Below are 57,457 nucleotides of genomic sequence, written 5' to 3' on the forward strand. Positions count from 1 at the left end.
CAGCTGATCGGCAGCACGCCGGCCGAGCCGTGGACCGAGGCGCTCACCGGCAGGTGCGCGGTGTCCGGGTCCCCGGCGACGAGCGCGGGGTCGGTGGGGTCGCCGGGCAGGAACGGGGCGAGGTGCTCGCGCACCGCCACCGGGCCCACCCCGGGGCCGCCGCCGCCGTGCGGGATGCAGAAGGTCTTATGGAGGTTGAGGTGGGAGACGTCGCCGCCGAATTTGCCCGGCTTCGCGAGGCCGAGCAGCGCGTTGAGGTTCGCGCCGTCGAGGTACACCTGGCCGCCGGCGTCGTGGATCTTCTCGCACACCGTGCGCACGTCGGCCTCGAACACGCCGTGCGTGGACGGGTAGGTGATCATGATGCCGGCGAGGGTGTCGCGGTGCTTCTCGATCTTCGCGTCGAGGTCGTCGAGGTCGATCGAGCCGTCCTCGGCGGTCTTGACGACGGCGACGTCGAGACCGGCGAGCACCGCGGAGGCGGCGTTCGTGCCGTGGGCGGAGGCCGGCACCAGGCACATGCGGCGCGCGGGCTCGCCGTTGGCGAGGTGGTAGCCGCGGATCGCGAGCAGGCCGGCGAGCTCGCCCTGCGAGCCGGCGTTCGGCTGCAGGGACACCCGGTCGTAGCCGGTGACCTCGACGAGCATGTCCTCGAGCTCGGCGATGAGCTCGCGCCAGCCGGCGGTCTGGGACTCCGGGGCGAAGGGGTGGATGGTGGCGAACTCGGGCCAGGTGATGGCCTCCATCTCCACCGCGGCGTTGAGCTTCATCGTGCACGAGCCGAGCGGGATCATCGTCCGGTCGAGCGCGAGGTCGCGGTCGGCGAGCGTGCGCAGGTAGCGCATCATCATCGTCTCCGAGCCGTGCGAGTTGAACACCGGGTGGGTGAGGAACTCCGAGGTCCGCACGAGCGGTTCGGGCAGCTGCGGGGCGGCGACGTGGCCGGGGCCGAAGGTGCCCTGACCGGCGGTGTCGAACTCCGCCTCGTCGATCCGACCCGGGGCGCCGAGCGCGGCGAGCAGGGCGTTGGCGTCGACGACGGTGTGGGGCTCGCCGAAGGACACGCTCACGTGGTCGGCGTCGAAGCGACGGATGTTGATGCCGGACGCCTCCGCGGCGGCGACGGCTGCCACCGGGTCCGGGACGGACAGCGTGACGGTGTCGAAGAAGGCCTCGGTGACGACCGCCGTGTCCGGCGCCGCGGCGACCTGCTGGGCGAAGGCGTGGGCGAGGCGGTGGATGCGCGAGGCGATCCGGGTCAGCCCGGTGGGGCCGTGGTAGACGGCGTACATCGCCGCGCACACGGCGAGCAGCGCCTGCGCGGTGCAGATGTTCGAGGTCGCCTTCTCGCGGCGGATGTGCTGCTCGCGGGTCTGCAGGGCGAGCCGGTACGCGGGCTTGCCGTCGGCGTCCTTGGACACGCCGACGAGCCGGCCGGGCAGCATCCGCTTGAGCTTCTCGGTCACCGCCATGAAGCCGGCGTGCGGCCCGCCGAAGAACAGCGGCACGCCGAAGCGCTGCGCGGAGCCGACGGCGATGTCCGCTCCCTGGGCGGCGGGCTCCTGCAGCAGGGTGAGGGCGAGGAGGTCGGCGGCGAAGGTCACCAGCGCGCCGCGCTCCTTCGCCCCGGTGACGGCGGCGTCGAAGGAGCGCACCGCGCCCGAGGTGCCGGGCTGGGCGCACACGATGCCGAACACGTCCTCGCCGGCGAGGCCCTGGGACAGGTCGGCGATCCGCACCTCGAAGTCCATTGCCCGGGCGCGGGCGCGGACGACGGCGATGGTCTGCGGGTGGGTCTCGGAGTCGAGGACGACGACCGAGCCCTTCTTGTTCGCCCGGCGCATGAGGAGGACCGCCTCGGCGACGGCGGTCGCCTCGTCGAGGAGGGAGGCGTTGGCGATGTCGAGGCCGGTGAGGTCCTGGACGACGTTCTGGAAGTTCAGCAGCGCCTCGAGCCGGCCCTGGCTGATCTCCGGCTGGTACGGGGTGTAGGCGGTGTACCAGGCGGGGTTCTCCACGACGTTGCGGCGGATCACGGCCGGGGTGATGGTGTCGGAGTAGCCCTGCCCGATCATCTGCACGCGGCGCACGTTCTTCGCCGCGATCTCTTTGAGGCGGGTGAGCACCTCGGCCTCGGTGAAGGCCGGGGCGAGCGCGAGCGGGCCGTCCTCGGTGATCGTGGCCGGCACGGCCTCGGCGGCGAGCGCCTCGAGAGAGTCGTATCCGATGGCCGCGAGCATCTCCTCGACCTGCGGGGCGCGCGGGCCGATGTGGCGGTCGGAGAAGGGGCGCACGGTGTCGCCGGCGGGGGCCGAGGTGTGGGCCAGGGTCGAGGTGCGGTCCAGGGAACCAGCAGTCATGGAAGTCCTCACGGTGGTGTGCACGTCGGGGAGACGGACACAGGGTCGGGCACGGTGGTCCTCCCCGTTCTGTCAGCACCTCGCGCCAGCGGTCTGCGGAGACCACGGCGCGGCTCTTCCAGAGTCGCCTGCACGCATCGGTACTGGGCCTGAGAGTTTCCCGGGGAGGGAATTGCACCTACGGCGCCGCGGTGGGCCTCGGACCGGGGCCGCGCGCCTGCTGCGCAGGGCGGGGATTCCGGATCATCGACCGCACGGCTCTCCCGACACGTGTCATCACGGCTTATTCAACTGTGGGGTCCATCATAGCGGCCCGGCCGGGCGGCCGGAAGGAGCTGCGGAGCACCGGCCGCCGCTGGGGAGCACCCGCTCAGCCGGCCGGGAGCGGACTGTGGTGGTATCGGCGGAGAGTAGGTGCATCGACGCCCCCACACTCGTGCATATCCCCCACACTCCGCAGCCGGCGGCCGGAAGGAGCTGCGGCCGGGGGGAACCGCGGGCGCGGTTCAGCGGCTGTGGGCGACCTGCCCGCCGACGACCGTCATGAGCGGCCGGGTGTCGCGCACCCGCGCGGCGTGTTCGAACAGTGCCTGCTCCGAGGCGGCCTCGCCGGTCATCCCGTCGTAGCCGTCCCCGCGCAGCAGATCGTGGTCGAGGACGAGGAAGTCCGCGGCCATCCCGGCGCTGATCCGACCGGTGCGCGTCTCCAGGCCGGCGGCGTAGGCCGCGCCCGCCGAGTGCGCCTCGATCGCGGCGTAGGCGCTGATCCGGCGCTCGGGCTGAAAGGTCGTGGCCGGGTCGCCGGAGATGTCGGCGCGGGTCATCGCGGCGTAGATCGCGGCGAAGGGATTCGCCGGCTCGACGGGCCCGTCGGAGCCGAACGCCACCGTCGCGCCGGCCGCGGCGAGATCGCCCCAGGCGTAGGCGGCCAGGGACTCGTCGGGCCGCAGCCGGTCGAGGAGGTGGAGGTCGGAGATGCAGTGGCGCGGCTGCATCGAGGCGACGACGCCGAGCTCGGCGAAGCGGGCGACATCGGCGGGCTGGATGAACTGGGCGTGCTCGATGCGGTGGCGGAACACCCGCCCGAAGCTCCGCTCGGCCCGCACGGTGCGCTCGGTGTTCGCGGCCAGGGCGGACAGCACGTGGTGGTTGGCCTGGTCGCCGATCGCGTGGATCGCCAGCGAGATCCCGCGGTCGAGCGCCTCGGCGATCTGGCCGCGGAGCACGTCCTCGGTGGCGATCTGGATGCCGTGGTTGGGCTCCTCGCCCGCGGCGTGCGGGAACGGCGAGGACATGTAGCTCGTGTGGGAGCCGAGCGCCCCGTCGGAGAACAGCTTGAGGCCGCCCTGGACGTACCAGTCGTCGCCGCGGCCGGTGCGCCAGCCGGTGCGCTTGGCCCAGTCGAACTCCTCGAGCCGCAGGTACTTGACGACGCGCAGCCGCTGCTCGCCGGCGGCGCGGAGCGCCTCCCAGGTCTCCCGGGAGGCCTGGCCGTCGATGTCGTGGAGGCCGGTGAGGCCTTCGGCGAGCCACGAGTCCTGCGCCTTCCGCAGCCGGTCGACTCGGACCTCGAGCGGGAGGACGGGGATGATGCGCTCGACGAGCGTCGCGGCGTCCTCGCGGAGGATGCCGGTGGGGCGGCCGTGCTCGTCGCGGACGATCTCCCCACCGCGCGGGCTCGGGGTGTCGTCGTGGATCCCGGCGGCGCGCAGGGCCGCGCCGTTGCACCACAGGGTGTGGTAGTCGATCGTCCAGAGCGCCACGGGCCGGTCGGGGAACGCCTCGTCGAGGAGGGTGCGGTCGGGCTGCTCCGGCCGGTCCCAGGTGTTGAAGTCCCAGCGGCCGCCGGTCACCCAGACGCCCTCGGGCAGGGTGCGGGCGTGGGCGCGGACCGCCTCGATCGCCTCGTGCTCGGAGCGGACCCGGCGGAGGTCGATGTCGGCGAGGGTGTCGGCGTACATCCCGGCGTGGAGGTGCGCGTCGACGAGACCGGGGATGATCGTGGTGCCGCGGCAGTCGATCTCCTCGACGCGCACCGTGTCGCTCGCGAGATCGCGCAGCTCGCGGACGCTGCCGACCGCGAGGATCTTCCCCTGCGATTCGAGGATCGCGCGTGCGGTGGGGTTCGCGGGGTCGAACGTCGCCACATCGGCGTGGGTGAAGAGACGCATGGGGCCAGTCTACGGTCGAGGGCGCCCCCAGCGGCAGAGGGCGGGCCGGGTGGGGCGAGCTGCGGGGCGAGAGCAGGCGCCGGCCGGCGGGGTGCCCAGTCGGGCGGGCGTACACTGCGGGGCATGACCTCCGACCCCCGCCTCCACGACTCCCCCGCAGCCCCGGCCCGAGGCGGGTGGGCGGCCCGTCCGGACACGCGCCTCGGCGCCGGGCTGCGGATCGTCCTGCCGGCGATCTGGCTCGGTCTGCTCATCGGCATCTCCCTGCTCGAGGCGCCGCTGAAGTTCCAGGCGCCGGGCATCACGATCCCGCTCGGCCTGGGGATCGGGAGGCTCGTGTTCACCGCGATGAACGCCGTCGAGGTCGTCCTCGCCCTCGTGCTCCTGTTCGCGACCCTGCGGGCCGGGGTCGGCACGGTGCAGCGCGGACTGACCTGGGCGCTCACCGCGGTGCTGCTCATCAAGGTCGCCGGCATCCGGCCGCTACTCAACCGGCGCACGGACATGGTGCTCGCCGGCGTCGACGACGGCGGCTCGTCCTGGCACTACCTCTACATCGCCGCCGACGGCCTCCTCATCGTCGGGCTCGCCGTACTCCTCGTCGTCGCGGTCCGCGCCTCGGTCCGCCCGCTCAGCGCGCCGGCCGATCGCACTCCTGAGCCGGTCTGAGGCGCGGTCCGGCAGGGCACCGGCCGGGTCGGGCCGTCATTCCACCGGCGACTCCCAGCGCACCTCGTCCGGGGTCTTGTCCGGGCGCAGCCCGCGCCAGATCGGCTGTCGCAGCCGCCCCTCGGATGTGCGGCCGGAGTGCGCGACCTCGCCGACGAGCTTCGCGCTCACCCACGTCGCATCGCGGGAGTCCGCCGCGGGGACATCGCCGACAGCCGGGGTCCTGCGCGTGATCCGGTCGAGCTGTGCGCGCAGGTCGGCGAGCTCGGCTTCGGCGAATCCGCTGCCGACGCGCCCCGCGTAGGCGAGCTCCCCGTCCTCGGGCACTGCGAGGAGCAGGGAGCCGAGGGTCGAGGAGCGGCTCCCCTTCCCCGCCCGGTATCCGATGACGACCGCCTCCTGGTGGGCGTCGTGCTTGATCTTGATCCAGCCGCGGGACCGCCGGCCGGGCAGGTAGCGGTCGTCCGTCCGCTTGGCGACGATCCCCTCGAGGCCGAGCTCACGACTGATGTCGATCGCGGCGTCGACCGGCACGCCGAGGGCGACGGGCACCTGGATGCGGTCGCTGCCCGACCGCCCGTCCCCGCCCAGCAGCTCCTCGAGGAGTGCGCGGCGTTCGGAGTACGGGCGGGTGAGCAGACTGCCGTGCTCCGGTGAGCGGAGGAGGTCGAAGACGAAGAGGTGGGCCGGGGTGTCCTCCATCGCCCGCTCGACATCGCGGGGACGGGTGAGCTTCCCGCGGGTCTGGAGCAGCCCGAAGCTCGGCCGGCTGCTGCTGTCGAGGGCGACGATCTCACCGTCGACCACCGTGCCGGCGGGCACGAGCTCGGCGAGCGCGGCGAGTTCGGGGAAGGTGGGGAGCAGGTCGACGCCGTTGCGGCTGCGGAGCTCGACCCCGTCCTCCCGGACCCCGGCGATCGCCCGATAGCCGTCCCACTTCCCCTCGAACGCCCATTCGTCGTCGGCGTCGAGATCCGCCGGCGATCCCGCCGTCGCGAGCATCGGGGCCGGGAGGTCGTCGGTGAAGGGTGCCGCGGCCGCCGGCTGGTCCTTCATCAGCTGCATGAGCCAGCTGTCGCCGTCGGTATGGACGAGGACGTAGCGTCGGGGCACTCCCCCGAGCCCGCCGTCCGGGCGCCCGTCGAGCACGGCGATGATCTCCTCGCCCGCCCGCCACTTCTCGATGGCGATCGTGCCCGAGTCCCAGATCGTCACCTCACCGGCGCCGTATTCCCCCTTCGGGATCCTCCCCTCGAAGCGCGCGTACTCGAGCGGGTGGTCCTCCGTCTGCACCGCCAGCCGGTTGACGCCCGGCTCCAGGGGCGGGCCCTTGGGCACCGCCCAGGACACGAGCACCCCGTCGCGCTCGTAGCGGGTGTCGAAGTGGAGGCGGCTGGCGTGGTGCTCCTGGATGACGAAGATCGGCTCGGTGCCCGCGGAGCCCGCCGTCCGCCCGGCTTCCTCCTCGCCCGTCCCCCTGGAGCCGCCCCGCGCGGACCCGTGCGGTGCGGCCTCCGGCACCGGCTCCGGCGTCCGGGCGGCGTCCCGTCTGGCCCGGTAGGCGTCCAGCGCATCGGCCGAGCCGTCCGCTCGCTGGCCCTGCCCGAGATCGGCCATCGGGTCGAGGCCGTCGGCCACCCGGTCCATCACCTGGCGGTGGTCGAGCTGCGCCAGGCCCGGGTCGTCGAGCTCGTCCCAGGTGCGCGGCGCGGCGACGAACGGACGGGCCCGGCCGCGCAGCGAGTAGGGGCAGACGGTGGTCTTGCTCGCATTGTTCTGGCTCCAGTCGACGAGCACCCTGCCGCGGCGCAGCGACTTCTTCATCCGGCTCACCACGAGGTCGGGGTGATCGGCCTCGAGGGACCGAGCGAGCTCGTGGGCCACCTCGGACACCTGCTCCGAGGTCGAGGCGCCGTCGAGCCCGGCGTAGAGGTGGATGCCCTTCGACCCGGAGGTCACCGGCACCGACTCGAGACCGAGGTCGGTGAGGATGTCCCGGCACAGGCGGGCGACCTCGGCGCACTCGGCGAGTCCGAGCCCCGGGCCCGGGTCGAGGTCGAGCACCAGCCGGTCGGGATTCTGCGGGACGCCGTCCGCGTCGAACCGCCATTGCGGGACGTGGATCTCGAGGGCCGCGACCTGCCCCAGCCAGGCGAGCACTGAGGGCCCGTCGATGAGCGGGTAGGTGTTCGTGTGGTCGGAGTGCTCGAGGTCCTCCCGCGGCACCCAGCCGGGGGCGGAGTCCTCGAGGTCCTTGCGGAAGAACGGTGCCCGGGGCTCGGCCTCGGTGCCGACCCCGTCCGGCCAGTGCTTGCGCGTGACGGGGCGCCCGGCCGCCTGCGGGACGAGCACCAGCGCGATGGTGCTGAGGTAGGTCAGGACTTCGGCCTTCGTGGTCCCCGCGGACGGGTAGAGCACCTTGTCGAGGTTGCTCAGCGTCAGCTGCCGGCCGTCGACCGTGACCTTCTGCCGCTTCGCCATCCGTCCTCCTCCGTCGGGCCGCGCGTCGGGTCCCGGGGGCGGCGGATTCAAGGGGCCTTGTGGTCGCTCGGGTACTCGCTAGGCTGATGGAACAGCATCCTAGTGCTCGTGCACGCGTCCTGACAGGGGTGGAACATGAGAGCGATCTGGTCCGGAACGGTGTCCTTCGGCCTCGTCAGCGTGCCGGTCAAGCTGTATTCGGCGACCGAGAGCCACGATATCGATCTCCATCAGGTCCATGACGCCGACGGCGGTCGGATCCGGTACCAGCGGCGCTGCGAGGTGTGCGGGAAGACGGTCGACTACGCGCACATCGACAAGGCCTACGACGACGGCGAGGACACCGTGGTGCTCTCCGACGAGGAGCTCGAGTCGCTGCCGGCGGAGGCGGACAAGGAGATCGAGGTCGTCCAGTTCGTCCCGGACGAGCAGATCGACCCGATGACCTTCGAGAAGAGCTACTACCTCGAGCCCGCCGCGAAGTCGGCGAAGGCCTACATCCTGCTCCGCCGGACGCTCGAGGAGACCGCACGGACCGCGGTGGTGACGTTCGCGCTGCGCTCGCGGACCCGGCTGGCGGCGCTGCGCGTGCGCGACGACGTCATCGTCCTGCAGACCATGCTGTGGGCCGACGAGGTGCGTGATGCGGACTTCGACGCCGCCTCGGCCGAGGTGAGGATCAGCAAGCGGGAGATGGAGATGTCGCGTGCGCTCGTCGAGCAGTTCTCCGAGGACTACGAGCCGGAGAGGTTCGTCGACGAGTACCAGGAGGAGCTGCGGACGCTCATCGACGAGAAGCTCGACCAGGGGGACGCGCTCGACACGGACGCGACCTTCGGCCGCACCGACGACGAGGACGGCGGAGACGGCGAGGGCGGCGGAGACGTCATCGACCTCATGGAGGCGCTCAAGCGCAGCGTCGAGAAGCGCCGCGGCTCGCAGACGGGCGGCTCGCAGACGGGCGGCTCACAGGCGGGCGGTTCCCAGGCGGGCACCGCGGGGTCGGGTGCGAGTGCGAAGGGCTCGAAGTCGGGCACCGCGAAGAAGGGCTCGAAGTCGAAGAAGAAGAGTTCGGACTCCGCGAAGACGAGCGCGAAGAAATCCCCGCAGAAGGGCTCGAAGTCGGGGAGGAAACCGGCCTCGAAGAAGAAACCGGCCTCGAAGAAGAAGTCATCCGGCGCGAAGTCCTCGAAGAGCGCGTCCGGGACGAAGACGTCGTCATCGGCGAAGACGTCGAAGGCCTCGACAGCGTCGAAGAAGTCGTCATCGTCGAAGAAGTCCGGCGGGAGGAAGAAGTCGGCCTGAGGCGCGCCGGACCCCGACCTCCACGGCCACTTCCAGTGTGGTCCTTCCGCTCCACGGCCACTCCAGTGCGGTTCTCCCGTTCCACGGCCACTTCCAGTGCGGTCCTTCCGCTCCACAGGCACTCCAGTGCGGTTCTCCCATTCCACGGCCGAACCAGTGCGGTTTCGGCACCGGATCCGCACTGCGGTGACCCCCGAACCGTCCCCCGCACCCAGGAGGCTCAGAAGTACACGCCGATCCGGCGGCCGTCGACCTCGATGATGCGGATGTCCATGTCGTAGATGTTCGCCAGGCACTCCGTCGTCATGATGTCGCAGGAGTTCCCGGCGGCCACGATCTTGCCGCGCTTCATCGCGATGATCGAGTCCGAGTAGGTCGAGGCGAAGTTGATGTCGTGGATGACGATGACGATCGTCTTCCCGAGGTCGTCCGCGGCCCGCCGGAGCAGGCGCATCATGTGCGCCGAGTGCTTCATGTCGAGGTTGTTGAGCGGCTCGTCGAGGAGCACGAACTCGGTGTCCTGCGCCATGACCATCGCGACGTAGGCACGCTGCCGCTGTCCGCCGGAGAGCTGGTCGATGAACCGGTTGCGGAGCCCGCCGAGGTCGAAGTACTGGATGTGGCGCTCGATCTCGAAGGTGTCCTCCGGGGTGAGCCGGCCCTTCGAGTACGGGTAGCGGCCGAACGCCACGAGGTCCTGCACCGTGAGGCGCATGGTCATGTGGTTCTCCTGGCGGAGGATCGCCAGGTGCCGGGCCAGCCGGTCGGAGGCGACGGTCGACACGTCCATCCCGGCCACGGTGATCGAGCCGGCGTCCGAGGGCAGCAGGCGCGCGATCATCGACAGCATGGTCGACTTGCCCGCCCCGTTGGCGCCGATGATCGAGGTGACGCCCCCGGCGGGGATCGACAGCGTGACGTCGTCGACGACCACCTGGTGGTCGTAGATCTTGGTGACGCCGGACAGTTCGATCATGTGGTGCCCTTTCTGCGCAGCAGCAGGCCGATGAACAGCAGGCCGCCGACGAACTCGATGATGACGCTGAGCGCGGTGGAGAATCCGAGCAGGTGCTCCATGACGAACTGGCCGCCGACGAGCGTGATGACGGTGACGCCGATGACGAACGGCAGCAGCACCGCGTGCCGGTACGACCCGGCGAGCTGGTACGCGAGGTGCGCGACGATGAGGCCGAGGAACGTCGAGGGCCCGACGAGCGCGGTCGAGGCGGCGATGAGCACGGAGACGAGGAACAGCACCCAGACGGTGACCCGCTGGTGGCGCACGCCGAGGTTGATCGCGGTGTCGCGACCCAGGCCCATGACGTCGAGCGGGTTGCGCAGCAGCCACAGACCGGCGCACGCCACGGCGACGATGATCCCGGCCACCGGCACGATCTCGGCCTGGATGGAGTTGAAGCTCGCGAAGAAGGTGTCCTGGAGCACCTGGTACTCGTTGGGGTCCATGATGCGCTGGAGGAAGAGGGAGATCGACCGGAACAGGGTCGAGAGCACGATTCCGACGAGGAGCACGACCTGCAGGGACCGCCGGGCGCCGACGAGCAGCCAGGTGTAGAGCAGCATGCAGACGATGACCATCGCGATCATCTCCGCGAAGAAGCGTCCGGTGACGTTCCACAGAGCCAGTGCGGTCGAGCCGACGGCAAAGGTCAGCGCGGTCTGGATGAGCATGAACAGCGCGTCGAAGCCCATGATCGACGGGGTGAGGATCCGGTTGCCGGTGACCGTCTGGAAGGCGACCGAGGCGGTGCCGACGGCGGCCCCCACGATGACCATGCCGATGACCGCCGTGGTGCGCCGTTCGACGATGTACTCGAAGGCGCCGCGGATGTCCCAGAACACGAACGCGAAGCACAGCACGGCGGCGACGATGAGGACGACGGCCAGGCGCATGCCGGCGGGCATCGACTGCCGGGTGCGCCGCTCGGGCTCGGGGGTCTCGATGACGCCCAGGGCTGCGGGTTCAGTACTCACGCTTCGACCCCCAGAGGAGCAGGAACAGGAACAGGCCCGAGCCGAGGACGCCCATGGTCAGGCCGATCGGGATCTCGGCGGGGAAGATGATGATGCGCCCGACGACGTCGCACAGGAGCACGAGGCCGGCGCCGAGCACCGCGACCCAGGGCACGCCGCGCCGGACGTTGTCGCCGAACAGCAGCGTGACGAGGTTCGGCACGATGAGCCCGAGGAAGGGGATCGCACCGACGGTGACGACGACGACCGCGGTGACGAGGGCGACGATCGTCAGCCCGATCGCCATGATCTTCCCGTAGCTCATGCCGAGGCTCGTGGTGAAGTCCTGGCCGAGGCCGACGACGGTGAAGCGGTCGGCGGCGATGTAGGCGATGAGCGTGAGGATGCCGACGATCCACAGCAGCTCGTAGCGGCCCTTGAGGACGGCGGAGAAGTCGCCGGTGGTCCAGGCGTTGAGGGTCTGCAGGAGGTTCGAGCCGTAGGCGATGAAGGTCGAGATCGAGGCGATGACGCCGCCGAGCATGAGCCCGATGAGGGGGACGAAGAGGGTGTTGCGCAGCGGCAGCCGGGTGAGGATGAGGAGGAACAGCCCGGTGCCGAGCAGCGCCATCACGGACCCGGCGCTCATCTTGAGGAAGATCGAGGCGTTCGGGACCGCGAGGGTGATGAGGAGGAGTCCGAGGCTGGCGGACTCGACGGTGCCCGCGGTCGAGGGCTCGACGAACTTGTTGCGTGCCATCATCTGCATGATGAGGCCGGCGACGGCGAGCGCGGTGCCGGCGAGGATGAGGGAGACGGTGCGCGGGATGCGCGAGATGGCGAACACCTCGGCGGCCTTGTCCTGCCCGCTCAGCAGATCGGAGAGGGAGAACTCCGCGACACCGATGAAGAGGGACACGGCCGCGAGGGCGAGCACTCCCAGCACCGCTCCGATGAGCGTGATGGTGGAGAGTGCCCGCCCTCGCTTCTGCGTCTCGCAGAAAAGAGGCTCGGCGCTACGCACTGATCAGGCTGACTGCACTTCTTCGGCCATGTCGGACAGCGCCTGCGGTCCGGTGACACCGATGATGTACCAGGTCATGGGATCGAGGTAGATGATCCGGTCGTTCTGCGCGGCCTTCGTCTGCTTCACCAGGTCGTTGTCGAGGACCTGCTCGGCCGGCTGCGCACCCTCGGTGCCCTTGGCGGCATCGGTGTCGACGACGAAGATCGTCTCCGGGTCGGCCTCGGACACGAACTCGAAGCTCACGGTCTGGCCGTGGGTGGACTCCTCGATGTTCTCGTCCGCCGGGGTGAACCCGAAGGTCGTGTGGATGATGCCGAACCGCGAGCCCGGCCCGAAGGCGCTGATCTTGCCGCCGCCGGAGGACAGGACGAGGGTGGAGCCGGCATCACCGGCTGCGCTCTTCGCGTCCTCGATGTCGGCCTTGACCTCCTCGACCTCCTCGGTCGCGGCGTCCTCGGCCTGGAAGATCTCACCGAGCATGCTGAGGTTGCGGTCGAGCTCCTCGACGGGGTCCTCGGTCGGGTCTGCCATGACCTGGATGGTCGGGGCGATCTTCTCGAGCTCGGGGATAACCTCGGCGGTGCGGCCGCCGGCGACGATGAGGTCGGGGCCGATCTCGCTGATCGCGTCGAAGTCGGGCTCCTTGAGGGAGCCGACCTGCGGGATGTCGCCGTCCTGGTAGTCGGCGAGGTCCTCGGGCACCTTGCCCTTGGCGACACCGGCGACGGCGTCGCCCTCGTCGAGGGCGTCGATCGCGTCGAGCGCGGCCATGTCGAGGACGACGACCTTCTGCGGGTCCTGGGTCACGGTGGTCTCGCCCGCCGGGTGGGTGACGGTGATCTCGGCTCCCGCGGAGCCTCCTTCGGACCCGCCGGCGGAGGCCGTCTGCGGGGAGCCGCAGCCGGCCATGACGAGGGAAGCGGCGGCGAGGGCGCCGAGCACGCCGTATCGAGTGGAGAGCATGATGTCCTTTGAATCGGTCGGTACACGGAAGAATGCTGACGGGCACGCAGGGCGTCCCGGGCGGGATCGCGGCCTCGGGCCCGAATGGTCAGCACCGACGATCCGCGTCTCGACGGTTCCCGGGGCGCCGCGCCGAGTGCGGCGATCGAAAATTACGCAAGATTCCTCTGTGCTTACCGAGGTAAGCCTACCCTTACCCCCGGCAATATGCCAAGCGAAGTGTGGCCTAATTGATCGAGTGCTCAGGCATGCGCTCTCACCAGTCAGGATGGAGGGCTTCAGGCGTAGAAGCGTTCGCGGAGAAAGGCGAAGCGCTCCGGGGTGTCCGCGGCGATGCAGAGCCTCTCCTCGCCGTCGGGCCGCTGCACGGTGAGGCCCGCCTCCTCGGCGACGACCGCGCCTCCGGCCCAGTCGTAGACGTTGATGCCGTACTCGCAGTAGGCGTTGACCCGACCCTCCGCGGCGTAGCAGAGGTCGACGGCGGCGGAACCGGCGCGGCGGATGTCGTCGAACTCCTCCATGATCCGCCCGAGTGCGGCGAGCTGGAGGGTCCGCCTCTCCGGCGAGTAGCTGAAACCGGTCGCGAGCACACGGCCCCGGCGCCCGTCCGGGGTGCCCGACAGGCGCGTGTACGCGAGCTCGCCGGGCACGAGGAGCGGATTCGCCGACGTCGCGCGCGCCTCCACCGGCCCCGGCAGGCCCGGGACCTTCCAAGCCCCGCCGCCGGCGCGGGCGAACCACACCGTGCGCAGGGCGGGAGCGGCGACGAGGCCGATGACCCAGCGGCCCGACTCGGGATCGCGTCCGCCGATCGAGAAGCAGTGCTGCTCGATCCCGCGGACGTAGTTCACCGTGCCGTCGATCGGGTCGACGTGCCATTCGATCGGCCGGTCGGCTACGACGGCAGGCGCGGCTTCGCCGGGAGACGCGTCACGGACGCCGGACGCGGGCTCGGAACCGACTGCGGATTCGGCACGGTTCCCGGATTCCACGGATGGGCACTCGAGCGCACCCGGCCCGGCGAGGAGGCGGGCGGCGATGCGGTCGCCGCCGGGCACCTCGGCGAGGGTGCGGGCGGCAGCGCCCTCCTCGCCCACCATGGTGTCCTGCGGGCGGGCGGCGCGCAGATGACCTGCGACGAGGGATTCGATCTCCGCGTCGGTGACGGTGACGAGGTCGTTGGGATCACCCTTCGCCTCGACGAGGGCGGTGTCGAGCCGCTGCCGCCAGTGCGTCATGCGGCTCGTCGCGATGAGCGCGGCATCGCGCGCGGCAACGAGGAGCGGGTCGGCGAGGAACGTCTCCGTATTCACCCTTCGAGCCTAGCGGCCGGGGTCAGGTGACGGCGCCGGAGGGGCCCTGTTCGGGGGCGGAGGCCGAGGGCGCGGACTGGGAGCTGATGGCGGCGATGTCCCCGGCCACCCCGAAGCTGCCGGAGCGGTTCTCGTTGGACTCGCGGTGGCGGCGGACGATCTCCTGCACTGCCTGCGAGGAGGTCCCCGCGGCGTCGGCGATCGCGGAATACGTGACCTCTTCCTCACGCGCACGAAGGATGGCGGCGACATAGTTCGCATTCACCCGGCTCCGCTGCCGGGCGATGCGTCGGACAGCGTTGACGAGCACCTTCTGCTCTGCAGTCAGCTGTCGTGCGCGACGTGACATGTACTTCTACCTCAGACCCACTCGATTCGGTGTGTGGTCATCGAGTCACACAACTGAAAGACGTGCACAGGTGCCACGGTCAAGACCGACTGCATGCCACCGAGTGCATTACAGCAGGATTCTCTAACCAAACTCAAAGACCAGGCGGCAACAACCCGCACCGCCAGGATAGATGTTATTCTATCGTGACTTGATCCGGTTTTCATTTTGTCAAGTTGTCTTGTCACCCTATAGTATCATCCGCCGCACGGAGCCGACAAGGGAGCTTGCAGGCTGGGCGCACGGTCCGGGCTGTCGGCGGTCGCGCGGCCCCGCACGGCACGGCGCGCTGTCCCACTCGTGCCGACGCCCCCGCCCGTTCCTCCCGCCCATTCCTCCCGTCCGTGTAGGCCGGCCGCACCGATACCGCTGCGCCGCCACATCTCGACCGCTCCGCGAACAGCCGTGGCGGTCGCTCGGCCCGCGGGACACAATGGGTCCATGACTTCGGATACCGTCGCTCGCCCCACCGCTCATCCCGCGCCCGACTATCCGGCTCCCGCACCGGACCGTGTGGCGCAGGTCGCTGGGGCCCTCGCAGCGGCCGGGCTCCGGGACTTCACGACCGACGCCGCCCAGCGCGCCGCCTACTCCTCCGACGGCTCGCTCTTCCGAATCGTCCCCACCGCCGTCGTGTTCCCCGCCGACGAGGCCGAGGTCGCCGCCGCCCTGTCCGTGGCCCGCGTACTCGAGGTGCCGATCACCTCGCGCGGGGCCGGCACCACGCTCGCCGGCAACGCCATCGGGCCGGGCATCGTCCTCGACTTCTCCCGGCACATGACAGCCGTCCGCGAGATCCTCCCGGAGGAGCGTGCCGCGTGGGTGGAGCCCGGCGTCGTCCACGCCGAGCTGCAGGCCCGGGCCCGCGCCCACGGCCTGCGGTTCGGCCCGGACCCCTCGACGCACACCCGCTGCACGATCGGTGGGATGATCGGCAACAACGCGTGCGGACCGCGGGCCATGGGCTACGGCCGGACCGTCGACAACGTGCTCGCACTGCGGGTCATGCTCCTCGACGGCACGATCGTCGACCTCGATGGGGCCGCCGATGCGGATCTCTTCCCCCGCCTCCACGCGCTCGTTGGCGAGAACCTGGGCACCATCCGGACCGAGCTCGGCCATTTCTCCCGGCAGGTGTCGGGGTACGCGCTGGAGAACCTCCTGCCCGAGCACGGCTTCGACCTGCGGAAGGCGTTCGTCGGCTCCGAGGGCACCTGGGGCGTGATCCTCGCCGCGAAGATGCGCCTCGTCGCCGACCCCGCCCACGTCACCACGGTGGTGCTGGGCTACCCGGACATGCCGAGCGCGGCCGACGACGTGCCGGTGCTCCGCCGCTTCCCCGTCACCGCCTGCGAGGGCATGGACCGGCGGATGGTCGACCGGCTCATCGACACGAAGGGTCCCGATGCGGTGCCGCCCATGCCCGCGGGGGACGGCTGGATGATCGTCGAGCTCGCCTCCGACGACGCCGCCGCGCTCGCAGCGCAGGCCGAGGAGCTCGTCGCGGCCGCCGCGGCCGGTGACTCGATGATCCTCGGACTCGGGGACGCGGAACCGATCTGGAAGATCCGGGCCGATGGTGCCGGCCTCGTCTCCCGCACCCCCGATGGCCGGGACGCCCATGCCGGGTGGGAGGACTCCGCGGTCCCGCCGGAGCGCCTCGGCGACTACCTGCGCGAGCTCATGGCGCTCCTCGAGGAGCACGGGCTGTGGGCGCTGCCCTACGGGCACTTCGGCGACGGCTGTCTCCACATGCGGGTCGACTTCCCGCTCGACGAGGACGGCGGCCGACAGGCCATGCGCGACTTCATGTTCGCCGCGGCGGACCTCGTCGCCCGCTACGGCGGCTCGGTGTCCGGCGAGCACGGGGACGGCCGGGCCCGCGGCGAGCTCCTGCCGCGCATGTACTCCCCCGCCGCGATCGCCCTGTTCGCCGCGGTCAAGCACCTGTTCGACCCGCGGAACCTCCTCAACCCCGGGATCATGGTCGACCCGGACCCGCTCGATGCCGGGATCCGGGTGGCGCTCGCCCGCCCCGGCGATCTGCTGCCGGTGCGCCCGGCCGGGCTCGGCTACGGCTTCGCCCACGACCAGGGCGACTTCACCACCGCGGTCCACCGCTGCACCGGGGTGGGCAAGTGCCGGGCGGACTCCGCGGCGACGGGCGGGGTGATGTGCCCGTCCTACCAGGCCACTCGTGACGAGCTCCATTCGACGCGCGGCCGCGCCCGGGTGCTCCAGGAGATGGTGTCCGGGGACCTCGTCGACACCGACTGGCGGGCGCCCGAGGTGCACGAGGCGCTCGACCTGTGCCTGAGCTGCAAAGCGTGCGACTCCGAGTGCCCGACCGGTACCGACATGGCCGCGTACAAGGCCGAGGTGCTCCACCAGGCGTACAAGGGCCGGCTGCGGCCGATGGACCACTACGTGCTCGGCTGGCTGCCGTGGCTCTCACGGGTGGGTGCGCCGCTCGCGCCGCTCGCCAACCTCACCGAGCGGCTGCCGGTGCTCGGCCGGCTGGCGAAGAAGGTCGCGGGGATCGACGCCCGCCGCCGCATCCCGGCCTTCACGCGCACGACCTTCACCCGCTGGTTCGGCAGGCGCTCGGACGGTGCGGGGCGGCTGGTCGCCGGTGGCCGGCAAGAGGAGGGCGCCGGGGCGGCCGCCGCCGGCACCGGAGCCGCCACCAGGGCGACGGACGGCAGCGGGGCGACCGGGGTCACGCAGCGGACCCGCGAGGTCGTCCTGTTCGCCGACACCTGGTCGAACTTCTTCGCCCCGCGGGTGCTCGCCGCCGCGGTCCGGGTGCTCCTCGATGCCGGCGTCGACGTCCGCGTCATCCCGAGCACCGAGTGCTGCGGCCTGACGTGGATCTCGACCGGCCAGCTCGACCTGGCCAAGCAGGTCATGGGGTCCGCGGTCGAGGCGCTCGACGCCACCGGCGACGTGCCGATCATCGGCGTCGAGCCGTCGTGCACGGCGACCCTGCGGGACGAGACGGGGAAGCTGCTCGGCACCTCGGCGGCAGCGCGCGTGGCCGCCCGCACCCGCACGCTCGCGGAATACCTGCTCGACATCGGGTACCCGGCGCCCGACCTGTCCGACCTCACCGCGGTCGTGCAGCCGCACTGCCACCACTCGGCGGTCATGGGGTTCGCCGCGGACCGGGAGCTGCTCGCCCGGACCGGGATCACCACCCGGGTGCTCGGCGGCTGCTGCGGCCTGGCGGGGAACTTCGGGGTGGTCGAGGGCCACTACGAGACCTCGGAGGCGGTCGGGGAGCTCGCGCTGCTGCCGGCTGTCCGGGAGGCACCGGCGGAGGCGATCGTGCTCGCCGACGGCTACTCGTGCCGCACGCAGCTCGCCGACCTCAGCGACCGGAAGGGCGTCCACCTCGCCGAGCTCCTCGCCTGGCGCCTCCCAGCCCCCTCCCCTGAGAACTCGATTTCCGAAGGTTCCTGAGAGCGGATCCGCGATCCATCGCAAGGTCGATCACAGCCCCCGGTACGCTTCTCCTACTGCCGTTCGCGCGCTGCACCTCACGTGCAGACCCCAGTGATCGACCCCAGGAATCGAGGTGCCGCATGGCCGAGCCGACGACCCGCGCTCCGCACACCGAATCGACCGCCGAGCCGACACGCGTGGAGCGATGGGAGCGCCGGGCCGAGGTCCCGATGCTCCTCCTGTCCTTCGCGTTCGTCGGCGCCTATGCGTGGACGGTCATCGATCCGACTCTGTCGCCGACGCTCGAGAGCTTCCTCGTCGCGGTCTCGTGGACCACGTGGTTCGCGTTCGCGGTCGACTTCGTGATCAGGATCGCTCTCGCCGAGCACCGCCTGCGCTACATCCTCCAGCACTGGTACGACGTGTTCCTTGTCGCGCTGCCGATGTTCCGCGCACTCCGGCTGCTCCGGATCCTCGGCACCCTGCGCATCCTCAACCGCGTGTTCCAGCAGCGGCTCATCGGCCGCACGGGTGCCTACGTCGTCGTCGCCTCTGTCTTCTGCATCTTCTTCGGCAGTCTCGCGGTGCTCGACGTCGAGCAGGAGGCCCCGGATTCGCAGATCACGAGCTTCGGCGACGCGCTCTGGTGGGCGGTGGTCACCTCGACGACGGTGGGTTACGGCGACCTGTACCCCGTCACCGCGGCCGGGCGGGCGGTGGCCGTCGGGCTCATGATCCTCGGGATCGCGCTCCTCGGTGCTGTGACGGCGAGCATGGCGGCGTGGCTCGTGGCCGCGGTCGAGCAGGACCGCACCCGCCGGGCCGAGGCTGAGGCGGACGCAGTCGCCGAGGCGCGTGCCGGTGTCGAGGCGCGTGCCGGAGCGGGCAGGGATATGAGCGCGGGCCCGGATGCAGGTCGGGGTGCAGATGCGGATGCGCCTGCGGACCACGTCTGCGCCTGCGCGGTCTGCGGTCGGCGGCTGACCGAGTAGCCGCGGACGGACGCGGATGGACACGAACGGGCGCCGTCGGTTCGGGGCACCGATCCGCGAACTGCGGAGTATCTCATTCCCGGCGCGCAATTGCGCGGCTCTTTCCGGATACCGCGCAGTTCGGTGCCGCAGGGCTCACGGAGTCAGTGCCCCGGGTCGCGCGCATCGCGCCTGGTTCCACCAGGCCCGGCCGATCAGGCCTTGGCAGTGAGGACCGGGACGGCTGCGTCGAGGAGGATGCGCTGGGCCTGCGATCCGAGGATGAACTTCCCGATCGCGCTGCGCTTGCGCAAGCCGATGACGATGATCTGCGCGTTGTGCTCCTCGGCGAGATCGTTGAGCGTGCCGACGAGGTCGTCCTCGTGGGTCGGCTGGATGACCTCGACCTCGACCCCGGCCTCCGTGCCGAGCTCGACGATGCGCGCAGCGTCCTGCTGCTGGATCGTGGTCACGCTGTCGACCGCGCCCTTGCGCGGCGAGTTCACCACGACGGCTCGAGCGCCGCGCAGCTTCGCCTCGGTGAATCCGAGTTCGAGCGCCGCCTCACCCTCGAGCGCCGGGAGGTAACCGATGAGAACCGTCATGGCATCAGTATGGCACCCGACGCGATCCGCGCCAGTCCGCCGCGGAGGCACCCACCGGCCAGGCGCCGACCACGGGGGGTCCCCCGCCGAGGCGCCCGCCGGCCCGGTGCCGACCACAGAAAGCCCGCAACCGAGGCGCAGCCGCCCCGGCACCTCACCCGCACCGCAGCATCACCGCAGGTCAGCCACCATCCTTCCACCGGCCCGGGACACGACTGAGGGTGCAATATCCGGCGATTCCGTTCTCAGGAACCTTCAGAAATTGCACCCTCAGGGGTGGGTGGGATCAGGCGACGAAGGAGAGCTCGCGGGCCCGGCGGTCGACGAGGTATTGCGTGTACGCCGGGGTCGTGAGGAAGTCGGGGAACTCCTCGCGCAGTGCGGTCTGGCGGAAGATCTCCACCGCATCGCAGTAGTGGTCGGCCGGGTGCCGCGGGATCGTCGCGAGCTCCTCGGCGAGGAACCGGTCGACGAGCGAGCGGGTGACGGTGCGCCCGTCCACGAGCTGCGCGCCGTGCTGCACCCACTGCCAGATCTGGCCGCGGGAGATCTCCGCGGTCGCGGCGTCCTCCATGAGGTTGTTCAGCGCCACCGCCCCGGTGCCGCCGAGCCAGGCGTTGAGGTAGCCGAGGCCCACGCGGATGTTCGCGCGTACACCCGCCTCGGTCGGGGTGCCGTCCATCCCGGACATGTCGATGAGGTCCTCGGCGGACACCGCCACGTCCTCGCGCAGCCGGTCCAGCTGGTGCGGGCGGTCGCCGAGCACCGCGTCGAAGGCCTCCTGCGCCACCGGGATGAGGTCCGGGTGGGCGACCCACGAGCCGTCGAAGCCGTCGCCGGCCTCACGCTGCTTGTCGGCCCGCACCTGCTCGAAGGCGTGCGCGGTGGTCTCCGGCTCGCGGCGGTTGGGGATGAAGGCGCTCATCCCGCCGATCGCGTGCGCCCCACGCTTGTGGCAGGTCTGCACGAGCAGCTCGGTGTAGGCCCGCATGAAGGGCACCGTCATGGTGACCTCGGAGCGGTCCGGCAGCAGGAAGTCGCGGTGGTTCCGGAAGTTCTTGATGAGGGAGAAGATGTAGTCCCAGCGGCCGGCGTTGAGCCCGGCGATGTGCTCGCGCATCTCCCACAGGATCTCCTCCATCTGGAAGGCCGCGGTGATCGTCTCGATGAGCACGGTCGCACGGATGGTGCCCTGCGGGATGCCGAGCCGATCCTGCGCGAACACGAACACGTCGTTCCACAGCTTCGCCTCGCGGGCGGCCTCGAGCTTCGCGATGTAGAAGTACGGTCCGCGGCCGCGGGCGATGAGCTCGGCGGCGTTGTGGAAGAGGTAGAGGCCGAAGTCGACGAGGGAGGCCGAGGCGGCGAACTCCGAGCCGTTGTCGTCGACGAAACGCAGGTGCTTCTCCGGCAGGTGCCAGCCGCGCGGGCGGACGACGATGGTGGGCGGCGTCGGGTTGGTCACACGGTACTGCTTCCCGGTGTCCGCCGCAGTGAACTCGAGCTCCCCGCGCACCGCGCGGGTGAGGTTCCCGATCCCGGTCACGATGTTGTCCCAGGTGGGGGACGTGGCGTCTTCGAGGTCGGCGAGCCAGACGCGGGCGGCGGAGTTGAGGGCGTTGATCGCCATGCGGGCCGACACCGGCCCGGTGATCTCGACTCGGCGGTCCTCGAGACCGGGGGCGCCGCGGTGGCCGGCGACCTGCCAGTCGGCGTCCTCACGGATGCTGCGGGTCTCGGCCTTGAAGGTGGGGAACCGGCCGTGGTCGATGTTCGCCCGGCGCACCTCGCGCGCGGAGAGGATCTCGCGGCGGCGGCCGACGAACTCCTCGTGCAGCGCGGCAACGAAGTCGAGGGCCTCGGCGGTGAGGATCTGCTCGTAACCGGTCGTCATGGGGCCGGTGATGATCATGCGGGACATCGGTGTCATCTCCTGGTGAAGAAGGGGTGCGGTGCCCGGTACCGGCTCAGGTACCGGGCACCGCGTGTCGTGGCCAACCGGGGCCGGGGGCTAAACCCCTGAAAAGCCCTCGGCCCCGGATGGCACGCTATGGGTGAGGCCCCGGTCGCTCAGAACTGGGCGGCCTCGGTCGAGTCGGCGAGCGCGGTGGTCGACGACTCCGGGTTGATCGCGGTCGACACGAGATCGAAGTACCCGGTGCCGGCCTCGCGCTGGTGCTTGGTCGCGGTGTAGCCGCGGTCCTCGGCACCGAACTCGCGCTCCTGCAGCTCGACGTAGGCCTTCATCTGCTCGCGGGCGTAGCCGTGGGCGAGGTCGAACATCGAGTAGTTGAGCGCGTGGAATCCGGCCAGGGTGATGAACTGGAACTTGTAGCCCATCGCCCCGAGCTCGCGCTGGAACTTCGCGATCGTCGAGTCGTCGAGGTGCTTCTTCCAGTTGAACGACGGCGAGCAGTTGTAGCTCAGCAGCTGGTCCGGGTACTCCGACTTGATGGCTTCGGCGAAGCGCTTGGCGACCTCGAGGTCCGGGGTGGAGGTCTCCATCCACAGCAGATCGGAGTACGGGGCGAAGGCCAGACCGCGGTCGATGCAGGGCTCGATGCCGTTGGTGATCTTGTAGTAGCCCTCGGCGGTGCGCTCACCGGTGACGTACTTCTGATCGCGCTCGTCGATGTCGGAGGTCATGAGGGTCGCAGCCTCGGCGTCGGTACGGGCGATGACGAGGGTCGGGACGTTCTCGACGTCGGCGGCCAGACGGGCCGCGCTCAGGGTGCGGATGTGCTGAGCGGTGGGCACGAGGACCTTGCCGCCGAGGTGGCCGCACTTCTTCTCGGAGCCGAGCTGGTCCTCGAAGTGGACGCCCGCCGCGCCGGCGTTGATCATGCCGCGCATGAGCTCGTAGACGTTGAGGACGCCGCCGAAGCCGGCCTCGGCGTCGGCCACGATCGGGGCCAGCCAGTTCTCGATCTGCTTCTGGCCCTCGGACATCTCGATCTGGTCGGCGCGCATGAGGGCGTTGTTGATGCGGCGGACGACGGCCGGCACGGAGTTCGCGGGGTAGATCGACTGGTCCGGGTAGGTCTGCGAGGCGAGGTTGGCGTCGGCGGCGACCTGCCAGCCGGAGAGGTAGATCGCCTTGAGGCCGGCCTTGACCTGCTGCACGGCCTGGTTGCCGGTGAGCGCGCCGAGCGCGTTGACGAAGTCCTCGGTGTGGATGAGGTTCCACAGGGTCTCCGCGCCGTGGCGGGCGAGCGTGTGCTCCTCGATGAGCGAGCCGCGCAGCTTGACGACGTCCTCGGCGCTGTAGTCGCGGGTGATGCCGGCCCAGCGGGGGTTGGTGTCCCAGTCCTGCTGGATGGCTGCGGCGTTGTGCAGATCGTTCTGCGTCATGAAGATCACTCCTGAGTCAAGGGTTTGGCGTTGCTGTGCGGGTCGTGCGGTGGTGCTGGTCAAGCCGCCTCCGTGCCGGTCCGATCGAATCGTTCCGGTTCTTTGGTGGTGTTCACCAGTCTGGGCGGATCTGCGAGGCGTGCACAGAGGTTTCTCGTTAGAAATCTGGCGATATTTCCGCTGTATAGAATTCAGCGGGTTCTGTGGCGGGAAATCGCACAGGATGGGACACTGGAGGCATGGCCACCGGATCCCGCACCCCTGCTCGCACCGCCGCGAGCACCCCCGTCCACGCCTCGGAGCACCCGGCTCAGCGCACCTCGGAGCGGCTCACCGAGCGCCGCACCGCGGACGAGGCACCCGTCACCGATGCGCTGAGCATCGGTCGCAAGGTGCGCCACTTCCGCACGCGGTGCGATCTCACCCTGGGGCAGCTCGGCGAGGCGGTGGGCCGGGCGGCCTCCCAGATCTCCTCGATCGAGAACGGCAAGCGCGAGCCCTCGCTCACCATACTCTCCGCCCTCGCCGAGGCGCTCGGCACCTCGACCGAGGAGCTGCTCGACCCGCACCCGCTCGACGCCCGGCAGGCGCTCGAGCTCGAGGCGGAGCGCGCACAGAATTCCCCGCTCTATTCCTCGCTCGATCTCCCGCAGGTGCGGGTGAAGTCGCTGCCGCAGGACGCGCTCGAGGCGATCGTCGGCCTCCAGCGGCAGCTGAGGCAGGTCGTGCGCAACCGCGCCGCGACCCCGGAGGAGGCCAGGCGGGCCAACAAGCGCCTGCGCGAGACCATGCGTGCGCGCAACAACCACTTCGCCGAGCTCGAGGCGCAGGCCGCCGAGGTGCTCGAAGCGATCGGTTACGAGGACGGCCCGCTGAGCCAGCGGCAGGCCGCGCGGATCGCCGAGCGGCTGGGGTTCTCGCTCCACTACGTATCCGATCTGCCGAAGTCCACCCGCTCGGTCTCCGACACCCGCAACCGGCGCCTCTACCTGTCGAACGAGGACGCCTCCGGCCACGACCCCCGCTCGCACTTGCTCACCGCGCTGGCGGCGCACCTGCTCGGGCACACGCCGCCCTCGGACTACGGCGAGTTCCTGTCCCAGCGCGTCGAGGCGAACTATCTGGCCGCCGCGCTGCTCCTGCCGGAGAAGGCCGCGGTGCCGTTCCTGGCGGAGGCGAAGAAGGACCGCCGGATCTCCATCGAGGAGCTGCGCGATTTCTTCGGAGTGAGCTACGAGACCGCCGCCCACCGGTTCACCAATCTCGCGACCGAGCATTTCGGGCTGCCCGTGCACTTCATGAAGGTCCACATCTCCGGCACCGTGCACAAAGCGTACTCGAACGACGGCCTGCCGTTCCCCACCGATCCGCTCGGCGCGATCGAGGGCCAGTACGCGTGCAAGCGCTTCACCTCGCGCACGGTCTACCGGGTATCCGACCGGTTCAGCCCCTACTTCCAGTACACCGACACCCCCTCCGGCACGTTCTGGTGCACGGCCCGCGTGCTGCCCGGCGCCGGCGACTTCTCGGTGAGCGTCGGCGTGCCGTTCGCGCACGTCAAGTGGTTCGATGGCCGGGAGACGGCCAAGCGCTCCGAGTCGCGCTGCCCGGACCCCACGTGCTGCCGGCGGGCGCCGGAGCAGCTCGAGGACAAGTGGGCCGAGACCTCCTGGCCGGCCGCCCGCACCCACGCCTCGCTGCTCGCCGCGGTGCCGCCCGGCGTGTTCCCCGGCGTCGACACGACCGAGGTGTACCAGTTCCTCGAACGGCACTCAGGGTAGGGATCCATCTCGACGTGGCCGGCCCGGCGCTCGGGGCGGTCGCAGTGCTATCGGCCCGGAGAGCTCGGTCCGGTGATCTCGGTGCACGCTAGGCTGAAGTGGCCTGCCGCCCCGGACGAAGGAGTCCCCGTGCCCACCGATCCTCACCCCGCCCCGGCATCGTCCGCCGCGGACGCCGCGACGACCTCCGCGCTCCCGCTCCTCGAGTTCGCCTCCCGTTCGATCGCCGGTGCCACCGCGATCGTCACCGGAGCGGCGAGCGGGATGGGTCGCGCCACCGCCGCACTGTTCGCACTCGAGGGAGCCCACGTCGTCCTCGCCGATCGCGAGCTCGACCCTCTCGCCGAGGTGATCGACGAGATCGAGGAGCTCGCCCCGAGCGCCCGGGCGCTCGCCGTCCCCTGCGATGTGAGTCGCCCGGAGGACCTCAGCACGCTCGTCGACACCGCGGTCGAGCAGTTCGGCGGGATCGACCTGCTCGTCAACAACGCCGGGGTGTCGCGGCGGAACTCCGTCGCCCAGGAGGACGAGGAGTTCGAGCGGGTGTGGCAGGAGGTCCTCGACATCAACCTCAGCTCTGCAGGGGATCCACGTCGCAGCACCGGTGGTGAAGTCCGCTCTTCTCCCGGTCGATCTTCCACAAGAAAAGGCCTTCATCCTGCGGCGGGTGAGGATCGATTCGACGGATCGATCCGTCGACTTCCCCATCAAGCCCTGGCTGGCGAACGACCAGTCGACGGAGAGCATCCGGTCATGGGTCGACGGCGAAGACGGCCTCGCCCCTCTGCAGCCCACCCTCGTCCTGCATTCGGAGGGAGGGATCCTCCGCGATGCCCGGGTCGATCATGCTCTCGACACCGAGCAGCTCGAACACTTCACTCGAGCAGCGGAGGACGAGGATTCCCCGTGGTGGGTCATCGAGGATCCCAACACGAGAACCGGTCTGCTCGTCTCCCGGGAGCACCATCTCGTCACCGTCGAGACCGACGATGACGGCGCCACGGTGCACATCCATGTCGAACCCCGCCGAGCGAAAGCCGAACGCGACAAGCAGCGGGATCGCTTCGCCCGCCGGTGGGGCCCGTGGCTCGACCCGGACGCAGCACTCGGCCCCGATCAGATCCGGCGTGGCATCGCTCGCGCCGAGGAGATGGTGCTCGAACTCCTTGCCGAGGAGACGACCGACGACAGTGAGGACAGCGACGCATGATGAGCACGAAGATCACGCTCGACCACGGCGACATCGACATCGACCTCCCGGCCGAGGGGCAGCGGCCGCGCGGCTGCGACTGGAACGAGTCGGTCTGCACCGACACCCCGACCCACACGATCGTCGTCCCGGACCATGACGAGGATGCCTCCGGGCCGCACGCCTCCACCTACTGCGCTCGGCATTATGCGGTCTCGCTCGCCGAGCTCCTCACGCTGCACGTGCAGCAGTGCTCCGGCGGCGTGCGCGAACACCTGTCAGCCTACGGCGAGATCAGCGCACCTCGGTGGCTGTGACCGGCGGGCTGCGGACCCGCGGTCCCGAGCCGCCGCCCAGCCCCCACCCGCGCACGATGTGTCGAGGCCGGAACACGAATGGCCGGAAGGCCACTGCCGTCGCAACAGGTGCCACACGCACCGTTCATAGGTTGGGATCAAGAGGTTCGCCGCAGGAGCGGGAACCGCGATCCCCAGGAGAGACACCATGCGACGAGCACTCATCACCAAGTCCGCGACGGTCGTCGCCGGGCTCGCCACTGCCCTCACCCTGTCCGCCTGCAGCTTCGAGTTCTCCGTCGGCCCCGGCAGCGAAGGCAACGGCGAGGAGCAGACAGAGGAGACCACCGAGCGCAACCGCAACGGCGACGAGGCGACCGGCGCCGAGGACACGAACGGCGGCGGCAGCCGCGAGGGCTCGGACACCGAGGAGCGCGACATCCCCGACCAGGACCCTACCGAGGACACCAGCACCGGTTCGGGCAGCGGCACCGGTTCGGGCAGCGGCAGGTCGTCCGAGGACGAGTACACCTCCGACTCCGGCAGCAGCGGCTCCGACGTCACGATCCCGGGCAACGAGCTCGCGGTATCGGTCAAGGAGGCGGCGGAGGAGGAGTCCGGCGTCACCGGCATCGACGTCACCTGCCGCGACCTCAACGCCTACGCCGTCGGCGCCTCCACCACCTGCGACATGGAGATGCCGAACGGGGACAAGTACTTCCCGCTCGTCAAGGTCACCTCGATCTCCGGCGGGAACGTCGAGTACAAGCTCGAGTTCCCCGGCGTCCACTTCTGATCCGAGCCGCTTCTGAACCGAGCCGCAGCTCCGCGGCACCGCAACTCCGGAGCACCGTGAACTGTGGGGCGAACGAGTGGGAGCAGGGCCATCAACGGCCCCGCACTCCCCCGTTCGCCCCACCGTCGCGTGCGCAGGCAGCGCGGGCAGGCCGTGCCCGAGGTGCCGCGCACCCGGGAACCCACCCGGTCCGAGGCACCCTGCGGCTCGGCGCACGCCGGCTCAGCCTGCGAGCATCTCCCGCACGTCGGCCGCGCTCACGAGCTCGATCTGCGGGGCGTAGAGGCCCATGACATGGAGCGCCGCCCGGCCGTTCTCCGCGCTCGAAGCCGCGCACGCATCGGTGACGATGCTCACCTGCATACCGGCGTCGGCGGCGGCGAGCGCGGTGGAGATCACGCAGCAGTCCGTCGACACCCCGGTGAGCACGAGGTGCGCATCCGCTCCCGCCCGTGCCGCGAGCTCCGCGCCCCATTTGCCGAAGGTCGGCGCGTCGACCGGCGGCCGCGCGGACAGCTCCGCGGCCCCGTCGACGAGGGCGTACAGCGGGTCCGCGGCACTGACATCGGCGAACGGCCACTGCCGGAAGTAGTCGCCCCAGGCCGTCGACCGGTCCGCGGTCGGCAGCCAGCGGGTCACGCTCACCCGGCCCTCGAACAGCGGCGCGATCTCCCGGATCCGCGCGAACGCCTTAGCGAAATCCGGCGATGACCAGTCCGAGCCCGGTTCGGCGAAGATCGCCTGCGGGTCGATGACGACGAGGTGGGGCACCCGGGTGCGGCCGGCCCGGAACGCAGGCTGCCCCTCGGCCCGCCCCTCGACCCCGGCAGCCGCCGGATCCGAGGAGCCCGCCGGCTCCGCGGCACCCACCGCTCCCGAGGCACCCACCGGTTCCGCCGTCATCCCCGGCCCCCGTCGAGCGGTCCGGGCGCGTTGTCGAGCCCCGCGACGGCGAGCTCGGCTGCCGCTGCCTCCTGCCGGCGGATCGTCCGGCGGCGCAGCAGCAGGGTGACGAGGAACGACAGCACGAGGGCGAGGAGCACCCCGAGGTTCGCGTACGCCCAGGTGCCGTCCTTCCCGCCGAGCGGGCCGAGCAGGTACCCCTGCCAGTTGTTCCAGGCCGCCTCGGCGGCGAACTGGTTGATGACGAGGCCCCAGCCGAGCACGGAGGCCACGGCCATCGTCACCAGGCTCGTCCAGTCGAACGCCCCGTAGACGCCACGGGCGTCGAACAGCGAGGGCTCGTGGTAGTCGGCGCGGCGGGTGAGGATGTCGGCGATGAGGATGCCGGCCCATGCAGCGAGCGGCACGCCGAGCGTGATGAGGAAGCTCTGGAACGGCCCCAGGAAGTCCTGTGCGAAGAACACCACCCAGATCGTGCCGATCGTGAGGATGAGCCCGTCGATGCCGGCCGCGACCGGGCGCGGGATCCGGATCCCCAGGCTGAGCAGGGTGAGGCCGGAGGAGTAGATGCCGAGCACCGCGCCGGACACGAGCGCGAGCAGCGCGGTGATCCAGAACGGGATGAGCGCCCACACCGGCAGCAGGGTGGCGAGCGCGCCCACCGGGTCGACGGCGACGGCGTCCATGAGGGCGGGGTCGGAGCCGGCGAGCAGCAGGCCGACGGTGACGAGGATGACCGGCGCGGCCGAGCCGCCGATCGTGTTCCACACGACGATCGAGGAGTCCGAGGCGGAGCGCCTCTGGTAGCGCGACCAGTCGGCGGCGATGTTGATCCAGCCGAGGCCGAACCCGGTCATCACCATGACGAGCGCCCCGATCATCTGCTGCGGGCTGCCGTGCGGGAGCGCCATCACGGCGGCGAAGTCGATGTGCGGGATGACGAGGACGACGTAGAGGACGGTGATCGCCCCGGTGAGCCAGGTGAGGATCGACTGGAGCCGCATGATCATGTGGTAGCCGAGCACCGAGGCGGTGACGATGACGCCGGCGACGACGAGCGCGGCGATCACCCGCACCCCGGTGCCGCTCGCCCAGCCGAGCGCCTCGAACACCGTGGCGGTGGCGAGGACGGCGGTGATCGCGAGGAAGGTCTCCCAGCCGATCGAGGTCAGCCAGGACACGATGCCCGGCACCTTCTGCCCGTGCACGCCGAAGGCCGCGCGGGAGAGCACCATCGTCGGGGCGCTGCCGCGCTTGCCGGCGATCGCGATGAGCCCGCACAGGAAGAACGAGACGACGACGCCGATCACCGTGACGACGGTCGCCTGGAGGAATGAGATCCCGAAGCCGAGCACCCACGAGCCGTAGCTCATGCCGAACACGGAGACGTTCGCGGCGAACCACGGCCAGAACAGGTCGGAGGGCTTCGCGGTGCGCTGGGCGTCGTCGACGATCTCGATGCCGGTCATCTCGACGAGCGGGGTTCGTTCCACGGCGGTTCCCGTCACTGGGCTGCAGGGTCGAGGCCCATCATCACGCCTTTATCACAGATACGCAATTAAGCGCATCCGGGCTCACCTCACCGCAGCGAGCCGAGCGCCTTGTCGACGATGTGCTCGGCGATCGCCATCGAGCTCGTCGCCCCCGGGGACGGCGCGTTGCGCACCTGGGTGAGTCGGCCGCGGGTGGTGATGACGAAGTCGTCGACGAGCGAGCCGTCGGCGTTCATCGCCTGCGCCCGCACGCCGCGCGGACCGGGCTTGACGGTCAGCGGGTCGAGGTCGGGGACGAAGCGCTGCGCCTCGGCGATGAACGCCTTGGGCGACACCGCGGTGCGGGCCTCGCGGGCGGCGGCCTTGACGTTGTCCTTGGCGAACTTCCAGAACCCCTTGTACCCCAGGGTGGAGCCGATGTCGCCGAGGTCGAACCCGCCCTTCGAGTACCCGCGCGTGTACTTCTCCCGCCCCATCGACAGGAAGGCGTTGGGGCCGAGCATGAGCGCGCCGTCGATCCGGCGGGTGAGGTGGACGCCGAGGAACGGGTACGCCGGATCCGGGACCGGGTAGATCAGGCCCTTGACCACGTCCGCGGCGGGCTGCTCGATGAGGAAGTAGTCGCCGGAGAACGGCACGATCCGCGGCTCCGCCTCGAGGCCCGAGGCGCGTGCCAGGCGGTCCGCCTGCAGGCCGGCGCAGGTGACGACGAGGTCGAAGGAGCCGGCGTCCTGGGTCATCTTCGACTCGACCCCGGGCATCGCGAGCGCGACCCGCACTTCGTTGCCCATGGTGTCGAGCCGGGCGACCTCGGAGTTGTACTCGATGCGTCCGCCGGCGGCGAGCACGTCGTTGCCGAACGCCTCGGTCAGGGCGACGAAGTCGATGATCGCGGTGTGCGGGGAGTGGAGGGCGAGGACGCCGCGGACGTTGGGCTCGATCTCGCGCATCTCGTGCCGGTCGAGGAGTGCGACGTGCGGCACGCCGTTGGCGCGCGCCCGCTCGTGGATCTTCTCGAGCCGGTCGACCTCGAGCGTGGTGTGGGCGACGACGAGCTTGCCGCACTCGTCGTAGGGGATGCCGTTGACGGCGGCGTACTGGACGAGCATCTCCACACCCCGCCGGCACAGCTGCGCCTTGAGGCTGCCCGGCTCGTAGTAGAGGCCGGCGTGCACGACGCCGGAGTTGTGGCCGGTCTGGTGGGCGGCGAGGTGGGATTCCTTCTCGAAGACGGTGACGGTGGCCTCGGGTTCGCGGAGGGCGAGCTCGCGGGCGACGGCGGTGCCGATGATGCCTCCGCCGACGACGGCGATGCGTGAGATTGTCATGGTGCTATCTTGGCAGAACCGCCCACCCGCCGACAGGGCTCGGCCGCGTCCGAGGCGCGGGCCGGGATCCGAGACGCCCGCCCGGCCCGGTGGGCGCCGTCGACAGGAGAGGGGCCCGCATGGAGTCGCCGTTGACCCTCGACTGGCCCGGCAAGGCCGCCGCTGCCGCCCTCGCCGCCGAGGATCCCTCCGGCCCCGACGGCACCGGACCGCTCCTCCCCGACGGACCGCTCCTCCCGCTCGACCGTCACCTCGCGATCGAGGGCGAGAACCTCGCCGCCCTTCGAATTCTCCGCCGCTCCCACGCCGCACAGGTCAAGGTCGTCTGCATCGACCCGCCGTACAACACCGGCAACGCCCTGCCCTACCGCGACACCTTCGGGGCGGCCGGGCACCGCGGCTGGCTGTCGCTGATGCTCCCCCGCCTGCTGCTCACCCGCGCGCTCCTGCGCGCGGACGGTGTCGTGTTCGTCTCCATCGACGACCGGGAGAACGCGCACCTCCAGCTCCTCGGGCACGAGGTGTTCGGCGAGGAGAACTACCTGGGCTCCTTCATCCAGCAGCGGGCCAAGGGCGGCGGGAACGCGCGGTCGTTCGTGCGCGGCCACGATTTCGTCCTCGTCTGGGCGAAGGACGCCCGGGCAGTGGGTCCGTTCCTCACCGAGAAGCGCCCGCCGGCCCGGTACGAGACGATCGACGGCACGCGGTACCTCGTGGACGACGACTGGCTGCGGGTGAGCTTCGGCAAGTACACCCGCGGTGCAGAGCGCCGGCTCATGTACGAGGACATCGCCGCCGTCCGCGGGGAGGCGAAGAAGGCCGAGGTCGACGCCGGGCTGGCCGCCGGGACCCTGCGGCTGCGCGCATGGGGCGAGCCGGACGAGCAGGGTGTGCGCAAGCACGCGGTGCTCCGGCTGACCCCGGCTGACCGCGCGAGCTCGAAGATGTACTCGATCATCAAGGCGCTCAACGAGGGCGGGCGGGCCGATCTCGAGGCGCTCGGGCTCGGCGGGCTGTTCGGCTATCCGAAGCCGCTCGAGCTCATCCGCACGCTCGTGCGCTCGCAGACGATGTTCGACCGCGAGGCGATCGTCCTCGACTTCTTCGCCGGCTCCGGCACCACCGGACAGGCGGTGCTCGAGCTCAACGCCGCCGACGGCGGTTCGCGTCGATTCGTCCTCGTGCAGCAGCCCGAGGCGCTGCGGCCCGTGGCCGGGGCCCGCACCGGCGCCGAGGCGGGGGCCGCCGGGGCACGGTCCGTCGCCGGTGCCGCGGCAGGCACGGGCCCGGGCAGGGAGCCCGCCGCTGGGGCAGGGGACGCCGCGGGCCCGGGCGGGAAGCCCGCCGAGCCGCTCACCACGATCAGCGCCCTCATGCGCGAGCGTCTGCGCCGGGCGGGGGCGGCACTGCGCGAGCAATCCCCGGACCTCGACGTCGACTTCCTCGACATCCGCCTGCCCGATCCGCCCGACTGAGGCGCTGCCGCGCCGTCCTACTGCGCGGTATCCGATTCCAGCCGCGCAATTGCGCGCTCGGTTCCGGATACCGCGCGGTCGGACCGCCCGACTGCACCTCCGCCCGCCGCCGATCACCTCCGCCGCAACTACCCGGCGTTCGTCACCACCTGGTAGCCGCCGCTCTCGTGGACGAGGGTCCAGTCGCCGCCGTAGCGCTCCTCGGCCCAGGCCTCGATCGAGCCCTCGTGGTCGTCGGGCCGCAGTGCGATCGCCTCGGGCACGAACTCCTCGGAGCTGCCGTACCAGTAGACGTCGGTGTGCGGGGCGAGGTAGGCGAGCAGCCGGACGTCGGTGACCACGGAGTCGTACTCGACTGAGGCCTCGAGAGCACCGCTGCCGTCGACGCGGTACCGGTCCGCCTCCCACAGCAGGTGGATGTTCGTCTGGCTCAGCAGCGCGAAGGAGGCCACAGCCGCCACCGCCGGGGCGAGCGTCCGGTGCGGCCGGCCGGCCCCGTCGAGCAGGCCGACGGCGGCGATCGGGATGAGGACGGCGGAGTAGTGGAAGCTCGTATCCCAGTAGCCCTCGACGTTGCCGAGGAACCGCCAGCCGAGCGTGGGGAGCATGAGGAGGATGAACGGCGAGCGCAGGCCGATCACCCCGGCGGCGAGCGCGAGGAACCCGACGGTGCCGATCTTCGTCGTGAGCCCCGCGGTGAGCGTCTCGGCCAGCGTGACGTTGTCGGAGTAGTCGTAGCCGCCGCTGACGTTGAAGGCGGGGATGAAGATCAGCACCGCGTAGACCGTCCAGGCGATGCCCCAGCCGGCGAGGAACAGCCCGTACTTGAGGTCGGCGCGGCTGCGCAGCCAGACGGCGAGGCCGAACACCGCGACCGTGAGCCCGAGGTCCTCCTTGACGAACACGAGCAGCGCGATCGCCACCGCCGCGCCGAGCTTCTGCCCGCGCATCCACCCGACGAGTCCGAACGCCAGCAGCGGGACGGCGAAGGCGATCTCGTGGAACTGCGCGGTGACGGCGTTGAGCAGACCCCATGAGCCGACGTAGGAGACCGCGAGGAGCCAGGCGCCGCGGGGCGTGAGCCGCTCGACGGCGAGCGACACGACCGGCCACACCGAGGCCGCGAACAGCACGGCCTGCGCGAGCATGAGCGTGAGCCCGGAGGGGAAGAGCCAGAACAGCGGGGTGAGCAGGATGAGGATCGGATGGAAGTGGTCGCCCCAGAGGTTGAAGCCCGGTCCCTTGATGTCGACGATCGGCACCTCGAGAGCGGAGTACCGGGTGAGGAGCTGGGTGAAGATCCCGAGGTCCCAGGACGGCGAATAGAAGATCCGCCACATGATGATCGCCAGCGTCGCGTAGAGGACGAGCGCTGCGCACGAGGCGAGCGCCGGGGCGTACCGGGTGAGGCCGGGGAGCTTCGGCGGCACGGGCGGTGTCAGTCCTGGAGGTCGACCGCGACGGCCGATGCCCCGGCGACGGCGGCGGTGACGGTGAGCACCGAGGGCCAGGCGCCGATCTTCTTGGCCAGCGGGTGGGACAGACCGAATCCCAGCACGTACGCGGCGGCGAGGCCGGCGGTCGTCGCCGCACCCCCCTTGGCGAGCCAGGTGCGGCCGGCGTACACGCCGGCTGCGGCGAGCACCGCCCCGCCCAGCGGCCGGATGCCGGATTCGCGGGCGGAGACATAGCCGCCGAGGAGGCCGAGGGCGACGATCGGAGCGGTCTGCACGTCGAGTGCGTCCTTGAGTTCTGCCATGGTCCGGAGTCTAGCCGCGCGCACCGATCGCTCCTCGATCCGCCCCGGGCGGATCCGTCGTGGTCGCGCGCCCGGGCGGCCGTCGACGATCGGCGGTCGCGAGCAGCCCCGGGCTCAGTCCGAGGTCAGAGTGCTGAAGGATTCGAGTGCCCGCGGATGCCCTGCGACGAGGATCTCGTCCTCCGGGTAGACCACGGTCTCGGGTTCGACGAAGTGCCACCCGCCGCCGCGCTTGACGCCCACCACCGCCACGCCGTGGTGCCGCTCGAGGTGCTGAGGCCCCAGCGGACGGTCGACGATCGACCCCGGCGGGGAGATCCGCACCACGGCGAAGTCCTCGTCGATGGCCGCGAAATCGTGGAGCCGGGAGCTGATGAGGTGCGCGAGGCGACGGCCCATGTCGTTCTCGGGCCGGATGACGTGCTCGACCCCGAGCTGCCCGAGGATCTCGGCGTGCGGCTCGCCGATCGCCTTCGCCCAGATCGCAGGGACCCCGAGCTTGAGGAGGCGGGAGGTGGTGAGGATGCTCGCCTCGATGTCCGAGCCGATCCCCACGACGACCGCTGGCACCTCGGCGATCCCGAGCTGCCGCAGCGCCTGCTCATCGGTGGAATCAGCGGTCGCGACGAAGGCGAGGCGGTCACGGAGGTCGTCGACGACGTCGCGGCGGATGTCGATGCCGATGACCTCCGCGCCGAGTGCGGTGAGCTCGGTGGCCACCGCTGCACCGAATCTGCCGAGGCCGATCACTGCGATCGCCCCGGCGCCGGCGAGCCGGCCCGGGTCGCCGGTGAGGAATGCGGCCGGCTTCGCCAGCCATCTCGATGTGTTCACTGCGTCTCCTCCTGTGCTTCTGCGCTGGTCCGATGTGCCTGCGGCGCGGGGTGGTGCCGGGATCGATCGCGTCCGCGCCGCGCGGAAGACCCGGTCTCAGCCGATGAGCGGCCGCTCCTCGGGCAGTGCGTAGCTCGCGTGCCTGCGTCGCAGCGCGAGGGCCGAGGCGAGGGTCACCGGCCCGATCCGTCCGACCGCCATGAGGACGATGAGGACGACCTGCGAGAAGGCGGGCAGCTCCGCGGTGATGCCGGTCGACAGGCCCACGGTCGCGAATGCGGAGATCGCCTCGAACAGGATCCGATCGAGGCCCCACTGCGGCTCGTCGAGCATGATGAGCATCGTGGCGCCGAGGACGAGAGCGAGCGCGAGGACGATCACCGTCGACGCCTGCCGATGGACCGCGGTGTCGATCCGGCGCCCGAGGAGATTCACCGCGCGACCGCCGGTCACCTCGGACACGGTCATCGCTGCGAGCACGGCGACGGTGGTGACCTTGACGCCGCCTGCGGTCCCGGCCGGTCCGCCGCCGATGAACATGAGGATGTCGAGCCCGAACCAGCTCACCGGGTGCATCTGGGCGATGTCGATGGAATTGAACCCCGCGGTGCGGGCGATGGTCGACTGGAAGAAGGCGGCGAGGATCCGGCCGCCGGTCCCGTGGGCACCCAGGGTGCCGGGATTGCGCCATTCCTGCACCGCGATGAACACCGTCCCCGCCAGCAGGAGCAGAGGGGTGAGGACGACGACGATCCGCGTGGTGAGCGACCAGGAGAGCGGGAAGCGGTAGCGGCGGACGAGCTCGACGAGGACGGGGAACCCCATCCCGCCGATGATCACCGCGAGCGCGAGCGGCAGGATGACGAGGGGGTCGGTCGCGTACCGCACGACGCTGTCCGCGTGGAGGCCGAAACCGGCGTTGTTGAACGCGGAGATCGCGTGGAAGACCCCGAACAGGATGGCCTGCGCCCAGTCCATGTCGTAGCCGAACCTGAAGCGCGGCACCAGGATCGCGGCGGTCACCGCCTCGACCACGAGGGTTAACCCGATGATCCGCACGATCACCGGGCGGATCCCGCCGAATCCGGACGAGCGCGTCTCGTGGGCCACCGCTCTCCGGAACCGCAGACCGGCGCGCCGCGCGACGAGCATGCCGAGCAGCATCGTGAAGACCATGATGCCGAGGCCGCCCACCTGGATGAGGCCGAGGATGACGAGCTGCCCGAACAGTGTGAAGTCCCCGCCCGTGTCGAGGACGACGAGCCCGGTCACGCTGAGCGCCGACGTCGCGGTGAAGAGTGCGGGGAGCACCCCGATCGACCCGTCGCCGACGGTGGCGAAGGGGAGCATGAGGAGTCCGGTGCCGGTGGCGAGCGCGGCCGAGAACCCGGCCAGGATCACGGTCACCGGGCGCGGAATGCGTACGCGGGGCACGGCTACACCGTAGCACCGCACGGACCCGGCTCCGGAACCGTTCGGGTCACGATTCGACTGCGGTCGATGTCGTGCGCATCACGGGTCCCGCGATCTCCTATAGTGTGACCATCCTCACCGAGCTGCTGAAGGAGCTGCTATGAGCACTCATCCGCCGACGCCCGATTCCAGCGGGGCCCGATCCACCTCCAGCGCGTCCGTGGACGAGCTCGGCCACGTCGATCGCGGTCACGGCTTCGTCCGGGTCCTCGGCAACGTCGACGCGCTGTTCATCGGCTTCGGCGCGATGATCGGCTTCGGCTGGATCACTCTCACCGGCGGCTGGCTCGAGAGCGCCGGCACCCTCGGCGCGCTCCTCGCGTTCGTCGTCGGCGGCATCATCATGGGCTTCGTCGGCGTCGTCTACTCCGAGCTCGTCGCCGCGATGCCCCACGCCGGCGGTGAGCACAACTACCTCATCCGCGGCATGGGCCCGCGTCTGTCGCTGCTCGGCTCGTGGGCGATCACCGGCGGGTACATCAGCGTGGTGATGTTCGAGGCGGTGGCGTTCCCGCGGACGATCGAATACCTCTTCCCGAACTTCCAGCAGATCCACCTGTGGACGATCGCCGACTTCGACGTGCACCTGACCTGGGCGCTCGCCGGGACGATCGGTTCGCTCATCGTCATGTGGATCAACATCCGGGGGGTCAAGGTCGCCGGTCTCGTCCAGACCTTCGTCGTGAGCTTCCTCGTCATCATGGCGTTCCTCCTGCTCGCAGGCGGAGTCGTCGGCGGCGAGCTGTCGAACACCCAGCCGCTGTTCAACGGCGGGGCGATCGGCTTCGTCGCGGTGCTCGGCGCGGTGCCGTTCCTCTTCGTCGGCTTCGACGTCATCCCGCAGTCGGCGGAGGAGATCAAGGTCCCGCCGAAGCAGATCGGCAAGCTCGTCGTCATGTCGGTGGTCATGGCGGTGCTGTTCTACCTCATCATCATCTTCTCGACCTCGCTCGCGCTGCCCGCGTCCCAGCTCGCCTCGTTCGACCTCGTCACCGCCGATGCCCTCGCCGATCTCATGGGCCACCCGATCTGGGGCGACATCGTCATCGCCGGCGGCCTCGCCGGCATCATCACCTCGTGGATCGCCTTCCTCATGGGTGCCTCGCGCCTCATGTGGGCGATGGCGAACTCCGGGATGATCCCGGCCTGGTTCGGCAAGCTCCACCCCAAGTACCGCACCCCGGTCAACGCCCTCCTGTTCATCGGCATCCTGTCGGCCTTCGCCCCGTTCGCCGGCACCGCGATGCTCGGCTGGGTCGTCGACTCCGGCTCGCCGATGATCGTCTTCGCCTACGGCCTCGTCGCCGTCGCGTTCGTCATCCTGCGCAAGAAGGAGCCGGGCATGGATCGCCCGCTGCGCGTGGGCGGCAAGGGCGGCGCCGGCATCGCCATCGGCATCATCGCCGCGGTGCTCTGCGCCATCCTGATCATCATGTACATCCCGGAGCTCACCCCGATCTCGGTCACCCTCGCATGGCAGTCGTACCTGATGTTCGGCCTGTGGATGCTCGCCGGCGTACTGCTGATGTTCCGCCTGCCCGGGGGCATCAAGCCCGGCCCCGACGCCGAGCACGAGCTCCTCACGCAGATCAACGAGAGGAAGCGCCGGAAGTGACGAGCACCGACTGCTCGACCGGCGGCGGCGCTTCGGCAGCCGCCCCGGCCGACGCCTCCTCCGCCGTGCCCGAGGCGCCCGCTCGCCCGGGCGCGGACGGCCGGGGCAGGTCCTTCCGCACCCTTCTCGCGGAGCGCTACAGCGTCCGCCACTTCACCGGGGAGCCGGTCACCGAGGAGCAGCTCACCGCCGTCCTCGAGACCGCGCAGCGCACCCCGTCGTGGTCGAACACCCAGGCCTGGCAGGTGCACGTGCTCACCGACGAGGTGCTCCGCGAGATCGGCCGGCGCCTGCGCGCCGCGGTGACGGCCCGGACCCAGCAGAAGACGGTCGTGTCCGACCTCGCGCTGCCCGGCCGGTTCACCGAGGAGCAGATGCACCGCAAGCGGGTGACCGGCTACGGGCGCTACGAGTCGCTCGGGATCGACCGGAAGGACAGGGTGGGCCGGTTCGAGGCCTCGCTGGCGAACTTCGAGTTCTTCGGCGCTCCCGTCGGTCTCGTCATCACCTCGACCCGGGAGGTCGGCCCCTACGGCTGGGTGGACACCGGCGCCTACATCGGCACGCTCCAGTACGCGGCGTGGGAGGCGGGCCTGGGCGCGTGCGCGCTCGGCTCGATCGGCATGCACGCCGATCTCATCCACCGCTACCTGGGACTCGCCGATGACGTCGACGTCATCGCCGGGATGGCGCTCGGGCACCCGGATCACGCCGCTCCCGGCAACACCTACCGCACCGAACGGGCTCCCCTGTCCGAGGTCGTCCACCGCGTCGAGACCCTCAACGACTGAAATCCGCACACGCATGGGCCTGCCGCTGCACGACTGTCCCGCGAAAACTGCAAGCGCCCACCCGACCTGAACAGGTTGTGGGGGCGATTGCAGGAATCGCGGGATCTTCGAGGACCGGACAGTTGACGGAGCCGCCGGCCGCTCGCGGCGCACTACCCGCGGACCGTCCGCGGGACGAGTGCCATCGCGATCACACCGAGCACGGCGACGACGGCGAACAGGTGGAAGCCCCAGGGGTAGGCGATCCCCGCGGCGACGAGCGCTCCCGTGAGGAACGGCCCGACGATCGCCCCGAGCCGCCCCACCCCGGCGGCGAGCCCGAGCGCCGTGCCGCGCACCTCGGCCGGGTACACCGACGACACGTACGCATAGACGAGGACCTGCGCGGAGAACACGAACGCGCCCGTGGCGAAGATCGCGAGGTGGAGCACCACCGGGTTCTCCATCCGCACGCTGAGCAGGGCGAGGAGCACCGCGGTCGCACCGAACCACAGGAGCACCATCGGCCGGGTGCCGTACCGGTCCGCGGTCCGGCCGGCGACCACGAGCCCCACCACCGCGCCGAGGTTGAGGACGAGGAGCATGACGAGCGAGGCGGACAGCCGGTACCCGGCCTCCTCCATGATCGACGGCAGCCAGGTGTTGAGGCCATAGACGAGGAGCAGGCCCATGAAGCTCGCCACCCACACCCCGATCGTCACCCGCGCGAACCCGCCGGAGAACAGGCCCCCGCGCCCGGTTGCAGAAGCCGGATCCGCCGGGTCACCCGCCGAGGCGCTCGCCGGGCCTCCTGCTGCCGCGGCCGCCGCCGTTCCTGCCGACGGCCCCGCAGCGGATCCACCGACACCACGCGCCGCGGCCCGGGCACTGCGTGCGGCGAGGAAGGCCGGGGACTCCGGCAGCCGCAGCCAGAGGACGGGCAGGAGGAGGAAGCCGACGATCCCGCCGCCGAGGAACAGGAGCTGCCAGTCCGCTCCGGCGAGCACGGCGAGAAGCGCCGCGAGCACCGCACCCGTGTGGTAGCCGGTCATCGTCAGGGTCGTCGCCCGCGCCGTGCTCCCGGCACCGGAGTACTCGCCCACGTAGGTGAGCGCGGTCGGCAGGACCGCGCCGAGCCCCATCCCGGCGATCAGCCGGAACACCGCGAACCACAGGACGCTCGGCGCGAAGGGCACGAGCACGGTGAAGATGCTGAAGACGACGACGCAGGCGAGGATCGCCGCCCGGCGCCCCACCCGATCGGCGAGGAAGCCGATGCCGGCGGCCCCGAGGCCCACCCCCACGAGGCTGAGCGTCGCCACCGCGGTCGCCGCCTCAGCGGTGAAGCCGAGGTGCCCGGTGGAGAGCAGGGTGGGGATGACCGCGCCGAGCACGACGAGCTCGAAGCCCTCGAGCATGACGACGATCCAGCACAGGATCGCGGGCCGGCGCGAGGCGCGACCGGGCACGGCGGCTGTCGCCGCCGAGGATGCGGTGGCGGTCGAGTCGGTCGCGGTTGCGGCGGGGTGCGAGGCGTCAGGGGTCATCAGGTCACAGCCCATTCGTTCGGATCCGGCGGTGCAGCGGCTCCGGGTCGGGGTCGCGGACCGAGCCTACCGCCGCGCGCCGGCCACCGCAGTCCGGCCGCCGCAGGCCCCGATCACTCCGTGCCGGAGACCACCCCTGCCGCGGTGAGCCGGTCGATCTCCGCCGCGTCGAAGCCTGCGGCGCGGAGCACCTCGGCGGTGTGGGCACCGGTCCGCGGGGCAGGTGCGGGGTGTTCGAAAGGCGCGCCGTCGGAGTCGCCGCCGGCCCAGGTGGCTCCGCCGGCCGGGGCGAACCGCGGCGCCAGCCCGGGCTGCCGGACGCCGTCGGCGTCGCGGTAGAACACGGCGCGCGCGGAGTTGTGGACGTCCGCCTCGGCCTCGTCGAAGGAGAGGATCGGGAACACGCAGCCGTCGGTGCCGTCGAAGATCTCGACGAGCTCGTCCCGGGTGCGGGCGGCGATCGCCTCGGTGAAGGCGGCACGGATCTGCGGCCAGGTCTCCTGCTTGCGATAGTCGAAGGTGCCGAACTTCCCGGGCATCCGGTCCCCGATGTCGAGGCCGTCGATGACGACCTTGAAGAACTGCGGCTCGATGCAGCCGACGGACACCCACTGCCCGTCATTCGTCTCGTAGCGGTCGTAGAACGGCGCACCGGAGTCGAGGATGTTCGTACCGCGCCCCTCTCTCCACAGGCCCTGGGCGGCGAATCCGTGCATCATCGCCCACAGGAGGTTGGCGCCGTCGATCATCGCCGCGTCGATGACCGCACCCTGACCGCTGGTCCGCGCGCGCACGAGCGCGGCGAGCATGCCGACGGCGAGCACCATGCCGCCGCCGCCGAAGTCGCCGATGAGGTTGGCGGGGAACTGCGGGCCCTCGCCGGCGCGGCCGAGCTGGTGGAGGACGCCGGCCGAGGCGATGTAGTTCATGTCGTGCCCGGCGACCTGCGCGCGCGGCCCGGTCTGCCCGTAGCCGGTGATGCGGCCGTAGACGAGTGCCGGGTTCTCCGCCATGAGCTCGGCCGGGCCGAGGCCGAGGCGCTCGGCGACCCCCGGCCGGAAGCCCTCGAGGCAGGCGTCGGCCCCGGCGACGAGGCGGCGGACCACCGCGACGCCCTCGGGCTGCTTGAGGTCGACGACGATCGACTTCTTGCCGCGATCGAGCACCGGGCTGTTCGGCACGCCCTGCTCGCTCGGGCGCTGGAGGCGGATGACCTCGGCGCCGAGGTCGGCGAGCACGAGCGCGGCGAAGGGACCGGGACCGATGCCGCCGAGGTCGATGATGCGGAAGCCCTCGAGCGGCTTGAGCGCGGCCGGAGATCCGGACGTCCCGGCGGAACCGGCGGCGGTGGGTGATCCCTGCGGGGCGGGCGAGGTGTGGTCTGAGCTGGTCACGGTGCGTCCTCCGGGGCTGGTGGCGGCGGTCGGACGAGGGTCGCCCATCCTGTGCGAACCCGGGCGCGCCACGATGCACGACCCGCGTTCAAAACAGTTACCGAATGATTGATTAGCTTAAGATTAGAGGGCCGGTGCCCGGTCCGCAATGATGGTCCGGGAACGCATGTCCACCCCTGCGATCGCACTGCCGATCCCGAACCCGATCCGATACCCGATCCGCCGAGAGGAACCTCCGTGTCCGAAGTCTTCATCCACCGTCCGCAGATCCGCTGGTCCGACCAGGACATCCTCGGGCACGTGAACAACGGCCGGATCGTCACCCTCATCGAGGAGGGGCGGATCAATTGGCTCGTCGGGATGCGCGGGCGCGATTCGATCAGCGCCCCGAAGCTCGCGGTGCGCCTCGAGCTCGACTACCGGAAGCCGGTGATGTACGGCCCCGAGCTCGTCCTCGAGCTGCGGATCGCGCGTGTGGGGAACAGCTCGTTCACCATCCGCACGACCGGCATCCAGGAGGACGAGGTCGTGTTCGAGGCGCTCAACGTCATGGTCACCGTCGACCCGGAGACCAAGCGGCCGCGCCCGATCAGCGAGAAGGACAAGGCCTACCTGCGCACCTACATGGACGACGAGGGCTGATCACCGGTCCCCGGGCAGCGCTGCTCCGCACTCCGGGGCCGGCACCGGCGCGCCCACGCCCGCCCCCGGGGACCGGCACGCCCACGCGGACGACCCACAGGACCGGAATGTGCATGTGCATGTGACGATGTGTGCGATCTCGCGCGGGGCGGTATACACGTCCTATGGACACCGATGAACGGATGAACTGGGAAGCCCGGTACGCGCAGGCCCCGGAGACCTCGGTCGAGGGGGCGGAGCCGGATCGCGAGCTCCTCGCCCTCCTCACGGAGATCACCCGGCAGGACGCCCCTTCCGACGCCGGGCCCGCCGTGCGGGGAGCCGCAGCGCGGACGGCGGTGGACCTCGGCTCCGGTACCGGACGCAACACCCGTGCCCTCGTCGAGGCCGGTCTGCGCACCACCGCCGTGGACTTCTCACCGACGGCGATCGCCGCGCTGTGGAAGCGGGCGCTCGCCGAGGGGTGGGATCGCGGACTGCTCGGCATCACCGGCGACCTCATGGAATGGATGGAGTCGACCGCCGAGCACTACGACCTCGTCGTCGGCGCGTACCTCCACGGAGTCGACGGCGCACTCGAGGGAGCGCTCCGTCTGCTGCGCCCCGGCGGCCGGCTGCTGTGGACGACGCATGCGCCGGAGTCGCCGCACGGCCCGCCGCCGCACGTCCCGCGCCCGGACGTCGACGCCGTGCGAGCGGAAGCCGCGCGCGTCCCCGGGATCACCGTGGAGCGCCTCGACCGGACGGGCCGGGGCACGCACACCGTCGACATCGTGCTGCTCGCCCGCCGCGGCTGACCCGCCGCGACCTGCCCGCCCGCCTCACATGAGCGGCCCGGCGCCCGCCTCACATGAGCGGGCTGCGGGGGAAGGGGAGGAGCTCCTCGACCGCGGCGGCGACGGTGAACACCGAGTCGTCGGCGAACGGATGGCCGACGATCTGCACGCTCGTCGGCACGCCGGTGGGCCCGATGCCGCTCGGCACCGCCATGACGGGGCACCGGTTGGCGATGTTGAACGGGATCGTCATGTGCGCCTGCCAGTAGAAGTCGAGCGGGCCGGCCGGCCGCTCGAGCGCCTCGAGGTAGGCATTGTCCGCCTCGAGCGCGCCGATCGCCGAGGTCGGGGTGAGGAGCGCATCGAATCCGGCCATCGCGTCCGCGATCTGCGCCTGCACCTTCGTCTCGAGATCGGCGGCCTCGAGGAGGCTGATCCGCTCGGCGAAGTCGCGGGTGTACTCGACGAACCGCTTGGAGTACGGCTCGAGGAGGTCGAGGTCGCCGCCGCACATGCGCGTCATGTTCTGCGCGATGAGGTGACCGTAATGGGCGCTCGAGGCGTCGGTGACGTCGGCGAGCGAGAGCGCGAGGTCGATCTCGACGAGCTCCGCCCCGGCCCCGCGCAGCGCCGCCACCACGGTGTCGAGGCCGGCGGCCACCTCGGGGTCGACGTCGTAGCAGCCGAGGTCCCGGGAGACGGCGATCCGCATCCCGGCCACGCCGGCCGCACCGGCGAACGCGGTGGGCAGGACGTGTGCGGGCGCGATCGTCGCGTGGTCGCCGGCGTGCGGACCGACGATGATGTTCGTCGCGTAGGCGGTGTCGGCGACGGTGCGGGCGAGGACGTGGTCGCCGCGGTACCAGTCGGTGTTGAGCGGCACCACGCCGGGTGTCCGACCGTAGGGCGTCTTGAAGCCCGGCAGTCCGCCGAACGCGGCGGGGATCCGGGTCGATCCGGCGATGTCCGAGGCGGTGGCGAGCGGCCCGTAGCCGGCGGCGACCGCGGCACCGGAGCCGCCCGAGGAGCCGCCGGGGGTGCAGTCCGGGTTGAAGGGGTTGCGGGTGGTGCCCCAGGCCGCGGTCTGCGTGAAGGTCGCGCAGGAGAACTCCGGCGTGGTGGTGCGGGCGAAGGGGATCGCACCCGCCTCCCGCAGCCGCGCGACGACCGGATGGTCCGCCGGCGCGGTCTGCCCGGCGAGCACCCGCGACCCGCGAGTCGCGGAGCAGCCGGCAACGTTGTGCTGCTCCTTGACGAGCAGCGGCACCCCGAGCAGGGCCGGCAGCGGGGTGTCGGCATCTGCGCGGGCGTACACCTCGGCGGCGGCCTGCGCGGCCTGCCGGGCCGGCTCGTCCATGACGTCCATGACCGCGTTGATCTCCCCGTCATGCGCGGCGATCCTGCTGGTCAGATGGGTCAGATACTCCACGGGGGAGAGCTCGCGGGAGCGGAAGGCGGCGATCACGTCGAGGACGCTCATGTGGTGCAGTTCACTCATGGGGCCAGTGTGCCATTCTTCCCCGGCTCCCGCCCGGGCGGTCTCGCACTCCGTACACACGGACCGATCCGGCGCACCCCGCGGTGAGCAGCCCGGCGCGGACGCTGAGTCGCGCGCTCAGGCGGAGCCGATATTCTTGGGACCACGAGGGAGGCGGCACGGCGCCGCACCGGGGGGCGACCCTGCGGTGCGCGGGCGCGACGACGAACCGGCCGACACGCACACGATGACATCTGAGGACTCCGCACGCCGACGTGCGCGACAGGTGACCCTGTTCCTCGACGTCGACGGCGTGCTCAACTCCTACCCGGTGACCGGCATGCGCTTCTACCGCGAACGGCGCCGCCGCGTCCACGCCTGGAACTACGAGCTCCACTTCCGCCCGGCGGTCGTGCGCCGCCTCGAGCGGCTCGTCGAGCAGCGCCTGGTCGACCTCGTGTGGCTCTCGACCTGGTCCGACCGGTGCACGACCGAGCTCGAGCCCACGCTCGGCTTCCGCGGCACCTACCCCGTCATCCCCATGCCCGACGACTCCTACAACCGCTTCGCCGGCGATCCGCAGAGCTGGTGGAAGGCCCATGCTGTCGAGGCCTGGCTCGCCGACCACCCCGACGAGCGCGCGATCTGGATCGACGACGACCTCGCGGCCCCCGCCACCTACTCCTACTTCTCCGAGACCTACCCCGGCCGGCTCCTCCTCATCGCCCCCGAGTTCAGCCGCGGGCTCACCGCCGAGCACTTCCGCCGCATCAGCGCCTTCACCCACCCCCGGCCGCACCCCACCGCCGCGACCACCCGCCTGCTCAGCCGCAGACGGCGCACCGCCGCCGAGGCGCCCGCAGCTGCCGGCACCGCGCCGGCCGACCGATCCGAGAACGCACTCGTCGCCCCCAAGGCCTCGGCCGCCGGGTCCACGGAAAGGACTGAGACATGTCTCGCCCCCGCACGCCGCTGGTCGGGTTCATCGACTCCGGCCTCGGCCTCGTCGACTTCGCCGACGCGTTCCACCGCCGCGTCCCGCACGCCGACCTCCTCCTCTCCATGGACCCCGACTGGATGCCCTACGGGGCGCTCGATGCCGAGGTGGTCGCCGAGCGCATCATCGCCTCCGCCCAGGTGTTCTCCCCGTGGGAGCCCGATGCCGTCGTCATCGCGTGCAACACCGGCTCGGTCCACGGGCTGGCCCCGCTGCGCGCGCAGCTCGAGCCGGGCACCCCGGTGATCGGCACCGTGCCGGCGATCAAGACCGCCGCCGACGCTGGTGAGCCGTTCGCCGTGTGGGCCACCCGCGCCACCACCGTCAGCGACTACCAGCGCGGACTCATCGAGGAGTTCGCCGCCGAGGCCGAGGTGCACCCGGTGGCGTGCGCCGGGCTCGCCGAGGCGATCGACAGCGCCGAGCTCGCCGCCGTCGACACCGCGATCGACGCGGCCATCGCCGCCACCCCCGAGCATGTGGAGACGATCGTGCTCGGCTGCACCCACTACGGCCTCGTCGAGGACCGGATCCGCGCCCGCCGACCGGCCACCCGCAATCTCCACGACTCGCCGCACGCCGTGGCCCGGCAGACAGCGCGGCGCCTCGGCCTCGACCCGGACGACCCGGCGCTCGCCGCCGGCCACGGTGCGGGCACCGGCGGGCGGGTGCTCGCCACGTACATGTCGGGGCGCCGCTCGGCCCTGCCCGACACGCTCGACGCGTACCCGGCCGGGCTGCGGCTGCGCAGGATCGAGGCTCACGGATGACCGCCTTCACGCCCTTCGACCCCGTCAGCGCCCTCGCTCGGATGCGCACCACCGTGATCGTGCAGGGTGTGCTGTCCGTGCTCGCCGGCCTTCTCATGGCGGTGTTCCCGGACTTCGCGCTCCTCGTCATCGTCGTCCTGTGCGCGGCGTGGCTCCTGGCCGACGGCGTCCTCGCGCTGCTGCGTCTGGCCTCCCGGCGCTCCGGCTCCCGCTCCGGCTGGCCGCTGGCGCGCGGACTCCTGGCGATCGGACTCGGTGTCCTCGTGCTCCTGCTGCCAGGCGAGTCCGCGGCGGTCATCGCCGTCATCGCCGGACTGTGGGCGTTCCTGCTCGGCGGGCTGGCGGTGCTCGGCGCACTCGCCCTGCGCCGGCTGGGCGGATCCCTGTGGTGGGGCCTGCTGCTGCTCGGCGGGTTCGGGCTGGTGCTCGGCGCCGTGCTGCTGCTCGACCCGGCGGCCGGCATCGGTGCGGTGCTGTGGCTCGTCGCCGCCTTCCTCGTCCTCCAGGGTGTCGCCGCAATCCTCCTCGGCGTCCGGTTGGGACGCGCGCTCGGGCGGGCCGCGGCAGGGCAGAACGGCCTCGGCGGCCTCGGCGGGCGGACCGGCGCCGGCGGGCCGGTGGTGTTCGGCGGGCCCGGTTTCGGTGGGCCGGTGGTGTTCGGCGGGCCCGGTTTCGGTGGGCCCGGTTTCGGTGGGCCCGGTGGATCCGGCGGGTCGGCGCACTCCGGGCCGACCGGTTCCGCGCGTGGCTCCGAGGATCCCGCCCCGCCCGGCTGGATCACCGGCGAGCTCGCCGATGACGAGGACGCGGGCACCACGGGTGGGAACAGCGCACCGCAGGACGAGGACGACGACCGCCGCCGCGGGGGCTCCGGATCGCGAGACGGTATTTGACCGTTCGACTCCCGGTGGCGTTCAATTCTGGGGTGACCACGCATCCTCTGAGCCCGCTGTGCTGGCGGCGCCTCCACATCGACCTCATGCGCGTCACCACCGTCATCTGTTGACGTCCTCCCTGCACCGTCGCTGAACAGCATTCACCGACGAGCGCCGGGGACCACTCTGCAGGTTCCCCGGGCATGTCAGTGCGAATGCACCTTTCAACTGCCGCTGCAGTGCGGTTACCCGTCAGTATCCGCACTGGTTCGCCCCGGGAACCGACTGACCGCACCGTGATGCCCCGCGTCCTGCTGTGTGCGCACACAGCCGCGCCTCCCCGCCCCCGGGCACTTCACCGCGTCATCTCCACCCCCGGGCACTCCACCGCATCTTCCGGCCCACCGGGCCCTCGTCACCAAGGACCAGCCATGACCACCTCGCCCCGCCCACCCGCCGACCGTCCGGGCTCCACGAATCCCTCCGCCGCTGATTCCGCACCCGGCTCCGGCTCCACGCACGCCTCCGTCCAGGAGCACCTCGACCGCCGTCGGGCCGGCCGCCGGCGGGGGATGATCGTCGCCGCGATCCTCGCCGTGCTCGCACTCGTCGCCGTCGGCATCGTCGCGCTCACCCAGCGCTCCGGCGGTGAGGGCGGTGCCGGAGGGGCCGCCGGCGAGCTCACCGCGCTGCGCATCGCCGACACCGCGCAGAGCGACTACCAGGACGCGATCATCGAGGTGGGCCGGGAGAACGGCCTCGACCTCGAGTTCGTCAACTTCGACGACCCGTACCTGCCGAACACCGCGCTGCTCGAGGGCGAGGTCGACGCGAACTCCTTCCAGCACATCGCCTGGCTCAGCGCGTTCAACGGTGAGAACGACTCCGACATCACCCCGCTGTTCTCGACGAACATCTCCCAGTGGGGCCTCTACTCCTCGACCGTCACCGACCTCGCCGAGCTGCCCGACGGCGCCCGCATCGCGATGCCGGACGACCCCTCGAACTTCTCCCGCGCCCTGTTCATCCTGCAGAGCGCCGGCCTGCTCGAGATCAGCGACGAGGAGGGTTTCTACCCGACCGAGGAGCAGATCACCGCGAACCCGAAGAACATCGAGTTCGCCCGGCTCGCCCACGAATCCGTGCAGACGGCCTACGAGGACCCGTCCGTCGACGGCGTCGTCGTCGGCACCGACGACTTCGACCCGGCGCTCGGCATCACCGTCGACGACGCCCTCCAGGCCGAGGATCCCGAGGCGCCCTCCTCCGTGCCGTACACGATCATCGTCGCCACGATGCCCGACCGCGCCGAGGACCCGGTGTGGGAGCAGCTCGAGGAGACCTACCGCGACCAGCGGGTCGTCGACGCCTTCAACGAGGAGAAGAACGGCCAGGCCTCCTACGTCGACCGCCCGCGCAGCGAGCTCCTCGATGCGCTCGAGGAGCTCGACAAGGCCCGCGAAACATGAGCGACCGGAGCAGCGCCTCGGCCGCGGCCGCCTCCTCGGCCGCTCACGAGCAGACCGGGCCGGCCGGCGCCTCCGCCACGACGCCGGGCACCCCGGCCACCCCGGGCACCGACCGGATCGTCCTGTCGGGGGTGTCGAAGACCTTCACCACGAAGCAGGGTGCCACCACCGCCGCGCTCGACGACGTCAACCTGTCGGTCGGGGCCGGGGAGATCTTCGGGCTCATCGGCCGTTCGGGCGCGGGCAAGTCGACGCTGCTGCGGATGATCAACGCGCTCGAGCGGCCCACCTCGGGCACGGTCGAGGTCGACGGCGTCGACCTCGCCGGGGTCACGGGCGACCGGCTGCGACGGCTGCGCCACGGCATCGGCATGGTGTTCCAGCAGTTCAACCTCATGAACTCGCGCACGGTATACGGCAACATCGCCGTCCCGCTGCAGCTCGCGGGGATGAAGGAGGCGCAGATCTCCGCCCGCGTGAGCGAGCTGCTCGACTTCGTGGGCCTCGGCGACAAGGCGTTCGTCAAGCCCCGGCAGCTGTCCGGCGGGCAGAAGCAGCGGGTCGGGATCGCCCGCGCGATCGCCAACCGGCCCTCGATCCTCCTGTCCGACGAGGCGACGAGCGCGCTCGACCCGCAGACCACCGGCGACATCGTCGACCTGCTGCGCTCGGTCAACGAGGAGTTCGGCATCACCATCGTCGTCGTCACCCATGAGATGGACGTCGTCAGCCGGCTCGCGGACCGGGTGGCGATCCTGTCGGCCGGGCGGGTCGTGGAGACCGGGGAGATCCAGCAGATCCTGTCCCGGCCGGCGCACCCGGTGACCGCCGGGCTCGTCGAGTCCTACACCCGGACCGCGCTCACCGAGGCGGAGAAGACCCAGCTGCGCGGCGAGTTCACCGACCACCGGATCTCCGTGACCGTCGACGACACCCTCGTCGGCACCCCGGTGCTGTCGCGGCTCGCCCGCGCGCACGCGGTGGACTTCTCGATCATCCAGGGCGGGGTGGCGCGCGTGAAGAACCACCCCTACGGCCAGCTCAGCCTCGCCCTCTACGGCGAGGACCGGGCGGTCGAGGCGTTCGTCGCCGAGCTCGGTGCGCAGGCGGAGGTGATCCGCTGGTGATCGACTTCGGAACCGTCGTCCCCAAGGTCGCCGACGCGCTCTTCGAGACGCTCTACATGGTCACCGCGGCGTTCCTCATCGCCGCCGTCGTCGGGCTCTCGCTCGGCATCTTCCTGTTCGCCACCCGCCCGGGCCAGATCCTCGGGAACCGGGCGGTCCACTTCGTCCTCAACTTCGTCGTCAACATCTTCCGCCCGATCCCGTTCATCATCCTGCTCGTCGCGCTCACCCCGGTGACGCGGGCGATCATCGGCACGAGCATCGGCCCGAGCGCGGCGATCCCGCCGCTCGCGATCGCCGGCGCGATGGGCATCGCCCGGGTCGCGGAATCCAACCTCGTCGCCGTCGACCCCGGCGTGGTCGAGGCCGCCGAGGCGATGGGCGCCCGACCGCTCCACATCCTCTTCGGGTTCGTCGTGCGCGAGGCGTTCGGCCCGCTGCTCCTTTCGCTGACCTTCATCTCGATCTCACTCATCGACGCCACCGCGGTCGCCGGCGCGGTGGGCGGCGGCGGCCTGGGCAACCTCGCGCTCACCTACGGCTACCAGCGGTTCGACTGGGCGGTGATGGCGCTCATCATCATCGTGCTCATCGTGCTCGTGCAGTGCGTCCAGTTCCTCGGGAACTGGATCGCGAAGAGATTCATCGACTAGGAGACCCATGACCCACCTCGACAGCACCTCACCCGCCGGCACCGCACCCACCGGCACCGATCCCGCGCGCACCCGGCTGCCCGGCGGCAGCTCTCTGCTCTCCGGCCTGCCCGGTCGGCAGGGGTTCGGGGACGCCAGCCTGATCCGGGTCGGCTCCGGCAGCATCGACCTCGGCGGCGGCAATCCGGACAGGTCCCTCCTCCCGGTCGACCTCTACCGCGAGGCCGTCCACGAGCTCATGGACTCCCCCGGCTACGGTGCGCGGCTGGGCTACGTGCCGGCGGCGGGCACGCCGTCGTTCCGCGCGCTCCTCGCCGAGCGCGAAGGCGTCTCACCCGAGCGGATCATCGTCACCAGCGGCGGCATCAACGGCCTCGCAGTCGCGGTGCTCGGCACCCTGGATCCAGGGGACACGATCGTCGTCGACGATCCGATCTTCCCGCTGTTCCTCCGCGTCCTCGACCTCGTGCCGGGCGTGCGGGTCGTGCCCGTCGGGGTGCAGGCCGACGGTCTCGACGTCGACGAGCTCGAGTCGCACCTCGCCGCCGGGGTACGTCCGCAGGCGGTGTTCACGGTGCCGACCTTCCACAATCCGGGCGGCGCGGTGCTGTCCGCCCAGAAGGCGCAGCGGATCACCGAGCTCGCCGAGCGCTGGGGGTTCACCGTGTTCGCCGACGACCCGTACCGGGAGCTCGCCTTCCCCGGGGCCGAGGTGCCCGCAGCTGCGTGGGTCCGCGACAGTGAGCACGTGATCGGGGTCAACACCTTCTCGAAGACCCTGGGGCCGGCGCTGCGGCTGGGGTACACCGTCGTCCCGTCGGCGCTCGCGGAGCAGTACGTCAAGCTCCGCAACCGGCTCGACGGGCAGGCGAGCGGGGTGCTCCAGGACATCGTCGAGCGGATCGTGGGGCGTCCCGAGTACGCGCAGGCCAATGCCGCCGCGGGTGCGGTGTACGCGCAGAAGGCCCGGGCGCTGCTCGATGCGCTGCACCGCGAGCTGCCGGGCGAGCTCGACATCATCGAGCCGCAGGGCGGGTTCTTCCTGTGGGCGCGGTTCCGCGACCAGCACGCCGACTTCGCGGCCCTGTTCGACGCCGCCCAGGACGAGGGGCTCGTCTACCAGCGCGGCGAATGGTTCGGGGTCACCCCGACGGGTGGCGCGGGCGGCGCTTCAGGTGCGGCGAGTGCGGCGGGTGCCGCCAGCGCGGCGGGCGCGGCGGGCGACGCTGTAGGCGCCGCGAATGCTGCGGGTCCTGCGGGCGGCGCTGCAGTCGCCGCGAATGTTGCGGGGGCGGCGGGCGGCGCTGCAGGCGCGACCGGCCAGGGCCTCGGCGGCGACCCCTCGCGCACTCGTGGGGCCGTGCGCCTGACCTTCGCCGAGCTCGACGTCCCCACGCTCGAGGAGGGCGCCGCCCGCCTCGGCCGCGCCTGGCGCCGCATCCACGGCTGAGGACGCACGCGGCAACGCAGCCGGTCCTTCCGGGGCCGGTTCAGGGCCGGTTCGGGTGCCGGTCCTTCCGAGACCGATTCCGTGCGACAGCCCCGTTCCGCAGTCACCCCAGTGCGGTTACGGACGAGTATCCGCACTGGGGTGCCCCGGGAACCAACAGACCGCACTGGGGTGCCCCGGGAACCAACAGACCGCACAGGACCGCCCCGGGAACCAGCAGACCGCACTGGGGTGCACCGGGAGCGCCGGCTTCCAGTACCCCAGCGGCAGAGAGCCGGGCACGCGCCCTCAGAACAGCTGGCGGAGGTTCGCCTTGGCGAGGTCGATGAGCTCGTCGCCGCGGCCGCTCATCACGGTGCGGATCGCGTAGAGCGCGAAGCCCTTGGCCTGCTCCGCCGTCACGCTCGGCGGCATCGACAGCTCCTGCTGCTCGGTGACGACGTCGAGCAGGGCGGGTCCGTCGTGGGCGAGGAACTCCTCCACGGCTGCCGGCAGGTCCTGCGCCGATTCGACGCGGATCCCTCGGATCCCGACCGCCTCGGCGACGCGGGCGAAGTCCGGGTTCTTCAGGTCGGTGCCGAAGTTGACGTAGCCGGCGGCCTTCATCTCGAGCTCGACGAAGTTGAGCGAGGAGTTGTTGTACACCACGGTCTTCACCGGCAGCTCGTTCTGGGTCAGGGTGATGAGCTCGCCGAGGAGCATCGCGAGTCCCCCGTCGCCGGCGAGCGCGATGACCTGCCGGTCCCGGTCGGTGGCCTGGACGCCGATGGCCTGCGACACCGCGTTCGCCATCGACCCGTGGGTGAACGACCCGATGAGCCGGCGGCGCCCGTTCATCGTGAGGTAGCGGGCCGCCCACATCACCGGGGAGCCGACGTCGGGGAGGAACACCGCATCGTCTGCGGCCGCCTCGTCGATGAGCCGGGTGAGGTACTGCGGGTGGATAGTGCGCTTGGTCGGCCCGGCGAGCTCGTCGAGCTTCTTCCGGGTCTTCGCGTAGTGCTTGGTCATCGTGTCGAGGTGCTTGCTGCTCGTCTTGGCCGTGAGCCGGGGCAGCAGGGACTCGATGGTCTCGGAGACCCCGCCGACGAGCGGGATGTCGACCGGGGTGCGCCGCCCGATCTGCTCCCCGCGGATGTCGACCTGCACGACCGTGGCGTCGCCCGGATAGAACTGCGGGTAGGGCAGGTCGGCGCCGAGGACCAGCAGCGTCTCCGCCTCCATCATCGCGCGGTAGCCCGAGGCGAAGCCGAGCAGCCCGGTCATCCCGACGTCGAAGTGGTTGTCGTACTCGACGTGCTCCTTGCCGCGCAGGGCGTGGACGATCGGCGCCTGCAGGGTCTCCGCGATCGCCAGCAGCTCCGCGTGCGCCCCGGCGGTGCCGGCTCCGGCGAGGATCGTCACGCGCGAGCACGTGTTGAGTGCCTCGGCGGCGAAGTCGAGCTGCGACTCGGCAGGGATGACGCGGGAGGGGTGGGCGGTGATCACCTCGGGTTCGGCGTCGAGCTGCGCCTGCAGGACGTCCCCGGAGACCACGAGCACGGCGACACCGCGCTTCTCGAGCGCCTCGCGCATGGCGATGCGGAGCAGCCGGGGCATCTGGTCGGCCCGGGTGACGTGCTCGACGTAGACGCTGCACTCGCGGAACAGGTCCTGCGGGTGGGTCTCCTGGAAGTACCCGGTGCCGATCTCGGAGCTCGGGATGTGCGCGGCGATCGCGAGGACCGGCACGCGCGAGCGCTGGGCGTCGAACAGGCCGTTGATGAGGTGGAGGTTGCCCGGCCCGCAGCTGCCCGCGCATACCGCGAGCCCGCCGGTCATCGCCGCCTCGGCCGAGGCGGCGAAGGCGGCCGCCTCCTCGTGCCTGACGTGGACCCAGCCGAGGCGGGGGTGGGTGCGCAGGGCATCGGTGAAGGCGTTGAGGGAGTCCCCGGGGAGGCCGTAGACGCGTTCCACGCCGCTCTCGGACAGGGTTTCGACGATGTTCTCGGACACGGTGGCCATGACGCGATCCTTCCGTGCACCGCGGAGGCGGCTGACCGCCGGGCGGTGCGGTGTCGGGTGTGATGCTGCATGATCGAGTCTATGCCCGGTGGGCGGCGCCGGATCCAGGCGCCGGGGCCCGTGGGGTGCGGTGCGCGCGAGGTCCGGCGCGGTGTTCGGTAGTCGATCCAGTGCGGTTACTTCTCGGTATCCGCACTGGAGCGACCGTGGAAAGCGCGCCACCGCACTGAGGTGACCCCGGATCCTGCTGACCGCACTGAGGTGGCCTCGGACTCAGGAGTCGATCCGCAGTCAGGGGTCGATGCGCATCCCGGGTTCGATTCGGCGCGCCCAGGCCTCGATGCCGCCGGCGACGTCGTGAACGACGTACCCGCGGGCACTGAGCGCGGCGGCCGCGCGCGCGGACCGGGCACCGGAGCGGCAGTGGACGAACACCTCGGCCCCGCTGGGCGTCGGCAGGTCCTCCCCGGCGAGGATCCGGTCGAGCGGCACGAGGCGCGCGCCGGGGATCGCGGCCGCCGCGTGCTCGCCCGGTTCGCGCACGTCGAGGAGCGCGAAGTCGCGGGCCCCGGCATCCCGCTCCCCGAGTGCTGCGGCGAGCTGCTCGACGGTGACGCGAGAGCGAATCCCGGCGCCGACCTCGGCCGCGGTAGCGGGCCGGCGGACGTCGGGGTTCGCGGCGAGCGGCACGGACTCCCAGGTGCCGGTGCGCATGTCGTGGACGAGGACGGTGCCGATGAGCGGCGTGCCGTAGCCGAGGACGAGCTTGATCACCTCGGCGGCCATCGCGACGCCGAGAGCGCCGGGCACCACGCCGAGCACGCCGCCCTCCGCGCAGGACGGCACGCTGCCCGGCGCGGGGACGTCGGGGTAGAGGTCGCGGTAGACGGGGCCGCGTCGGGCGTCGAACACGCTGAGCTGCCCGCCCGCGCCGAGCACCGCGCCCCACACGTGCGGGATCCCGAGGACGGTGCAGGCGTCGGACACGAGGTAGCGGGTCTCGAAGTTGTCGGAGCCGTCGAGCACGATGTCGTAGCCGTCCAGCACGTCGAGCACGGTGTCCCGGCTCAGGCGCTCACGGTGGGTGGCGACGGTGATCTCGGGGTTGAGAGCGGTGAGCGCGCGGGCGGCGGAATCGACCTTGGGCCGGCCGATGTCGGCGGTGCGGTGGATGATCTGCCGGTGGAGGTTGCTCAGGTCGACGGTGTCGTCGTCGACGATGCCGAGCGTGCCGATCCCCGCGCCGGCGAGGTAGAGGGCCGCAGGGGCACCGAGGCCGCCTGCCCCGATGCACAGGACGCGGGCGGCCCTCAGGCGCTCCTGGCCATCGGGCCCGACGCCGGGGACGGTGATCTGCCGGTCGTAGCGCCCGGGGCCGGCTGCTGGGCCGGGGCTCGGGTGCTCGTGCGGGCCGGCCGCTGACCCGGGGTCGGTCATGCGAGGCCGACCCACGAGTGGTCGCCGCCGGCGTAGTCCTGGCGCTTCCAGATCGGCACCTCGGCCTTGATCGCGTCGACGAGGGCGGCGCAGCACGCGAAGGCCTCCGTCCGGTGCGCCGAGGCCACGGCGACGACGAGCGCGTCCTCACCGACGTGCAGCGGACCGATCCGGTGTGCGGCGTCGACGCGCACCCCGGGATGCTCCGTAGCGACACGGGCGACGACCTCGGCGATGATCGCTGCGGCGTCCGGATGGGCCGTGTAGTCGAGGGCGACGACGTCGGTGCGGCCCTCGTCGTGGTTGCGGATGACACCGGAGAACACGACGGCGGCACCCGTCTCCGCGGTCGTCACCGCAGCTTGCGCCGCACGCGGGTCGAGGGGATCGGTGGTGATGCGGGCGGCGACGTACGGGGCCGGGGTGTTCTCGCACTGCCGCGCACCGGACCTGCTGGGGTGCGTCTGCTCGTCGGGCGAGCCCGGCCGGCCGGTCACGGCCGGCCCCCGTGGTCGCGGATGCCCTCGAGCTGGGCCTGGAGGTGGGACAGCAGCCCGTCGAGCACGGCGATGCCGTCGTGGACCCCGCCCGGGGATCCGGGGAGGGTGACGATGAAGGTCCGGCCCCGCACCCCGGCGACACCGCGGCTGAGCACGGCCGTCGGCACGCTCTCCATCCCGGCGCTCCACAGGGCGTGCATGATGCCGGGCATCGGGCGATCGAGGAAGGGCTCGACGAGCTCCGGGGTCCGGTCGCTCGGGTTGATCCCGGTGCCGCCGGTGGTGACGAGGATGCGCGGGAGGTCGACGGGCGGGCGGTCCTCGAGGAGGGTGCGGAGCGCCTCGGCCACGGGTTCCCCGTCGGCGACGACGAGCGGTGCTGGGCAGTCGTAGCCGCGTCCGGTCAGCCAGTCGACGAGGAGCGGGCCGGTCCGGTCCTCCGCCTGCCCCGCGGCGGCGGACGTCGAGGCGACGACGACGGCCGCCGAGCGCCCCGCCCCGAAGCGCGGATCAGTCGAGGTGTGCACCCGTACTCCTGTTCGATGTGCTCATGATCCCCATCGTAGGCGCCATCACAGGTCGACGACCTGGACCGCGGTGCCGGCGGGCAGCGGCTCGGGACCGGGCGGGACGAGGACGAGCACCTCGGCGCGGGCGGCCTCGGCGAGCAGGTGGGAGCTCGTGCCGGGCAGCACGTCGACGCGGTCCGGCGCCGCAGGCACGCGGGTGCCGCGGCGGATCTGCGTCTTGGCCGCGAGCGGGGTCACCGTGGTCTCCAGCCGGGCCTGCCGGGCGGTCGGCCCGGTGGTGCCCCACACCTCGGCGAGGGCGGGTCCGAGGAGCAGCACGGCGCTCACCCAGGTGCTCACCGGATTGCCGGGCAGGCACACGATCGGGATGCCGCCGCGCAGCACGCCGAGGCCCTGCGGCCCGCCCGGCTGCATGGCGACGGATCCGAACCGCACGGCCGGCTCCGCGGCGAGCGCGCTGCGCACCACCTCGAACCGGCCGGCGCTGATCCCGCCGGAGGTGACGACGAGATCGGGGTCGTGGGCGGCGATGTCGGCGTGCAGGGAGCCGGCGAAGACGTCCGGTGAGTCCGCGACGAGGCGGGTGGCGCAGACCTCCGCGCCGCACCCGGTGAGGACGGCGTGGAGCAGCGCGGTGTTCGCGTCGTAGATCCGGCCCTCCGGCAGCGGCTGCCCGGGCAGGACGACCTCGTCGCCGCCGGTGCACACGAGCACCCGCGGCCGGGCGCGGACGGTGACGTCGGTGCGGCCGAGCGCGGCGAGGAGGCCGAGCGCCGCCGGGCCCAGCCGGGTGCCGGCGGTGAGCACGGTGTCCCCGACGGCGACGTCGCTGCCCGCCGGGCGGACGAACCGGCCCGGCGCCGAGGCGGGCAGCACGACCTCGGCGACGTCGAAGCAGCCGTCCCGGGTGTCCTCGACGGGGACGACGGTGTCCGCCCCGGCCGGCACCGGTGCCCCGGTCATGATCGGCGCGGCGGTGCCGGGGGCGAGCGGCGCGGGGACGAGGCCCGCGGCGATCGTCGCGGCGGCCGGGAGGCGGCCCGGGGTGTCTGCAGAGGCGGCGGCGAACCCATCCATC

At 71.3% G+C, this 57,457-nt stretch carries 48 protein-coding genes, 1 pseudogene and 1 riboswitch (2 of these 50 running past the window's edge); of the genes and pseudogenes, 21 read left to right on the forward strand and 28 right to left on the reverse strand.

Annotated features, from left to right (window positions below):
- A protein-coding gene (gcvP, locus tag ABD883_RS05720) for an aminomethyl-transferring glycine dehydrogenase (protein ID WP_295690795.1) crosses the window boundary here: on the reverse strand, positions 1–2,360 show its 5' portion. 772 nt of this gene lie to the left of the window's left edge; 2,360 of the gene's 3,132 nt are visible here — the first part of the coding sequence; its start codon is at positions 2,358–2,360; its stop codon lies beyond the left edge, outside the window.
- 128 nt (positions 2,361–2,488) lie between these two features.
- Positions 2,489–2,636, reverse strand: a riboswitch (glycine riboswitch).
- A 230-nt stretch (positions 2,637–2,866) separates the two neighbouring features.
- Positions 2,867–4,531, reverse strand: a complete 1,665-nt coding sequence (locus tag ABD883_RS05725) for an amidohydrolase (protein WP_295690793.1) — start codon at positions 4,529–4,531, stop codon at positions 2,867–2,869.
- A 123-nt stretch (positions 4,532–4,654) separates the two neighbouring features.
- On the opposite strand from ABD883_RS05725, the gene ABD883_RS05730 reads away from it, so the two are divergent.
- Positions 4,655–5,200: a hypothetical protein gene (locus ABD883_RS05730; protein WP_295689197.1), complete on the forward strand. Its 546-nt coding sequence runs from the start codon at positions 4,655–4,657 to the stop codon at positions 5,198–5,200.
- Between the two features lie 36 nt (positions 5,201–5,236).
- Here ABD883_RS05730 and ABD883_RS05735 read toward each other — a convergent pair whose 3' ends face one another.
- The gene (locus tag ABD883_RS05735) at positions 5,237–7,681 is read right to left on the reverse strand and encodes an ATP-dependent DNA ligase (protein ID WP_295689199.1); all 2,445 of its coding nucleotides are present in this window, start codon (positions 7,679–7,681) and stop codon (positions 5,237–5,239) included.
- A 135-nt stretch (positions 7,682–7,816) separates the two neighbouring features.
- Between ABD883_RS05735 and ku the strand changes: the two genes are divergently transcribed.
- Positions 7,817–8,986, forward strand: coding sequence for a non-homologous end joining protein Ku (gene ku / locus ABD883_RS05740; RefSeq protein ID WP_295689201.1), 1,170 nt, complete (start codon positions 7,817–7,819; stop codon positions 8,984–8,986).
- Between the two features lie 220 nt (positions 8,987–9,206).
- On the opposite strand, the gene ABD883_RS05745 is transcribed toward ku, so the two are convergent.
- The 6 genes from ABD883_RS05745 to ABD883_RS05770 form a co-directional block, all read right to left on the reverse strand.
- Complete coding sequence (locus ABD883_RS05745; protein ID WP_295689203.1) at positions 9,207–9,962, reverse strand: iron ABC transporter ATP-binding protein; 756 nt, start codon at positions 9,960–9,962, stop codon at positions 9,207–9,209.
- Entirely contained in the window at positions 9,959–10,978 is a 1,020-nt protein-coding gene (locus ABD883_RS05750; protein ID WP_247618404.1) for an iron chelate uptake ABC transporter family permease subunit, read from the reverse strand. Before ABD883_RS05750 ends, ABD883_RS05745 begins: the two co-directional genes overlap by 4 nt.
- On the reverse strand, positions 10,968–11,894 hold the full coding sequence (locus tag ABD883_RS05755) for an ABC transporter permease (RefSeq protein WP_247618403.1): 927 nt from the start codon (positions 11,892–11,894) through the stop codon (positions 10,968–10,970). The genes ABD883_RS05750 and ABD883_RS05755 overlap by 11 nt, the downstream gene beginning before the upstream one ends.
- Before the next feature lie 90 nt (positions 11,895–11,984).
- The gene (locus ABD883_RS05760; protein WP_247618402.1) at positions 11,985–12,947 is read right to left on the reverse strand and encodes a siderophore ABC transporter substrate-binding protein; all 963 of its coding nucleotides are present in this window, start codon (positions 12,945–12,947) and stop codon (positions 11,985–11,987) included.
- 278 nt (positions 12,948–13,225) lie between these two features.
- Positions 13,226–14,260, reverse strand: a complete 1,035-nt coding sequence (locus ABD883_RS05765) for an inositol monophosphatase family protein (protein WP_247618401.1) — start codon at positions 14,258–14,260, stop codon at positions 13,226–13,228.
- A 22-nt stretch (positions 14,261–14,282) separates the two neighbouring features.
- Entirely contained in the window at positions 14,283–14,609 is a 327-nt protein-coding gene (locus tag ABD883_RS05770) for a hypothetical protein (RefSeq protein ID WP_137318344.1), read from the reverse strand.
- Between the two features lie 480 nt (positions 14,610–15,089).
- Between ABD883_RS05770 and ABD883_RS05775 the strand changes: the two genes are divergently transcribed.
- Together ABD883_RS05775 and ABD883_RS05780 are read left to right on the forward strand one after the other, a co-directional pair.
- Positions 15,090–18,110, forward strand: a complete 3,021-nt coding sequence (locus ABD883_RS05775) for an FAD-binding and (Fe-S)-binding domain-containing protein (protein ID WP_247618400.1) — start codon at positions 15,090–15,092, stop codon at positions 18,108–18,110.
- A gap of 122 nt (positions 18,111–18,232) precedes the next feature.
- Complete coding sequence (locus ABD883_RS05780; RefSeq protein ID WP_345030618.1) at positions 18,233–19,084, forward strand: potassium channel family protein; 852 nt, start codon at positions 18,233–18,235, stop codon at positions 19,082–19,084.
- A gap of 194 nt (positions 19,085–19,278) precedes the next feature.
- Here the strand turns inward: ABD883_RS05780 and ABD883_RS05785 are convergent, their stop codons facing one another.
- The 3 genes from ABD883_RS05785 to aceA form a co-directional block, all read right to left on the reverse strand.
- A complete protein-coding gene (locus ABD883_RS05785; protein ID WP_345030620.1) occupies positions 19,279–19,668 on the reverse strand; it encodes a universal stress protein in 390 nt (129 codons plus the stop codon).
- Between the two features lie 286 nt (positions 19,669–19,954).
- Positions 19,955–21,598, reverse strand: coding sequence for a malate synthase A (gene aceB, locus ABD883_RS05790; protein ID WP_425548419.1), 1,644 nt, complete (start codon positions 21,596–21,598; stop codon positions 19,955–19,957).
- Positions 21,599–21,738: 140 nt separating this feature from the next.
- Positions 21,739–23,019, reverse strand: coding sequence for an isocitrate lyase (gene aceA / locus ABD883_RS05795; RefSeq protein ID WP_137318349.1), 1,281 nt, complete (start codon positions 23,017–23,019; stop codon positions 21,739–21,741).
- A 239-nt stretch (positions 23,020–23,258) separates the two neighbouring features.
- On the opposite strand from aceA, the gene ABD883_RS05800 reads away from it, so the two are divergent.
- Positions 23,259–24,800, forward strand: a complete 1,542-nt coding sequence (locus ABD883_RS05800) for an XRE family transcriptional regulator (protein ID WP_137318350.1) — start codon at positions 23,259–23,261, stop codon at positions 24,798–24,800.
- 143 nt (positions 24,801–24,943) lie between these two features.
- Here ABD883_RS05800 and ABD883_RS05805 read toward each other — a convergent pair whose 3' ends face one another.
- The gene (locus tag ABD883_RS05805) at positions 24,944–25,078 is read right to left on the reverse strand and encodes a hypothetical protein (protein ID WP_302630564.1); all 135 of its coding nucleotides are present in this window, start codon (positions 25,076–25,078) and stop codon (positions 24,944–24,946) included.
- On the opposite strand from ABD883_RS05805, the pseudogene ABD883_RS13765 reads away from it, so the two are divergent.
- The 4 genes and pseudogenes from ABD883_RS13765 to ABD883_RS05820 form a co-directional block, all read left to right on the forward strand.
- A pseudogene (locus tag ABD883_RS13765) lies at positions 25,065–25,322 on the forward strand (SDR family NAD(P)-dependent oxidoreductase); the annotation flags it as partial. The gene ABD883_RS05805 and the pseudogene ABD883_RS13765 sit on opposite strands and share 14 nt — an antisense overlap.
- Positions 25,323–25,467: 145 nt before the next feature.
- Entirely contained in the window at positions 25,468–26,010 is a 543-nt protein-coding gene (locus tag ABD883_RS05810) for a hypothetical protein (RefSeq protein WP_254668873.1), read from the forward strand.
- A complete protein-coding gene (locus tag ABD883_RS05815) occupies positions 26,007–26,306 on the forward strand; it encodes a hypothetical protein (protein ID WP_137318353.1) in 300 nt (99 codons plus the stop codon). Before ABD883_RS05810 ends, ABD883_RS05815 begins: the two co-directional genes overlap by 4 nt.
- 187 nt (positions 26,307–26,493) lie before the next feature.
- Positions 26,494–27,081 (forward strand): hypothetical protein, encoded by a 588-nt coding sequence (locus ABD883_RS05820; protein ID WP_345030627.1) that lies wholly within the window; start codon positions 26,494–26,496, stop codon positions 27,079–27,081.
- Positions 27,082–27,303: 222 nt separating this feature from the next.
- Here ABD883_RS05820 and ABD883_RS05825 read toward each other — a convergent pair whose 3' ends face one another.
- From ABD883_RS05825 to lhgO, 3 genes are all read right to left on the reverse strand, one after another.
- Positions 27,304–27,984 carry a cysteine hydrolase family protein gene (locus ABD883_RS05825; RefSeq protein ID WP_345030633.1) on the reverse strand — a complete coding sequence of 227 codons (681 nt, stop codon included), beginning with the start codon at positions 27,982–27,984 and terminating at the stop codon, positions 27,304–27,306.
- Positions 27,981–29,453: a purine-cytosine permease family protein gene (locus ABD883_RS05830; protein WP_345030689.1), complete on the reverse strand. Its 1,473-nt coding sequence runs from the start codon at positions 29,451–29,453 to the stop codon at positions 27,981–27,983. The genes ABD883_RS05825 and ABD883_RS05830 overlap by 4 nt, the downstream gene beginning before the upstream one ends.
- A gap of 110 nt (positions 29,454–29,563) precedes the next feature.
- Positions 29,564–30,805, reverse strand: coding sequence for an L-2-hydroxyglutarate oxidase (lhgO, locus tag ABD883_RS05835; RefSeq protein ID WP_247618394.1), 1,242 nt, complete (start codon positions 30,803–30,805; stop codon positions 29,564–29,566).
- A 119-nt stretch (positions 30,806–30,924) separates the two neighbouring features.
- Here lhgO and ABD883_RS05840 point away from each other — a divergent pair, with 119 nt between their 5' ends.
- Positions 30,925–32,280, forward strand: a complete 1,356-nt coding sequence (locus ABD883_RS05840) for a DNA methyltransferase (RefSeq protein WP_345030636.1) — start codon at positions 30,925–30,927, stop codon at positions 32,278–32,280.
- 128 nt (positions 32,281–32,408) lie between these two features.
- On the opposite strand, the gene ABD883_RS05845 is transcribed toward ABD883_RS05840, so the two are convergent.
- From ABD883_RS05845 to ABD883_RS05860, 4 genes are all read right to left on the reverse strand, one after another.
- Positions 32,409–33,710: a DUF2079 domain-containing protein gene (locus ABD883_RS05845; protein ID WP_345030638.1), complete on the reverse strand. Its 1,302-nt coding sequence runs from the start codon at positions 33,708–33,710 to the stop codon at positions 32,409–32,411.
- 8 nt (positions 33,711–33,718) lie between these two features.
- Positions 33,719–34,039 carry a hypothetical protein gene (locus ABD883_RS05850; RefSeq protein WP_345030641.1) on the reverse strand — a complete coding sequence of 107 codons (321 nt, stop codon included), beginning with the start codon at positions 34,037–34,039 and terminating at the stop codon, positions 33,719–33,721.
- A 114-nt stretch (positions 34,040–34,153) separates the two neighbouring features.
- Positions 34,154–34,873 (reverse strand): potassium channel family protein, encoded by a 720-nt coding sequence (locus ABD883_RS05855; protein WP_137318358.1) that lies wholly within the window; start codon positions 34,871–34,873, stop codon positions 34,154–34,156.
- 96 nt (positions 34,874–34,969) lie between these two features.
- Entirely contained in the window at positions 34,970–36,307 is a 1,338-nt protein-coding gene (locus ABD883_RS05860; RefSeq protein WP_345030644.1) for a TrkH family potassium uptake protein, read from the reverse strand.
- Between the two features lie 139 nt (positions 36,308–36,446).
- Between ABD883_RS05860 and ABD883_RS05865 the strand changes: the two genes are divergently transcribed.
- Both ABD883_RS05865 and ABD883_RS05870 read left to right on the forward strand, forming a co-directional pair.
- Positions 36,447–37,961 (forward strand): APC family permease, encoded by a 1,515-nt coding sequence (locus tag ABD883_RS05865; protein ID WP_345030647.1) that lies wholly within the window; start codon positions 36,447–36,449, stop codon positions 37,959–37,961.
- On the forward strand, positions 37,958–38,752 hold the full coding sequence (locus ABD883_RS05870; RefSeq protein ID WP_345030650.1) for a nitroreductase: 795 nt from the start codon (positions 37,958–37,960) through the stop codon (positions 38,750–38,752). The genes ABD883_RS05865 and ABD883_RS05870 overlap by 4 nt, the downstream gene beginning before the upstream one ends.
- A gap of 152 nt (positions 38,753–38,904) precedes the next feature.
- Here the strand turns inward: ABD883_RS05870 and ABD883_RS05875 are convergent, their stop codons facing one another.
- On the reverse strand, positions 38,905–40,278 hold the full coding sequence (locus ABD883_RS05875; protein WP_345030653.1) for an MFS transporter: 1,374 nt from the start codon (positions 40,276–40,278) through the stop codon (positions 38,905–38,907).
- Positions 40,279–40,391: 113 nt separating this feature from the next.
- Positions 40,392–41,672 (reverse strand): CaiB/BaiF CoA transferase family protein, encoded by a 1,281-nt coding sequence (locus tag ABD883_RS05880; protein ID WP_295688999.1) that lies wholly within the window; start codon positions 41,670–41,672, stop codon positions 40,392–40,394.
- A gap of 237 nt (positions 41,673–41,909) precedes the next feature.
- Here ABD883_RS05880 and ABD883_RS05885 point away from each other — a divergent pair, with 237 nt between their 5' ends.
- Both ABD883_RS05885 and ABD883_RS05890 read left to right on the forward strand, forming a co-directional pair.
- Positions 41,910–42,314 carry an acyl-CoA thioesterase gene (locus ABD883_RS05885; RefSeq protein ID WP_175406823.1) on the forward strand — a complete coding sequence of 135 codons (405 nt, stop codon included), beginning with the start codon at positions 41,910–41,912 and terminating at the stop codon, positions 42,312–42,314.
- Positions 42,315–42,478: 164 nt separating this feature from the next.
- Positions 42,479–43,111: a class I SAM-dependent methyltransferase gene (locus ABD883_RS05890; protein ID WP_137318364.1), complete on the forward strand. Its 633-nt coding sequence runs from the start codon at positions 42,479–42,481 to the stop codon at positions 43,109–43,111.
- 49 nt (positions 43,112–43,160) lie between these two features.
- On the opposite strand, the gene ABD883_RS05895 is transcribed toward ABD883_RS05890, so the two are convergent.
- The gene (locus ABD883_RS05895) at positions 43,161–44,588 is read right to left on the reverse strand and encodes an amidase (RefSeq protein ID WP_295689001.1); all 1,428 of its coding nucleotides are present in this window, start codon (positions 44,586–44,588) and stop codon (positions 43,161–43,163) included.
- Positions 44,589–44,814: 226 nt separating this feature from the next.
- On the opposite strand from ABD883_RS05895, the gene ABD883_RS05900 reads away from it, so the two are divergent.
- The 7 genes from ABD883_RS05900 (at position 44,815) to ABD883_RS05930 (ending at position 51,908) form a co-directional block, all read left to right on the forward strand.
- Complete coding sequence (locus ABD883_RS05900; RefSeq protein WP_345030659.1) at positions 44,815–45,810, forward strand: HAD domain-containing protein; 996 nt, start codon at positions 44,815–44,817, stop codon at positions 45,808–45,810.
- Complete coding sequence (locus ABD883_RS05905; RefSeq protein ID WP_345030691.1) at positions 45,705–46,334, forward strand: glutamate racemase; 630 nt, start codon at positions 45,705–45,707, stop codon at positions 46,332–46,334. Before ABD883_RS05900 ends, ABD883_RS05905 begins: the two co-directional genes overlap by 106 nt.
- Entirely contained in the window at positions 46,331–47,227 is an 897-nt protein-coding gene (locus ABD883_RS05910; protein ID WP_295689004.1) for an HdeD family acid-resistance protein, read from the forward strand. Before ABD883_RS05905 ends, ABD883_RS05910 begins: the two co-directional genes overlap by 4 nt.
- Positions 47,228–47,640: 413 nt before the next feature.
- A complete protein-coding gene (locus ABD883_RS05915; protein WP_265809020.1) occupies positions 47,641–48,678 on the forward strand; it encodes a MetQ/NlpA family ABC transporter substrate-binding protein in 1,038 nt (345 codons plus the stop codon).
- A complete protein-coding gene (locus tag ABD883_RS05920; RefSeq protein ID WP_345030665.1) occupies positions 48,675–49,805 on the forward strand; it encodes a methionine ABC transporter ATP-binding protein in 1,131 nt (376 codons plus the stop codon). Before ABD883_RS05915 ends, ABD883_RS05920 begins: the two co-directional genes overlap by 4 nt.
- Positions 49,802–50,458, forward strand: a complete 657-nt coding sequence (locus ABD883_RS05925) for a methionine ABC transporter permease (protein ID WP_247618380.1) — start codon at positions 49,802–49,804, stop codon at positions 50,456–50,458. The genes ABD883_RS05920 and ABD883_RS05925 overlap by 4 nt, the downstream gene beginning before the upstream one ends.
- A gap of 7 nt (positions 50,459–50,465) precedes the next feature.
- Positions 50,466–51,908: an aminotransferase-like domain-containing protein gene (locus ABD883_RS05930; protein WP_345030668.1), complete on the forward strand. Its 1,443-nt coding sequence runs from the start codon at positions 50,466–50,468 to the stop codon at positions 51,906–51,908.
- A 288-nt stretch (positions 51,909–52,196) separates the two neighbouring features.
- Here the strand turns inward: ABD883_RS05930 and poxB are convergent, their stop codons facing one another.
- The 5 genes from poxB to ABD883_RS05955 form a co-directional block, all read right to left on the reverse strand.
- Entirely contained in the window at positions 52,197–53,912 is a 1,716-nt protein-coding gene (gene poxB, locus ABD883_RS05935; protein ID WP_295689007.1) for a ubiquinone-dependent pyruvate dehydrogenase, read from the reverse strand.
- Between the two features lie 291 nt (positions 53,913–54,203).
- Positions 54,204–55,349, reverse strand: a complete 1,146-nt coding sequence (locus ABD883_RS05940) for a ThiF family adenylyltransferase (protein ID WP_295689008.1) — start codon at positions 55,347–55,349, stop codon at positions 54,204–54,206.
- Positions 55,346–55,846, reverse strand: coding sequence for a molybdenum cofactor biosynthesis protein MoaE (locus tag ABD883_RS05945; protein ID WP_345030674.1), 501 nt, complete (start codon positions 55,844–55,846; stop codon positions 55,346–55,348). The genes ABD883_RS05940 and ABD883_RS05945 overlap by 4 nt, the downstream gene beginning before the upstream one ends.
- Entirely contained in the window at positions 55,843–56,376 is a 534-nt protein-coding gene (locus ABD883_RS05950; RefSeq protein ID WP_295689011.1) for a MogA/MoaB family molybdenum cofactor biosynthesis protein, read from the reverse strand. Before ABD883_RS05950 ends, ABD883_RS05945 begins: the two co-directional genes overlap by 4 nt.
- Before the next feature lie 45 nt (positions 56,377–56,421).
- Positions 56,422–57,457: the 3' portion of a molybdopterin molybdotransferase MoeA gene (locus ABD883_RS05955; RefSeq protein WP_295689012.1), read on the reverse strand. The gene runs 209 nt beyond the window's last position; the window shows 1,036 of its 1,245 coding nt (coding positions 210–1,245); the start codon falls outside the window, past its right edge; it ends in the stop codon at positions 56,422–56,424.

It is taken from the genome of Brevibacterium pityocampae (assembly GCF_039541555.1).
GTDB lineage: Bacteria > Actinomycetota > Actinomycetes > Actinomycetales > Brevibacteriaceae > Brevibacterium > Brevibacterium pityocampae.

What these genes read in the sequence shown, in the direction of transcription:
- ABD883_RS05900 (WP_345030659.1), top strand. Translation starts at nt 44,815, where the DNA reads ATGACATCTGAGGACTCCGCACGCCGACGTGCGCGACAGGTGACCCTG.
- ABD883_RS05785 (WP_345030620.1), bottom strand. Translation starts at nt 19,668, where the DNA reads ATGACGGTTCTCATCGGTTACCTCCCGGCGCTCGAGGGTGAGGCGGCG.
- aceB (WP_425548419.1), bottom strand. Translation starts at nt 21,598, where the DNA reads ATGACACCGATGTCCCGCATGATCATCACCGGCCCCATGACGACCGGT.
- ABD883_RS05915 (WP_265809020.1), top strand. Translation starts at nt 47,641, where the DNA reads ATGACCACCTCGCCCCGCCCACCCGCCGACCGTCCGGGCTCCACGAAT.
- ABD883_RS05800 (WP_137318350.1), top strand. Translation starts at nt 23,259, where the DNA reads ATGGCCACCGGATCCCGCACCCCTGCTCGCACCGCCGCGAGCACCCCC.
- ABD883_RS05910 (WP_295689004.1), top strand. Translation starts at nt 46,331, where the DNA reads ATGACCGCCTTCACGCCCTTCGACCCCGTCAGCGCCCTCGCTCGGATG.
- aceA (WP_137318349.1), bottom strand. Translation starts at nt 23,019, where the DNA reads ATGACGCAGAACGATCTGCACAACGCCGCAGCCATCCAGCAGGACTGG.
- ABD883_RS05745 (WP_295689203.1), bottom strand. Translation starts at nt 9,962, where the DNA reads ATGATCGAACTGTCCGGCGTCACCAAGATCTACGACCACCAGGTGGTC.
- ABD883_RS05875 (WP_345030653.1), bottom strand. Translation starts at nt 40,278, where the DNA reads ATGACCCCTGACGCCTCGCACCCCGCCGCAACCGCGACCGACTCGACC.
- ABD883_RS05820 (WP_345030627.1), top strand. Translation starts at nt 26,494, where the DNA reads ATGCGACGAGCACTCATCACCAAGTCCGCGACGGTCGTCGCCGGGCTC.
- ABD883_RS05770 (WP_137318344.1), bottom strand. Translation starts at nt 14,609, where the DNA reads ATGTCACGTCGCGCACGACAGCTGACTGCAGAGCAGAAGGTGCTCGTC.
- ABD883_RS05850 (WP_345030641.1), bottom strand. Translation starts at nt 34,039, where the DNA reads ATGGCAGAACTCAAGGACGCACTCGACGTGCAGACCGCTCCGATCGTC.
- ABD883_RS05890 (WP_137318364.1), top strand. Translation starts at nt 42,479, where the DNA reads ATGGACACCGATGAACGGATGAACTGGGAAGCCCGGTACGCGCAGGCC.
- ABD883_RS05725 (WP_295690793.1), bottom strand. Translation starts at nt 4,531, where the DNA reads ATGCGTCTCTTCACCCACGCCGATGTGGCGACGTTCGACCCCGCGAAC.
- ABD883_RS05775 (WP_247618400.1), top strand. Translation starts at nt 15,090, where the DNA reads ATGACTTCGGATACCGTCGCTCGCCCCACCGCTCATCCCGCGCCCGAC.
- ABD883_RS05825 (WP_345030633.1), bottom strand. Translation starts at nt 27,984, where the DNA reads ATGACGGCGGAACCGGTGGGTGCCTCGGGAGCGGTGGGTGCCGCGGAG.
- ABD883_RS05760 (WP_247618402.1), bottom strand. Translation starts at nt 12,947, where the DNA reads ATGCTCTCCACTCGATACGGCGTGCTCGGCGCCCTCGCCGCCGCTTCC.
- ABD883_RS05830 (WP_345030689.1), bottom strand. Translation starts at nt 29,453, where the DNA reads ATGACCGGCATCGAGATCGTCGACGACGCCCAGCGCACCGCGAAGCCC.
- ABD883_RS05730 (WP_295689197.1), top strand. Translation starts at nt 4,655, where the DNA reads ATGACCTCCGACCCCCGCCTCCACGACTCCCCCGCAGCCCCGGCCCGA.
- ABD883_RS05895 (WP_295689001.1), bottom strand. Translation starts at nt 44,588, where the DNA reads ATGAGTGAACTGCACCACATGAGCGTCCTCGACGTGATCGCCGCCTTC.
- ABD883_RS05735 (WP_295689199.1), bottom strand. Translation starts at nt 7,681, where the DNA reads ATGGCGAAGCGGCAGAAGGTCACGGTCGACGGCCGGCAGCTGACGCTG.
- ABD883_RS05865 (WP_345030647.1), top strand. Translation starts at nt 36,447, where the DNA reads ATGAGCACTCATCCGCCGACGCCCGATTCCAGCGGGGCCCGATCCACC.
- ABD883_RS05815 (WP_137318353.1), top strand. Translation starts at nt 26,007, where the DNA reads ATGATGAGCACGAAGATCACGCTCGACCACGGCGACATCGACATCGAC.
- ABD883_RS05930 (WP_345030668.1), top strand. Translation starts at nt 50,466, where the DNA reads ATGACCCACCTCGACAGCACCTCACCCGCCGGCACCGCACCCACCGGC.
- ku (WP_295689201.1), top strand. Translation starts at nt 7,817, where the DNA reads ATGAGAGCGATCTGGTCCGGAACGGTGTCCTTCGGCCTCGTCAGCGTG.
- ABD883_RS05940 (WP_295689008.1), bottom strand. Translation starts at nt 55,349, where the DNA reads ATGACCGACCCCGGGTCAGCGGCCGGCCCGCACGAGCACCCGAGCCCC.
- poxB (WP_295689007.1), bottom strand. Translation starts at nt 53,912, where the DNA reads ATGGCCACCGTGTCCGAGAACATCGTCGAAACCCTGTCCGAGAGCGGC.
- ABD883_RS05840 (WP_345030636.1), top strand. Translation starts at nt 30,925, where the DNA reads ATGGAGTCGCCGTTGACCCTCGACTGGCCCGGCAAGGCCGCCGCTGCC.
- ABD883_RS05920 (WP_345030665.1), top strand. Translation starts at nt 48,675, where the DNA reads ATGAGCGACCGGAGCAGCGCCTCGGCCGCGGCCGCCTCCTCGGCCGCT.
- lhgO (WP_247618394.1), bottom strand. Translation starts at nt 30,805, where the DNA reads ATGACAATCTCACGCATCGCCGTCGTCGGCGGAGGCATCATCGGCACC.
- ABD883_RS05780 (WP_345030618.1), top strand. Translation starts at nt 18,233, where the DNA reads ATGGCCGAGCCGACGACCCGCGCTCCGCACACCGAATCGACCGCCGAG.